The following is a 57,671-nucleotide window of genomic DNA, read 5'->3' as shown; positions in this document are numbered from 1 at the left end:
CAGAACCTACCGAAGAAGAAAATAACAAAGTAATTGCCCAATTAAACGAAATTAGAACAGAAATTTTAAACGGTGCTAGTTTTAGAATGAAAGCAATTATTAATTCTAAAGATCCTGGTGTTACGCAAGACGGAGGAAGAATACAGGTTACTAAAGAAGCTAACTTAATTAAAGAGTTTAAAGAAGTTTCTTTTTCATTAGAAAAAAATGAAATTTCAGAGCCATTTAAAACACTTTTTGGTTATCATATTATTCAGGTTCACGAAATTAAAGGAAATACAAGAGTTGTATCTCATATTTTATTACAACCAGAAATACCAGAATCTAGGTTAACAGAAACTAGATTAAAAGTAGAAGAAATTAAAAATGATATTAAAGCAGGTAAATTAACTTTTGAAGAAGCTGTAAAAAAGTTTTCTGATGATAAAGATTCTAAAAACAACGGAGGAGTAATTATTAACGGTTATACAGGCGAAACTAAATTTGATTTAACAAGAATGGATCCTGCAATGTATGCGAGAGTTAATGATTTAAAGAAAGGTGAATTTACAGACGTTTTTTATGATGAAGCTAGAGGAGGAGAGAAGATGTATAAGTTTATCTTAATGAAAGATAGAACAGATACGCACACAGCAGATCTTGTAGATGATTATGTTAAAATACAAGCACTTGCTTTAAAGAAAAAGAAAGAAGAGGTAATAGAGAAGTGGTCTAATAATAAAATTAAAGACACTTATATTAAATTATCATCAGATTACAAGAGTTGTACTTTTAATAAAAATTGGAAAAAAGAAACAGGTAAATAATGTCAGACGTTAAAGCGGTAAATAACCTAGTACAAAAGTTTGAAACTTTAAAAAAAGAAATTGGTAAAGTAATTATCGGTCAAAAAGAAGCAGTAGATTTTACACTATTGTCTGTTTTTTGTGGAGGTCATTCTTTGTTAATAGGTGTGCCCGGTTTAGCAAAAACATTATTAGTTAATACTGTTTCAGATGCTTTAGGTTTAAATTTTAAAAGAATACAGTTTACGCCAGATTTAATGCCTTCGGATATTTTAGGAAGTGAAATTCTTGATGAAAACAGGCAATTTAAATTTATTAAAGGTCCTATTTTTTCTAATATTATTTTAGCAGATGAGATAAATAGAACTCCGCCTAAAACACAAGCAGCTTTATTAGAAGCAATGCAAGAACGTTCTGTAACCGTTTCTGGTACACATTATAAATTAGATTTACCGTTTTTTGTTTTGGCAACACAAAACCCAATTGAACAAGAAGGAACTTATCCTTTACCAGAAGCGCAATTAGATAGGTTTATGTTTTCTATTAATTTAGAATATCCAAGTTTTGAAGAAGAGGTACAAGTAGTAAAAAGTACAACAAGTAACTTAAAAGAAACTATCAACGCTATTTTTACTGGTGATGAAATTGTTGAAATTCAGAAATTAATTAGAAAAATTCCTGTTGCAGATAATGTTATAGAATATGCTGTTGGTTTGGTTGGTAAAACAAGACCAAAAGCTTCAGCTGCTACAGAAATGGTAAAAAGCTATTTAGATTGGGGTGCAGGACCAAGAGCTTCTCAGAACTTAATTTTAGCTGCTAAAGCTCATGCTGCAGTTAATGGTAAATATTCACCAGATATTGAAGATGTAAAAGCTGTTGCAATTCCTATTTTATCGCATAGAATTGTTAAGAATTATAAAGCAGAAGCAGAAGGTGTTTCTATTGCAGATATTATCAACTCTTTGTTGTAATATTATTCTTCTTCATCTTCTTTAGCCGGATTTTCAAAAAAGCTAAAAACGTTACCGCCATATCTTTTATCATAGCTATGCTTTGCGTGTTTTGATAAATCTGTATGCTTAGAATGTTCTACAATTAAAACTCCGTCTTCATTTAAAATACCTCTTTCAAAAACTAAATCTACAATTTTTAAGAATTGATCTTCTTCAAAATCGTAAGGTGGATCAGCAAAAACTACATCAGAAGTTAAATTTGTTTTTTCTAAGAATTTATAAACGTCACTTTTGTAGGTGTTAATATCTAAATCTAAGGCTTTAGCAGTAGAATTTATAAACTTTATACAACCAAAGTGTGCATCTATTGCATAAATGGTTTTAGTACCTCTAGAAGCAAATTCGTAACTAATATTTCCTGTGCCGGCAAACAAATCTATCACAGAAATAGCATCAAAATAATAGGTGTTGTTTAAGATGTTAAATAAAGATTCTTTAGCCATATCTGTAGTAGGTCTAACAGGTAGGTTTTTTGGCGCTGATAAGCGTCTTGATTTTAATTTACCAGAAATAATTCTCATGAGCCTAAAAGTATATAGTTTGAGTGTTTCGGAATTTTTAATTCATTAAAAATAGCTTTTTCACTTTCTAAAAAGTAGATGTTTTTAATGTATTTATAGGTTAATTTATAAATAGCAGTATCTAAGGTTATATTACCTGTAAAATACAACGGAAACTCTAAAGTGTCTAAGTTTAATTGTTCTGCAATAAATAAGATGTAATATATAAAATCTTCTTTAGAGTTGTAAGAAAATGTATTAAAAAGTAGCAATTGCTTATTCTCGATAACCACAATGTCTAAAGTTGTTTTACCAACATTTACATACATTGTTTTATTATTAGATTTATTTGCTTTTAATAACTTTTCAATTAAAACCGTACTGTAATGCTTGTATTCGAATTCGCCAAAATTTTGAAATAAATAGTTATTGATGTTCACATAAGGAACGTAAACGTTTTTGGTTTTAAGTACATCGATACTATCAAAACTTATAAAATCTGTAACTAACGTTTTTATATTGTAATTTAAATAAGTAGATAGTTCATTTTCATCAAAAAATTGATCTGGTACTAAAGCTGCTAAATTATTCTGATGAATAACTGTTACAGAAGTGAAATCGTTTTGAAGCTTTGTGTCTTTTTTAAATATTTCTTCAATTTTAAGAAGTAAGTTTTCTGGTGTATTTAAAGTTGTTTCAAACTCGTATTCACAAAAATATACTTCTTTATTTAAGCTATTATTATAGATACAAAAAGAAAATCCATCCAAATTAAATTGGATGGATAATCTATTATCTTTTAATGTTTTCAAAGAAATACTACTATTCTTTTTTATCACCTTTTTTGTCATATGATGGAGGCCAGTTACCTGCTGTAGTTACTTCGTCTAAAGAACCAACAGAAACATATTCTCCTTTAATTTGATCAGCAGCAATTACTTCTAATTCTTGCTTAACTAAAGATTCGTTCATACCTTCTAATAAAGCTTTTTTAGGAGTTTTTGCCATAAAAGTAGGTACAACTAAACCTTGTACTTTTTCTACAGTTCCTACTTCCAATTCAAACTCAGTTCCTTTTAAGCCAGGTACACTAAACATTGTTTTGTAATCTCTATCTTTAAAGTATTTTAATACAGGTTCGTAACCAATTGTATCTGTAACTCTTCTTTCTACTTCATCTGTAATACCACCACCTTTATTAACAGTTTCTACAATTGTTTTTGTATTTGTTAAAGCTAATTTAGCAGTATCTATAAATTTGATTAAAGCGTTTTTATCTTTTGTATAATTACCGTTTGCTTCGTAATATTTTACTTCTGCATCTCTAATCATCTTAAGATTATCTACAACTTTAGCATATCTTGTAATCTTATCTTTGTTAAAGTTAATTGGCTCCATAATACCGTTGTATATTTTAAAGCCTAAAAATACTGCTAAGAATAAAAGTAAAATAGATGGAATCCATCTTAACTTTAGAGGTAAATATTTAACTATAACAATAGCTATAATTACTGCAGCTAAAACCGCAGCTAAAATCATTCCTAATAATCCCATTTTTAATGTTTTTTTTTAATAGTCCTATCGCAAATCTACAATTTTTTTTCAATGATAAAAATTTTTATTTATAAATCGACGTATCTTTGTTATTTTAATTAATATATGATAGAATTACCTGCAGATTTTAACAAAGAATTGTTAAAGAAATTCCCACATCAACCAACAATAAAACAAAAAGAACTTTTAAATTTACTAAGCAGTTTTATTTTCAATAAAGATAAAAATGCTCTTTTTTTGCTTAAAGGATATGCAGGAACAGGTAAAACAACTACAATTGGTACCTTTGTAAATTCTTTATGGGCGGCAGGCAAAAAAGCGGTTTTACTTGCACCAACTGGTAGAGCAGCCAAAGTTATTTCTCTTTATTCTAAGAAACCAGCTTTTACAATTCATAAGAAAATATATTTTCCTAAAAAACAATCAAACGGTTCTGTGGCTTTTGTTTTGCAACCTAATAAACATAAACATACTATTTTTATTGTTGATGAAGCTTCGATGATACCAGATAGTAGACAGAACCAAAAGTTATTTGATACAAGTTCACTTCTAGACGATTTAATATCTTATGTGTATTCTGGTGATAATTGTAAACTTATTTTTATTGGTGATACTGCACAATTACCTCCGGTTAAATTAGATGTTTCACCTGCTTTAGAACAAGATACTCTAACATATGATTTTGACAAGCAAGTAACAGAAATAGAATTAGACGAGGTAATGCGTCAACATGAAAATTCTGGAATTTTAGCAAACGCAACATCTTTGAGATTGTTGTTAAGAAACGAAGGTGATAATTTTCAGTTTGATTTAGATTTTGTAGATATAAAAAGGTTAGAAGATGGTTATGATATTGAAGATGCTATTGTTACTTCTTATGAAAGTAGTGGAGTAGAAGATACTGCTTTTATTGTACGTTCTAACAAAAGGGCAAACCAATACAATCAACAAATAAGATATAATATTAGAGGTCAAGAAAACGAAATTTCTGCTGGAGATTATATAATGATTGTTAAGAATAATTATTATTGGTTGCCAGATTCTTCTAAAGCAGGTTTTATTGCAAACGGAGATATTTGCGAAGTTTTAAAAATTTTTTCTATTAAAGAATTATACGGATTTAAGTTTGCTGAAGTAGAAATTAGAATGATTGATTATCCGGATATGCATCCTTTTGAAACGGTGTTGTTGTTGGATACACTTGTAAGTGAAAGTCCATCCTTAACTTATGATGAATCTAATAAATTGTATCAAGCGGTTTTAGAAGATTATGCTCATGAAAAATCGAAATACAAGCAATTTATGTCTGTAAAAAAGAATAAGTATTTTAATGCGCTACAAGTTAAATTTTCTTATGCGATGACATGCCATAAATCTCAAGGAGGTCAATGGAAAACTGTTTTTATAGAACAACCATATTTGCCAGATGGAGTTTCTAAAGAATATTTTAGATGGCTTTACACGGCAATTACCAGAGCACAAGAAAAATTATATCTTATCGGTTTTAAAGACGAATTTTTTATTGAATAATTTATTTTATAAGGTAATTAATGTTTATTGAACCGTATTTGTGGCCATTATCAAATTTTAATCCTTTAGATTTATTTGTATTGTAATTAAACGTATAACCAAAATTAAATCTGTTCGCAGTAAATTTAAAACCAGCTTCAATTCTAAAAACAACAGGAACAAGTTCGTTTGTAATCTCGCTACCGTTATTTAAAAAACTCCCTTCTAGAGTTGCGTCATAAAAAGCATATCTTATGGTTGGTTTTATAAAAATAAAAGCTTCTGATTCTCTGTAGAAAGAAGAGTTTTTATTATTTAAATTTGTGTTAAAAGCTATAGAATTTGCAAAATCTTGCAAGGGTTTAAAACCTATTCTAGTATATAATCCTGTAGAAATATTTGTATATACTGTACCTAATTTTGCAGAATTTACCCAAGTTAAATCTAGATGATTGCTTTCATCTTTACTAATAAACCTATTATAATCAGTATTAAAATTTAAACCTAATGCGCTTTTAATCTGGTATTTCCAACCTTCAGCCTCTTTAAAACCGTACATATTATGTATAAAGTTTTGCATTTCCATAGCGTATGCATCAGGACCAATAATACCTAATTGAAAGGTAGTTTTAAAGTTTTGTTTGTTTTTATAAATTCTATTGATACTAAATGCACCAAATAAATAACCAGCAAATGGTCTATCATGCTCGTCGATGTTTTTTGTGTTTGCTTTGGCAGGTGTAAACATTTGGTGACCAATTTTCCATTCAATAATTTTTTTATTTAAAGAACTATTGGTTTTTTTAGAAAGATATTTAAAAGATAAAAACATACCGTTGGTATAATATCTATCATCATAAGTAGATGTATATAAATCGTTATCTGTAATAAAACTAATTTCTTTAGAATATTTCTTTTGAGAAAAGCAAATAATAGAGCAAAATAAGAATAAAAAAAGTACTTTCTTTTTCATAGAAAACAAATATAGAACAACTTGTTTAAATTCATGTTTATTTAACTTTATTTAGAAAAAAAAGTAATATTTTTAATCTTCGAAAAATTATATATGAGTACAAGCAAAAATTTTACTTCAGAAGACTTTGAAAACCTAAAAAGTAACGAAGACCTTTTAGAACTTATTAAAGAAAAAAGTAGTTTATACAAAAAAGTACTTAAAACTCATGTTTATACAGAAGAACTACGTCTTTTACAAATAGAATTGGTAAAATTACAACGTTGGATTTCTAAAGAAAATAAACGTGTTGCTATTATTTTTGAAGGTAGAGATGCTGCAGGAAAAGGAGGTAATATTAGACGATTTATGGAACATTTAAATCCGAGATCGAGTAGGTTAGTAGCTTTAAATAAACCAACAGAAGTAGAAAAAGGACAATGGTATTTTCAAAGATATATTAAAGAATTACCCAACCCTGGTGAAATCGTTTTTTTTGATAGAAGTTGGTATAACAGAGCTGTTGTAGAGCCTGTAATGGGTTTTTGTACAGACAAACAATACAAAGAGTTTTTGGTTCAGGTGCCAGAGTTTGAACATATGATGTATGAAGATGGCGTAATAATTATAAAATTTTGGTTGTCTATAACTAAAGATGAACAACTAAAAAGGTTCGAAGAACGTAAAGAAAATCCTTTAAAAAGATGGAAATTTAGTCCGGTAGATAAACAAGGACAAGCTTTGTGGGATAAATACACGCATTATAAGTCGGAAATGTTTTCTAAAACGCATACAGCATATAGCCCTTGGATGATGATTAAAACCAACGATAAGCAAGTGGCAAGGTTAGAAGCTATAAGACATGTTATTTCTCAGTTCGATTATGAAGGAAAAACTTCAAAAATATCTCTAACTCCAGACCCAAATGTTGTAATGCGTTATTACAGGTCTAATACCAATATAGATTAAGACTATGGATAAAAAACTTACACAAAAGCAATTAAATAAGTTAACAACTAAAAAAGGTTTTCTAGCTCTTTTATCTAAAGACCCGTTAAGTACAGAGAAGAGTTTACGTTATGTAGATTATCAGAAAAAGTTAAAAAAATTACAGGTAGAATTAATTCGTTTACAAACGTGGGCAATTAATAATAACGAACGTATTATAATTGTTTTTCAAGGAAGAGATGCTGCCGGAAAAGGAGGTGCTATTCGAAGATTAACAGAACGAATAAACCCTAGACACATGCGAATTGTGGCTTTACCTAAACCAACAGAAGATGAAAAAACGCAATGGTATTTTCAGCGTTATGTAGAACAATTACCTAAAGCTGGTGAAATTGTTTTTTTTGATAGAAGTTGGTACAATAGGGCTGTTGTAGAACCTGTAAACGGATTCTGTACTGCAGAAGAGTACGAGATTTTTATGAATCAGGTAAACGATTTTGAAAAAATGATTTTAGAATCTGGAATTCATTTGGTTAAAATTTATATGTCTATTTCTAAAAAAGAACAAGCTAAACGATTTGCAGACATTAAAAGTAATCCATTAAAACAATGGAAAATGACCAAGTTAGACGAGAAAGCCCAATTACTATGGGATCAATATACTGTTTATAAAAAGGCGATGTTTCAAAGAACCAATACAGCAATTTCTCCTTGGAAAGTTATTAGAGCAAATAGAAAAACAGAAGCGAGAATTAATGTTATAAATCACGTTCTTAACAGTATTCCTTATGATAAAGATTTAGAAATTTAAAGACTAAAATTTTTAATAGCATTAAATAAATAATATACTTCTGCAGCAATTTCTTCATTAGTTTCTAAATATGTTTTTGTTTGCTCAGAAGTTCCGTCAGAAAATTTCGGATCTACAAAAGGTAAATGAAACCTTTCTATTGCAGTTGGTATAAACGGACAATTTTTATCAGCATCATTACAAGTTGTTATCACAAAATAGGGTTCTTTATTAATTTCGTGATCGTAACGTTTAGAAAAGCCTAATATTGATTTTTTACAACCTAGAAAAGAGATTAAATATTTCGGATTTTGATGAGAGAAATCTTTTACATTAAAATCGAAACCAGCAGATTGTAATGTTTTTACAGAGTTTCTGTTAAAAGATGTAACTTCTGTTCCACCAGAAAAAGCACTGATATTTAGTGTAAAGTAATTAGCAGCAAAATAAGACCAAATTTGTGCTATTTGACTTCTTCTAGAGTTGTGTGTGCAAATAAAATTTATGTTTGCAGCGCCATTATCAATATAAAACTTTGCAATTTTTTCAGAAATCTTAGTAAGTATTTCTTTTCTCTCATCTTGAAGTATAATTTTTTTTGAAGAGAGTTTAAAGAAGTTTTCTGTAGAAACGGCAAAAGTTTTAGACATATGCTTATTTTTGTAGTAAAGTTAGTAGCTTATATCTTTAAATTAATTAAAATAATGTTAAGAAAGGGTTTAGAAATTGGTAATACTGTTGCAGTTTTAGACGATGTTTTAAAAGGTAAAGTGGTTGCAATTGATAACAACTTAATTTCTATAGAATCTTTAGATGGCATGCTTTTTAAATTTGATGAAAAAGAATTGGTTAAAATTGAAGTAGAGCAACATGAGTTGTCTAAATTTTCTGATATAAATAATAACTTTTTAAAAGAAAAAACTACAGAGGTTAAGAAGAAAAACAGTTTTTTTAAGAAACAAAAGCAAGAATTTTTAATGGAAATAGATTTGCATATTAATAAGCTAACTAAGTCTGTAAAAGGTTTAGATAACTACGATATGTTAAATTTACAGTTAGATACTGCAAAAAGAAAATTAGAATTTGCAATTCATAAAAGAATATCTAAAATTGTTTTTATACACGGAGTAGGTGAAGGGGTTTTAAAATCTGAACTGCATTCACTTTTAAATAAATACCCAGTTAAATATTACGATGCTTCATATAAACAATATGGTTTAGGTGCCACAGAGGTTTATATTTTTCAAAACTCAATCTAATAAAAAAAATTAGTATGAATACTATTTATTTAGACAATGCAGCTACCACGCAAATGCATCCAGAAGTTATAGAAGTTATGCAAAATTCTATGGCAACAAATTTTGGTAATCCATCTTCAATTCATCAATTTGGTAGAAAAGCAAAATCGAGTGTAGAAACTGCTAGAAAAAATATTGCGAAGCAATTTCATGTGTCTGCTGCAGAAATAATTTTTACGTCAAGTGGCACAGAAGCAGATAATTTAATATTAAATAATGCTGTTTTAAATTTAGGTGTTACTAGAATTATAACCTCTAAGATAGAACATCACGCTGTTTTAAATACATGTAAATTTCTAAGTGAAAAATATGATATTTCATTAGAATTTGTTCTTGTTAAAGATAATGGAGATATCGATTTAGAGCATTTAGAAACGCTTTTAAAATCATCAGAAGAAAAAACATTAGTTAGTTTAATGATGATTAATAATGAAATAGGAAATGTATTACCCATAAAAAAGGTTGCTGATTTATGTAAAAGTCATAATTCACTTTTTCATTCGGATACTGTGCAAGCGATTGGTAATTATAAACTAGATTTATCTGATATTAATATTGATTTTCTTGTAGGAAGTGCTCATAAATTTCATGGACCAAAAGGCGTAGGTTTTGCTTTTTTTAGAAAAGGATTTGGTATTACACCAATGCTTCATGGAGGGGAACAAGAAAAAGGTGCTAGATCTAGCACAGAAAATGTACATGCTATTTTGGGTATGGAAAAAGCATTAAATATTTCGCACGCAACAATTGAAAAGAATAAAAATTACATCGAAATTCTAAAGGTTTATTTTATTTCTGAATTAAAAAAAATATCAAAAGAAATAAAGTTTAATGGTAATTCAAGTAATTTAGATAGTAGTAGTGCTACTATTTTAAGTGTTCGTTTTCCTGTTAAAAACGATATGCTTTTATTTAGTTTAGACTTATTAGGAATTGCTGTTTCTGGTGGAAGTGCTTGCCAGAGTGGAAGTAATAAAGGTTCGCACGTACTTTCTGAAATTTTATTTGACGGTGAAGAAGATAAAACTTCTGTCCGATTTTCATTCTCTAGAAATAATACGATTGAAGAATTAGATTTTGCACTTACTAAAATTAAAGACTTTATAAAATAAAAAAAAAGAGAATCTTAAAGATTCTCTTTTTAATAAAAAAACACTAGTTGATTAGTATTTTTTTGGAAACATCACCTCTATTAGTTTTAATCTTTATAATGTAAATTGCTTTAGACAGATTTTTTACATCTAAGGTTTTCTTGTTTTCGTTGTTCAAACTCCAAGTATTTATTTCTTGACCTAGTATAGAGTATAAATTAACTTTACTCATTTCTAAGCCGTTTAATAATTCGATATTAATGTTTTTATCTGTTTTGTTGTAAAATATATTAAAGTCGTTTGTTAGAATATTGTCTTCTGTACTTAATACAACACTTTCTTTAAAAGCTAAGAAAAATCTATCAGTATATTCCCCTTTAGGTAAATTAAACTTTACTTTACCTTCTTTTAAATTGTATGTTTTGTTTTCTAATTTATCTAAAATGTATAAATCAGAATTATCAAAGTTGATTTCATCTATTTCAAGACTAATTTCATCATCTTGACCAATTATTATTTCTAAAGGTACTTCTAGATCTTCAGTAATATTCTGAATTCCTGTAATTGCGTATTTCTCATTATTATCAGAAAATTTCCAATAGAAATCTGTATTATTTACATCAAACGTAAAACTATCATAACCTTTATCATATTTAAAAGAGTTATTGTATTTAAAAGAAATACCAATTTGTCTGTGCAATTCAGTACCAGTTTGCCCTGTGTAATTCATTCCTAATTTTAGAATAGGTAATTTTTTTCTAGTAGCAGTTACTTTCTTTTTATGTTTAATGTTAGATTTAAAAAATGTAGACTGCGCTCCTTCAACAATATTTTCTCTTTGGCTGTTATTAAAAACAATTGGTCCTCCGTCTTGGTCTCCGCTTACAAAGAAACCTTGTCCTACAGCAATGTATTCTAAAGGTTCGCTATATGCTGAATTAGCATTTAAACCAGCGGTTGGTTGGCAGGTAATTTCTCCGTCATCGTCTTTTAAATTAATACTATCAATATATAAATTAAAAATACTTAAAGATTCTATTGTAAAATCGCTATTCACCTGAATACAATCTGTAATTGTAAAATCGGTATAAACAGTAGAAGCAGGTAATGTGTATTCTGCAGTGTTTGTTTCGTTAATCTTAACTCTTATTAAAGCAGGTGTATTAGATTTATAATTAATTGTTAAACCATCAACAGCTCTTGATAACCTATTAAATTCTACATATTCATTTAAAGCATTTAATAAAACTACATTATTTCCTCCATCATTTGTTGCAGTTCCTGTAGTTATAGCATCAATAGCCTCCATATTAAAATCAAAAGGACCTGAAATTGAAGGTGCATTTGCAGCTAATCCCATCGCCAAATTCTTTGTTGCATAACCACCAATATAACCATTAAAAGAATGTCCGGCTTGTGTAGTTGATGCATCTTCTTCACCGGCGTGTTGCCAAAAATACAAGGTACTTGTTGTTGAGTCTTCGTTATCTTCTAAAAATTTTGATGAGCTTATTGCAGAAGGATAAGGGTTACCAACTAAATAAGATTGATTTCCGCCAACAGCAGTATTTAAATTACCATCGTTTGGTGTACCGGTAAATGTATAATTTTGTTGTGTACCAGGTCCTTTTAAAGTAAATCCATCTGTAACAGGTATAGATCCTGTACTTTTTTTCTGACTCCAACTAGACCTTTTCCCATCTGCACTCGCATAAGTATAAATCCAATATTCTGAAATTTTAATTGGACTAGAAACTTCACCATCATAACCACCTACAAAGTTTATATCTACAATATTAGATGTAGCAGAAGTGGCAGATGTTCCGTCTTTTAAAACATCAGCAATGGTAAAAGATGTTCCTCCAACCGGAGAACTCATATAGTTGTATCTAAATTTACTTGGCGTAGGCGAGTTTTGATCTATTAATAATTTTCCGGCACCAGTTACTCTTGAAGTAGTTTCATGAGTTTGTATTAATTGAGAGTTTCCAATCAATCTAATTTCACTATTTGCATTACCTAATGTTATATCTTCAGATACAACTAATAGGTTATTATCAATAGACAATTTATTACCAGAATTAACTGTTAATTGTCTTGCTTTTAAAATTCCTGAATGAGTATAATCTTGATTTATAACAACTCTTCTGGTTCTATCAGGATACCCGTTAGACCAAGTACCACCTGTTAAAATTGTAGGATTTACTCTGTGTACACCTAATCTTAAGTTAGATTCTGTATTTGCAGATGTAATTTCAGATATAACAGGATCATGAGGATGTCTTTCTGGACCACCTAAATCTTTATCTCTATAAGGATCTAAATCTTCATTTACATAAACAATCCATTCTGTATTTGTAAAATCTTTATTTGTAGAAAGAATCTCATCACTTCTTACATAGATTTTATCATTTTCAAGATTAATTGCGCTTTCGTACCTGTTTTTCCAATCATTTAAACCTGTAGCTATGCTTTTTGGATGGGATAAAACTAAAATATCGTTCTCACCAATGATAGAAGTAATTCCATCATTAATAATACCGGTGTAACTTGAAGTTGTATTGTTAATTATAATTGACTCTCCTGGGGCAAGTGCTGTTGGAACAGTAAATAAACTGTTAGGTGCCACAGAGGTTTGTGGGCCTGTTTTGTTTTCAAATAAAGACAATTCGATAGTGTTGGCTAAAATACTATTTGTAGGATGTATGTTTGTGATTTCTATAACTCTACTAGTTCCTTCTAAATAAAATTGAGTAATCATTGGCGTACCCGAAAGATGTGTATCTCTATAATCTACATCTCCAATAGTAGTTGCATCGTTATCAATATCTGGTAGTGTATTTGGATCATCAATACTTGCATTTACATCTAAATAGTCATCTGCAGGATATAAAGAATTATCCAATCCGTTTTCTCCAACAGTACCATTTGTAACTCCGTCATTATCTGTATCGATAGTATAACCAACTTCAAATGTATCAAAAAGTGAGTCGTTATCAGAATCTAAATCTGTAAAGTCGGCATTGTCAATTCCGTCTGTATTTACAGGTATTAATCCTGTTCCGTAAGCTGTATCTAAACCATTAACTGTATAAACATAATTTGGTGCTATATAGTCTAAAGTAGTTTGAGCTTCGATGTTGTCTGGTATTCCATCGTTATCAGAATCAATATCTCTTTCGTTTGGTATGCCATCTCCATCAACATCTAAACCATCAGATAGACAGCTAATATCCTCTGTACTATAAACAAAGTTATCCATACCATGTAAATCAACAAAAGACCCAGAAACAGTACCATTTAAAACTTTATGAACAATAGAAACTTCGCTAACTTTTGTAGATGATATAAAACCAATTGTAGATTCTATATTTTGACCAACAACCATGGTTCCTCTACTAATATTATTTCCGTCAAAAATATTAACAGTTGCAATTGCATCATCACCAATAAAACCACTCTCGAAATAAGCGATTAGTTTTGAGTCAGCAAAAACTTCATATCGGACTAAAAGGTCTGCTGGATCTTGTGTTGTATCTAAAATATCTACTAAATCGAAACTAAATGCATGTACAGCTGTATTAAAGTCGATATCTATTGAATATACTTCACCAACAGTTAAATTAATTGAAGGTTTAATATAAAGTGCATCTCCAGAAGTTCCTGATCTAAATGAAGCTCCGGTAGTTTCTCTAAATTCATTTCTACGACCTGTTGTATTTGCGTTTGTAGTATATGATAAAGACCCATTTGCAAATGTAGCAGCACTAGAAGCTGCATTATCTTGACCACCAACAGTAGAGAATACAAAGTCATTTGCATTATTTAAAACGGTTAGGTTTAAACCTTTTGCATAGGCTCCTTTTTCAAAACCAGATTCTTTATATCCGTTACCATTGTTTGCATTTCCACCAATAACATACATGTCATAACCTTCGTCTGAGTATTTTATTCTATCAGATTCTGGTTCTGCAGCACCAGCAATTATACAGCTTTCATCTACATTTAATATTCCATCGTTATCTAAATCTACGTCGATGTCATCTGCATAACCGTCTCCATCTGTATCCTTTGAACCAATAGAAAATATAGCAGAAATAAATGTAATATCATATTTAGGATTATTAACATTTAAGATACTTCCCTGATTGATATTGTAATTTCCAACTGCCTCACCAGCATCTCTATCTAAAGAACCAACTAAGGTATCACCACTGTCTAAAGCACCTGAAGTTATTTGATATGTAAATGAAGGATCTGCATCACCAAATTCTTTTGAGCTTGCATCCGCAGTAATTGTAATTGGTATTCTTGGTGTAGAACCAGATCCTGTCGTACTAATTACAATAACATTATCAATCGCAGCATCCGAACTCCAAAAAGTACCTGCTCCAACAATTCCTTCAAATCTTAATACAACGTTTTGGCCATCGTAGGCAGAAAGGTCGGTAACGTTGTTGTTCCAAACATTCCCTTTATTTCCAGTTTCAGAAAAAATAGGAGTAGAAAAACTTGCACCTCCGTTTGTACTTACTCTAAGGTTTAAAGTTCCCATGGAGTTTGTAGCAGTAGAATACATGTGATAATCAAAACTTATTTGATTATTTGCTGTGTTAGTAAAGTCAAAAGTTCTGTCTAAATACGCTTTATCTCCAGTTGATCTTGGGTTTGATGCTTCAATAAATAAAAATCTAGTACCATTAGAACCACCATTTTGTGGGCCTGTTCCATTTGATGGTGTAGTATTGTTTCCGTTAGACCAATCAAATTCATCTCCATTTCCCTGAGTCCAACCATTTAAAGAGCCGTCTTCAAAACTTTGCTGAGTAATTGAAGTGCTTGAAGTGTTAAATATTTCAAGTGAAATTGAGTTTATAGTTCCTCCGTCTTGGTTAGTATCATCTGTAACTCTTAAAGTCCAATTACCTTTGGCATCTTCATCATTAAAATCTGATAATGAACCTTCTGGTCTGTATGTTCCTGCAATTGTAGAATTTGATGTAGGCAGTATATTGGCAGAAGTGTCGTCAAAAATTACATTGTAATTATCACCATCTCCTCCATTGTCTGTACTAAGCTCTACAGTTGTTCCTTCAGGAGAAGTTAAGAAAATATCTAAATCATTATTCCATGTATGCGTTATGTCTAAAGAAACATGAATATCTGATATATTAAAATTAACCGGTACATTTATAGTTGTATTATATGTAGCTGCACCACCTGGTGTTGGATCAATTGTTGTGTTTGGTGTTACTGTAAAGGTTGCAGATGTCTGTGCATTACCATATAATGAAATAAATAGCAATAATATAAATGGCATAGATAGCCAATTACTTTTAGATTTAGGGGTCATAAAGTATTGTTTTAGGGGTTAAGAAAGTGGTTTAATGCACTTTAATAGTTTACAAATATATTGTTTTTTTTTTAGATACCAATTTGATGTAAAAAAAAACCGAAACTTTGATGTTTCGGTTTTTAAATTTATAAAGAATTTATTTTCTTTTTTGTTGTGCTTGCTGCTCTTGCGCCTGTTTCATAGCTTCGTCTATTCTTTGTCTAAACTTGCTTTTTTTCTTTTCTGGACGCTTTTTATTTTCTTCTATTTTAGCATGAATTTTTTCTTCATCAATTACAAAGTTTTTAATTACTAACATGATTGCAATTGTTAAAAGGTTTGATATAAAGTAATACAAACTTAAACTACTTGCATAATTGTTAAAGAAAAATAACATCATAATAGGAGAGAAGTAAATCATATACTTCATCATCTTACTCATATCTGGCATTCCTTCTTGAGTAGGTGCTTGCATATTTGCTTGCTGACTTTGATTCATTTTCATGTAAAAGAAAATTGCAACAGATGCCAATATTGGAAATAAACTTACATGATCTCCATAAAAAGGAATACTAAAAGGTAATTTGAAAACAGTATCATAAGAAGATAAATCATTTGCCCATAAAAAGCTTTCTTGTCTTAAAGATAAGTTTGTTGGAAAAAATTTAAACAAAGCGAAAAAGACTGGCATTTGTAAAAGTGCGGGTATACAACCAGACATCATGCTTACTCCGGCTTTTCTTTGAATTGCCATGGTTTCCTGTTGACGCTTCATTGCGTTTTCTTTACCAGGATATTTCTCGTTTAGTGCAGTTAATTCTGGTCTAATTACCTTCATTTTTGCACTTGATAAATAAGATTTGTAAACCAGAGGAGACATTATAATTCTAACAACAATTGTCATTAAAATAATAATTAATCCGTAGTTAGATAAAAATCCTTTTAAGAAATTGAATACAGGATAAAATATTGTTCTGTTTAAAAAACCGAAGATTCCCCAACCTAAATCAGAAATTTGATCTAAATCTGTATCAGCATACTTATCGCTACTTAAAAGATTATAATCACTTGGTCCGTAGAACCATTTCATATTATAATTTAGTTCTCCGTTAGATAATTCTAAAGGTGTTTTTAGCTCGAATTTTTTAGTAAATACAGTATCAATTTCCTCATTTAAAACTAAATCGGTAGAAGTAATTGTAGCGTTATTAAATGGTTTTTCTGATAATAAGTTAGAGGTAAAAAAGTGTTGTTTATAAGCAACCCAATCTACATCGTTTAAAATTTCTGATTTACCAGCACTAATGTCATCAACTTCATCTTCTGCCTTGTAGTAGAAGTTTGTATACATTGTATTTTCTGTCTTGATACTTTTTTCATTTCTAAATCCTTTTAAAGACCAATCTAAATTTATTGGATTAGAAGAGTTTATAACATTACCCAAGCCTTGAGATCGAACAGAAAAATTAACCATATAATTATCTGGTTCCATTTCATATCTATACTCTAAAAATTTTGTTTCAGAAACTTTTAGTTTCATAGAAACAATTTGATTATCTCCGTTTTTGGTAACAGTTGGTTCAAAAAATAAATCTTTAGTATTTAAAATTCTATTGTCTGTAGTACCAAAATTAATATTGAATGATGCATTTTTTTCTTTGATTAAATATAAAGGCAAAGAATCGTAGGTTTTGTAATTCTTAACTAAAGCCTCTTTAATTTGACCACCTTTATTATCAATAGTTAATTTAACAACCTCATTTTCTAATACAGAAACTCCAGAAGTAGCATTCATTGCGCTTTGTGCAAACGCACCCAATTCATTTTTTAAAGCTATTTGCTTTAAAGAATCATTTTGATAAGCAGTTTCTTTAACTAAAGAGTTATTAGTGTTAGAAGATTCTGTTGAATTAACCACACTTGTTTGTGTAGAATTATCAGTTTCTTCAATTGCTGGTTTTTGTGTGCTCATCCACCAGAAAACGATACCACCCAATAAGATTAATCCAATAAAAGAATTTAAGTCGAATTTTTTTTGTTCCATTATGTTATTTTAAATGTCAATTTGTCATTTCTACTTTACTTAAAAAAAGTAAAAGCCGACAAATGTAGCAAAACTGAATATAATTTAATAGATTTTACTACTGTTATTGTTACTATATTAAATAGTTCAAATAGTGTTCCTAAAATTAGGTTGTCATTTTATATATAAGAGAATGGTTTTCTAAATTGTAATAATTACTTTTTAGAAAACCATTTTATTATTTTTTAGATTGTTTTAAAGAAGCCTTTATAAAATCTACAAACAAAGGATGTGGCTTTAAAACGGTACTTTTATATTCTGGATGATATTGTACACCAACAAACCAATCGTGCGTTGGTATTTCTACAACTTCTACTAAACCGGTTTTTGGGTTTATACCTGTTGCTTTCATTCCGGCAGCTTCAATTTGTTCTAAATAATCATTATTAAATTCGAATCTGTGTCTGTGGCGTTCGCTAATTAATTCTGATTTATAAGCTTTAAATATTTTAGAATCTTTTTTAAGTTCACAATCCCAAGCACCTAGACGCATTGTACCACCTTTTTCGGTAACATCTTTCTGGCTTTCCATTAAGTTGATAACTGGATGTTTTGTGCTTTTGTTCATTTCTGTAGAACTTGCATTATCTAAGCCTAAGATATTTCTAGAGTATTCAATAACTGCCATTTGCATTCCTAAACAAATTCCGAAGAAAGGAATATTATTTTCTCTAGCATATTTTACAGCTCTAATTTTTCCTTCGATACCTCGATCACCAAAACCTGGTGCAACTAAAATACCATTAACACCTTGTAATTTTTTTTCAGCATTTTTAGGAGTTAAGCTTTCTGAATGTACCCAACGAACTTTTACTTTTGTTTCATTAGAAGAACCAGCATGAATAAATGCTTCTGTAATCGATTTATAAGAATCGTGTAATTCTACATATTTACCAATTAAAGCAATTTCTACTTCGTGTTGCGGGTTTTTATGTTTCTGCACAAATTCATTCCAAGTTTTTAATGCAGGTTCTTTTTTAGAAGTAAGTTTTAATTTATTTAAAACTACCGTATCTAAACCTTGTTCTAGCATTAAATTTGGTACATCATAAATTGTTTCTGCATCTATAGATTGTATAACATCTTCCTTTTTAACATTACAAAATAAAGCAAGTTTACGTTTTATGTCATCAGAAATATCATGTTCTGTTCTACAAACTAAAATATCTGGACTTACACCACTTTGCATTAACATTTTTACAGAGTGTTGTGTAGGTTTTGTCTTTAATTCTCCGGCAGCAGCTAAATAAGGCACTAATGTTAAATGTATAACAATGGCATTTTCTTGGCCTTTTTCCCATAACATTTGGCGCACAGATTCTACATAAGGTAGAGATTCTATATCACCAACAGTTCCTCCAATTTCTGTAATTACAATATCAAAATCGCCTGTTTCACCTAAAAGCTGAATTCTACGTTTTATTTCATCAGTAATATGAGGAATTACTTGTACCGTTTTTCCTAGAAATTCTCCTTTACGTTCTTTATTAATTACAGATTGATAAATTCTACCTGTAGTTACATTATTAGCTTGAGAAGTTGGTATGTTTAAATAACGTTCATAATGTCCAAGATCTAAATCTGTTTCTGCACCATCATCTGTAACATAACATTCGCCATGTTCATAAGGGTTTAAAGTTCCTGGATCTATATTAATGTATGGATCTAATTTTTGAATGGTTACAGAAAAGCCTCTTTCTTGTAATAATTTTGCTAAAGATGCTGCTATAATTCCTTTTCCAAGGGATGAAGTTACGCCTCCTGTTACAAAAACGTATTTAGTGTTACTCATGGTGTTGTTAGGTTTAGGCAAAAGTACTAACTCTAAAAATTCTGTCAAATAAAAAAGGTAAAAACATTTATAAATTTTATATTTTTGAACCGGGAAAAAATATTTTTAATTTTTTTACAATTTGTGTTTGTCAAAAATAAAAACAGTTGTATATTTGCCCACGCTTTAAAAGAGGTAAAAATCTTTAAGCAACAGTAAAGTAATCAAGAAGATATTTAAAAATACATATAATGCCGAAAAGAACTTACCAGCCATCGAAAAGAAAGAGAAGAAACAAACACGGTTTCAGAGAAAGAATGGCTTCTGCTAATGGAAGAAAAGTTTTAGCTAGAAGAAGAGCTAAAGGAAGAAAGAAAATTTCTGTATCTTCAGAATTCAGACCAAAAAGATAATATAATGATTAACAAATGTTAATGATTTAAAGGTGTTGCTATTTTTTAGTAACACCTTTTTTTATATCTAATCATTAACTATTTTTACAAAAATAAACAACAACACAACAAATTTTTACCATGCCAAAAAGAAAAGACCTAAATTCTATTTTAATTATTGGATCTGGACCAATTGTAATTGGTCAAGCATGTGAATTCGATTATTCTGGTTCACAATCTTTAAGATCTTTAAGAGAAGATGGTATAGAAACAATTTTAATTAATTCTAACCCAGCAACAATCATGACAGATCCTTCTATGGCAGATCATGTGTACTTGTTGCCTCTTACAACTAAATCTATTATTCAAATTTTAAAAGAGCACCCTCAAATTGATGCTGTTTTGCCAACAATGGGTGGACAAACTGCATTAAATTTATGTATTGAGGCAGATGATAAAGGAATTTGGAAAGATTTTGATGTAAAATTAATTGGTGTAGATATTGATGCCATTAACGTAACAGAAGATAGAGAGCAGTTTAGAGAATTAATGATAAAAATTGGTGTGCCAATGGCACCTCAAGCAACTGCAACTTCTTTCTTAAAAGGAAAAGAAATTGCACAAGAATTTGGTTTTCCATTAGTAATTCGTTCTTCTTATACGTTAGGTGGGGCAGGAGCTTCTATCGTTTATGATCCAGAAGATTTTGACGAATTATTAAGTAGAGGTTTAGAAGCATCACCAATACATGAGGTGATGATTGATAAAGCAATGATGGGATGGAAAGAATATGAATTAGAATTATTACGTGATAAAAATGATAATGTTGTAATTATATGTTCTATAGAAAATATGGATCCTATGGGAATTCATACAGGAGATTCTATTACGGTTGCACCAGCAATGACACTTTCTGACAAAACGTATCAGAAAATGCGTGATATGGCAATTCATATGATGCGTTCTATTGGAGATTTTGAGGGTGGTTGTAATGTGCAATTCGCAGTTTCACCAGATGAAAAAGAAGATATTATTGCCATTGAAATTAACCCAAGGGTTTCTAGATCCTCTGCATTAGCATCTAAGGCAACTGGTTATCCTATTGCAAAAGTAGCTACAAAATTAGCAATCGGTTATTCTTTAGATGAATTAGAAAACGGAATTACAAAATCTACATCAGCTTTATTTGAGCCTACATTAGATTATGTAATTGTAAAAATACCTCGTTGGAATTTTGATAAATTCGAAGGTTCTGATAGAACTTTAGGTTTACAAATGAAAGCTGTAGGTGAAGTGATGGGAATCGGACGTTCTTTTCAAGAAGCATTACACAAAGCAACTCAATCTTTAGAAATAAAGAGAAACGGTTTAGGTGCAGACGGAAAAGGATACACAGATTATAATCAAATTATAGATAAATTAACCAATGCAAGTTGGGACCGTGTATTTGCAATTTATGATGCAATTGCAATGGGAATTCCGCTAAGTAAAATTTATGATATCACAAAAATAGACATGTGGTATTTAAAACAATATGAAGAATTATTTCACTTAGAAAAAGAAATTTCTACCTATTCTATAGACACTATAGAGAGAGATTTATTGTTAGAAGCTAAACAAAAAGGTTACGGTGATAGACAAATAGCTCACATGCTAAAATGTTTAGAAAGTGAAGTTTACACGAAGAGAGAAGAATTAAAAGTACAACGTGTATTTAAATTGGTAGATACTTGTGCGGCAGAGTTTAAAGCAAAAACTCCTTATTATTACTCAACTTTTGAAAATGAAATTGAAACTGCAGAAGGAGAAATAACAATAGCTAATGAAAGTATTGTTTCTGATAAAAAGAAAATTATTGTTTTAGGTTCTGGACCAAATAGAATTGGACAAGGAATTGAGTTTGATTATTGTTGTGTTCATGGTGTTTTAGCAGCTGCAGAATGTGGTTACGAAACGATTATGATCAACTGTAATCCAGAAACAGTATCTACAGATTTTGATACTGCAGATAAATTATATTTTGAGCCTGTTTTTTGGGAGCATATTTATGACATTATCCGTCATGAAAAACCAGAAGGTGTAATTGTACAATTAGGAGGACAAACTGCATTAAAATTAGCAGAAAAGTTAACAAGCTACGGTATTAAAATTATAGGAACTTCTTTCGAAGCATTAGACATTGCAGAAGATAGAGGTAGATTTTCATCAATGTTAAAAGATAATAACATTCCTTACCCAGAATTTGGTATCGCAGAAACTGCAGATGAAGCTTTAGAATTAGCAGATCAGTTAGATTTCCCTATTCTTGTAAGACCTTCTTATGTATTAGGAGGGCAAGGGATGAAAATTGTAATTAATAAAGAAGAATTAATTAAACATGTAGTAGATTTATTAGGTAGAATGCCAAATAATAAATTATTATTAGATCATTATTTAGATGGTGCAATAGAAGCAGAGGCAGATGCAATTTGCGATGCAGATGGTAACGTTTATATAATTGGTATTATGGAGCATATTGAGCCTTGTGGAATTCACTCTGGAGATTCTAATGCAACTTTACCAGCCTTTAATTTAGGTGAATTTGTTATGCAACAAATTAAAGATCATACACATACTATTGCAAGAGAATTAAAAACAGTAGGTTTAATAAATATTCAGTTTGCAATTAAAGATGATGTTGTTTACATTATTGAAGCGAACCCTAGAGCATCTAGAACAGTTCCGTTTATTGCAAAAGCATACAAAGAACCTTATGTTAACTATGCTACAAAAGTTATGCTTGGTCATAATAAAGTAACTGATTTTGATTTTAACCCTCAATTAGAAGGTTTTGCAATTAAACAACCCGTATTTTCATTCAATAAGTTTCCGAATGTTAATAAGAAATTAGGTCCAGAAATGAAATCTACAGGAGAAAGTATTCTATTTATAGATAGTTTAAAAGATGATGATTTCTATAATTTATATTCAAGAAGAAAAATGTATTTAAGTAAATAATAATTTTTTACTTCAACTAAAACATCCAATTCTAAATGTAGAGTTGGATGTTTTTTTATGTATAAATTATTTTTGTTTAATTAATTTAACAAAAGATTAAACATTTTTAAACCTATTTACTATTTTGTTTTCATAATTTTGATGACAATTAAAAACTAAAACACAAATTATGAAGACAAAAAATTTATTATTAGCATTATCAATTGTAGGATTTTTATCTGCTACATCATGTAAATCAGCTAAAACAGAAGAAGTAAATAATGTAAAAAAAGAAGTAGTTGCAAAGATTGAAGAAAAGGTGCAAACACCAAATATTGTTGAAGTTGCTGTAGGAAATGAAAATTTCTCGACTTTGGTAGCAGCAGTAAAAGCAGCAGATTTAGTAAGTACTTTAAGTTCAGACGGCCCTTTTACTGTATTTGCACCTACAAACGATGCTTTTGCTAAATTACCAGAAGGAACGATAGCAAATTTATTGAAAACAGAAAATAAGGCAACTTTAACTAGTATTTTAACTTACCATGTTGTTTCTGGTAAATTTGATGCAGCAGCTGTTGTTGCCGCAATAAAAGCTAATAACGGTGCTTTTGAAGTAACTACTGTTCAAGGTGGCAAGTTGGTTGCATCTTTAGATGGTGAAAGTGTAATTTTAAAAGATGAAAAAGGAAACACGTCTAAAGTAATAATGGCAGATGTTGCAGCTTCTAACGGAGTAATACATGCTATTGATAGCGTTGTAATGCCTAAGTAATTACAAAGCATAGAATAAAAAAAGCTCTCAAAATTTGAGAGCTTTTTTTATTTAAAATATGTTTTTGATTTCTCCCAATAAATATCCATTTCAGTTAAAGTCATTTCAGAAAGGTCTTTACCAGCATCTTTGGCGGCTTTTTCTAGAAACTGAAAACGATTGATAAATTTTTTATTAGTTTTCTCTAAAGCATTTTCAGGGTTAACATCAATAAAACGAGCGTAATTTATCATAGAAAATAAGACATCACCAAATTCTTTTTCGGTATTTTCTTTGTTTCCTGCTTTAATCTCTTCGTTTAATTCTTCAAGTTCTTCTTGTACTTTTTCCCAAACTTGTTCTGGTTGTTCCCAATCGAAACCAACGCCTGCTACTTTTTCTTGAATTCTACTAGCTTTTACAACTGCAGGTAAACTTTTAGGAACACCTTCTAAAACAGATGTATTGCCTTCTTTTAGCTTTAATTTTTCCCAATTTCTTTTTACATCTTCTTCATTATCAACTTTTACATCGCCGTAAATATGAGGATGTCTATTTATTAATTTGTCAGAAATTGTATTGGCTACATCAGCAATATCAAAAGAATTCTTTTCGCTACCTATTTTAGCATAAAAGACGATATGCAAAAGCACATCGCCTAATTCTTTTTTTATTTCTTGTAGATCGTTGTCTAAAATAGCATCTGCTAATTCATATGTTTCTTCTATGGTAAGATGCCTTAAACTTTCTAATGTTTGTTTTTTATCCCACGGACACTTCTCTCGAAGATCATCCATAATATCTAACAAACGATTAAATGCGGCTAGTTGCTCTTTTCTAGAATTCATATAAATTAATTTGTAAAAATTTAGAGTTACAAATAAACAGTAACAATAAATTTAAAAATTATTCTGCGCTTTCTTCAGAAGTTTCTTCTATTTTAGAAAAATCCATACCAGCTTTAACCAAAAGGTTAAACCATTGAATTACTTTTTTAATGTTAGAAGTATACACTCTTTCTGCATCATAATCCGGTAAAACTTCAGCAAAAAATGTTTCTAGTTTTTTACCACTTTCTTTGTGAGAAATAGCTTCTTTACCTTCTGTCTTCTCGAACATCGCCTTAAAAACCTGTAGTAAAGGAATATCTTCTTCGTAAGTATAAATTGCAATGTTTTCTAACAAACTAACATTTTGAGTCGCATTAATAGCGATACGTTTGTTGTCTGTTAAAGAAGCAACAATAATTGCATTTTTAGATTGAGAAACTACTTGGTATAAACCTGCTTTACCTGTTACGGCTATAATTTTATTAAATTCCATGTTATATATTTTGTGTCTTTATATTAAGACTATTTACCTTTTTTTTGATTTGGAAAACGCATTCTATAATCTGCTCTAATCTTTCCTTTAGAAATGTTTTCTAATTTCTTTTTGATGATTCTTTTCTTTAATGAAGAAAGTTTATCTGTAAACAATATACCTTCTATATGATCATATTCGTGTTGAAAAACTCTTGCTGCTAAACCATCTAAAGATTCTCTATGCTTTTCGAAATTTTCGTCTAAATATTCAATAGTAATATTAGGTTTTCTAATGACATCTTCTCTAACATCAGGTATACTTAAGCAACCTTCATTAAAAACCCATTCTTCACCTTCTTCTTCGATAATTTTTGCGTTGATAAAAACTTTATTAAAATCTTTTAATGCAGTTCTATCTTTTTCTGATAATTCTTCATCTTCTGCAAAAGGAGATGCATCAATAACAAATAAACGTATTGCTTTGCCAATTTGAGGAGCTGCTATACCAACACCAGAAGCGTTGTACATAGTTTCTTTCATATTGGTAATTAGTTTTTCTAAGTCAGGATAATCTTTAGTTATCTCTGTAGCAACTTTTCTTAAAACCGGATCTCCGTACGCAACAATTGGTAATATCATTTATTTTTATTTAAAAACGTTTGCAAAAATACAATTTACAATTACTATTGACGAATTTTTGAATTGAGAATTTTTAAAATTCAATAATTTTTAAACCGATTTTAACATTTAATAAGCTAAAAGTAATTAAGAAATCGATTTTACATATTGTAAAGATAAGATTGCAGTATAATTGTAGCACTAATTTCGTCAATCATGGCTTTGTTTCTGCGCTGCTTTTTCTTCATTCCGCTATCAATCATCGTTTGAAAAGCCATTTTAGATGTAAAACGTTCGTCTATTCTTTTCTTCGGAATTTGAGGTAGTAGTTTTTCTAGTTTTTTCATAAATGGTACTATTAAGACTTCACTTTCGCTATCAGTATTGTCCATTTGCTTTGGTTTTCCTATTAAAATAAGTTCTACTTTTTCTTTAGAAGTATATTCTTTTAAAAAGGACAAAAGTTCATCAGTATTTATAGTTGTTAAACCAGATGCTATTATTTGTAATTCATCTGTAACAGCTATTCCTGTTCTTTTTTTTCCAAAATCTATTGCTAAAATTCTAGCCATTTATAATTGTTTTAGCAAAAATACGATTTTTAAACAAAGCAGAAATATCTGTTTAAAAAATGTATCTTCGCTTTCAGTTTTTACAGATACATTTATATTTGCAGAAATTATACCATTAAAATGAAAGAAATTAGAGAAATTATAGAATCAGCATGGGAAAACCGTGAATTGTTAAAAGAGCAAAGCACGATAGATACAATTAGAAAAGTTGTTGATTTATTAGATAAAGGAGAGTTAAGAGTAGCCGAACCTACAACAGATGGTTGGCAGGTAAACGAATGGGTAAAGAAAGCAGTAGTTTTATATTTCCCTATTCAGAAAATGGAAACTTTAGAAGCAGGTATTTTTGAATATCACGATAAAATTCCTTTAAAGAAAAACTTTGCAGAAAGAGGTATTAGAGTTGTACCAAATGCAGTAGCAAGACACGGTGCTTATATCTCTGCCGGAACTATTTTAATGCCAAGTTATGTAAACATTGGTGCTTATGTAGACGAAGGTACAATGGTGGATACTTGGGCAACAGTTGGCTCTTGTGCTCAAATTGGTAAAAATGTTCACTTATCTGGTGGTGTTGGTATTGGTGGTGTTTTAGAACCATTACAAGCTGCACCAGTAATTATAGAAGACGGTGCTTTTATAGGTTCTAGATGTATAGTTGTAGAAGGTGTTCATGTAGAAAAAGAAGCGGTATTAGGTGCAAACGTTGTGTTAACAATGAGCACGAAAATTATAGATGTTACAGGTGATGAACCAGTCGAGATGAAAGGTAGAGTTCCTGCACGTTCTGTTGTAATTCCTGGAAGTTATACAAAAAAGTTTGCAGCCGGAGAATTTAATGTACCTTGTGCTTTAATTATTGGAAAAAGAAAAGAAAGTACAAACAAAAAAACGTCTTTAAACGATGCTTTACGTGAATATGACGTAGCTGTTTAAGACTTAATATGCTATGACAAAAATATCGGCAATAATACCTACACTTAATGAAGAGATTCATATTGCAGATGCAATTAAATCTGTAAGTTTTGCAGACGAAATTATTGTTATAGATTCTTATAGTACAGATAAAACTTTAGAAATAGCCGAAAAGCTAAATGTAAAAATCATCAAGCGAAAGTTTGATGATTTTTCTTCTCAAAAAAACTTTGCTATTCAGCAAGCTTCCTATGATTGGATCTATATTTTAGATGCAGATGAACGTGTTACAGAAAGTGTAAAACAAGAAATTTTAGAAGCTGTTAAAAATCCGGGTAACTTTGTTGGGTTTTATGTTCATAGAAGTTTCTATTTTGCAAATCAAAAAGTAAACTATAGTGGTTGGCAAAGAGATAAGGTAGTTCGATTATTTTTAAAAGATAAATGTCACTATAGAGGTGTAGTTCATGAAACTATTGTTTCTAAAGGTGAGTTAGGTTTTCTTAAAAATAAAATTGATCATTTTGGTTATAGAAATTATAATCATTTTATTGCTAAAATAAATCATTATTCGATTTTAAAAGCTCAAGAACTTCATAAAAAAGGTAAAAAAGTAAATGCCTTTCATTTATTAATTAAGCCAACTGCCAGGTTTTTTATACATTATGTAATCCGTTTAGGTTTTTTAGACGGATTAACGGGATTAATTTTATCAAAAATACTAGCGTATTCTGTTTTTACCAGATATATAAAGTTATGGTTATTAAATAAAGGTATTGAAGAAAATTAATTGCTTTTGTAAAAGATAATATTCCTAAAAAATCGATAATTTTTATAGGTTAAAAATGCAATTAGTTGCCAAATTGGTCTTAAAATTTCTCTTAAAATCTTTTTAACTTTCGGCATACTTTTTTGTTGAATGGTTGTGCCACCAACATTTTTATCATTACTACTAACATAACTTTTAACAGTAGTGTAAACTTTTACTTTGTGTTTAAAAACATCTTGCTTTAAAACATCTATTGGTGCATAATATGTGGTTAAGTTTTTAGCTAATAATTTAGCAGCATCTTTACCAATTATTTGCCCTGTTGTTTGTAGAGCAGGTATTGCAAACATGTTCAGCAATTCTTTACTTTCTATCGATAAAAAACCTTTTCTACCTGCAATATCAATAAAATCTTTATTAGTGGCAGAAATTAAGATTTTTTCTAAATCATCAAAAAAATCATCAGTTAATAATGCATCATCTTCTAAAATAATTGCAAAATCTTCTTTTTGGTTTGCAACAATACTCCAAAGATCAAAATACGTTTTTGTTAATCCTATTTCACCATCGTTTAAATACGGAAAATGAGTAAGTATATTGTGTTGTTTTTTTGCTTTTTCTAAATATGTTTTAGGTAATTCTTTACCATAAACTGCAGGCATTCTAGTTAATGGAATATTCAATTTTTTAAATTGATTTTCCATAAAATTTCTTCTTTCTAAGCTTTTATCTAAATTTATGTAGTAAACTTTATAAGTCATCATATTTTTATCCAGTTTTGGCAAGCAATTTCGTTTACTTTATCTACAAACCAATTTTTTGGTGCAATTATAGTTTTATTTTTATTTCTATTTAACCAAGCTCCCCACCAAGAAAAACTGCTATTTGCTGTAATATTATGTTTACATAAGCTCATTAAATAAATGTCTTCATGTGGTAAACATTTATGGTTTATATAAACAGCATTTTCGATAACTAAATTATCTTTTGTCCAATTGATATCATCAGAAAAAATAAAAAAAGAAACATTAGAATGTTTTTTATTGATGATATTAATGGCTTCTTTATAATATGCTAAACTACAAGTTCCGTGTATAGTGTTCGATTTTGAATCTGTTACATAATCACCGCGCCTAATATGTATAGAACAGCTAGTTTCTGATTTTAAAATTTCGGTTTTATATAGTTTAGTAGAGTTAGAAAGTTCTTCTTTAAGTACAAATTGATGAATTAATTCGCTTCTAATATCAGAAAAATATTTTTCTGTCTGAAAATATCCTTTTAAATATTCGTTTCCTTTTAAGTTGATTAAGTTTTTATCGAATAATAAATTCTTTTCTTTTAAGGTTTTAAACGGATTTATTTTTGATAAGAATAAATTGAATGTGTTTGCAGTTTTTATATCAATTTTATATTTATCTAATTGATAACCACCATGCAATTTGTATTTTTTTATTTTAGATAGATCTAATTGCACTTCGTAACCTTTCATTTCTAGCGACTTTGCATACGCATATTGAAACATTTGGTTTCCTAATCCGCCAAGTATTCTAACAATAATCATGGTTAATTTTAAGTAAAAAAAAGTAATTTTTTATGCAATACGCAAAAGTACAAATGTTATTACAATTTTCTTTGATTAATTTGCTGTTTAAAAGCTTAGAAAATAATAAATTTGCGAACACTTTTAAAGGAATATGAAGTATACAGAAGCAATCTCATCAGAAATTTTTAATATTATATCTAAAGCATCAAAAGAGCTACAAGTAGAAAGTTATGTAATTGGTGGTTTTGTTAGAGACTTTTTTTTAAAAAGAGGTACAGCAAAAGATATTGATGTAGTTGCAATTGGTAGCGGTATCGATCTGGCGCTAAAAGTTTCTAGTTTATTACCAAATAAACCAAAGGTTCAGGTTTTTAAAACCTACGGAACCGCAATGTTACGTTTTAAAGATGTAGAAATAGAGTTTGTAGGTGCTAGAAAAGAGTCTTATACAGAAGAAAGTAGAAATCCAGAGGTTACTGAAGGTAGTTTACAAGACGATCAAAACAGAAGAGATTTTACTATAAATGCTTTGGCTTTAAGCTTAAATGAATCGAATTTTGGTGAATTATTAGATCCTTTTAATGGTATGGAGGATTTAGAAAACGGAATTATAAGAACCCCTTTAAATCCGGATATTACGTATTCTGATGATCCATTGCGAATGATGCGTGCAATTCGATTTGCAACGCAATTAAATTTTAAAATTGAACATGATTCTTTATCTGCAATAACAAAAAATGCAGATCGATTACATATAATTACTAGAGAACGAATTGTTGATGAGTTGAATAAGATTATGTCTTCTTCAAAGCCATCTGTTGGTTTTTTATTACTAGAAAAAACAAAATTGTTAAAGCAAATTTTACCAGAATTAATTGCTTTAAAAGGAGTAGAAGAGGTAGAAGGGCAGAAGCACAAAGATAATTTTTATCATACTTTAGAAGTGGTTGATAATATTTCTGAAAACACAGATGATGTTTGGCTTCGTTGGGCAGCTTTGTTGCATGATATTGGTAAAGCGCCAACAAAAAGATTTAGTAAAAAAGTTGGTTGGACATTTCATTCGCATGAATTTGTTGGCTCTAAAATGGTTCAAAAAATCTTTAAAAGATTAAAAATGCCATTAAATAATAAAATGAAGTTTGTTAAAAAAATGGTAATGCTTAGTTCTAGACCTATCGTTTTAGCAAGCGATGTTACAGATTCTGCAGTGAGACGTCTGGTTTTTGATGCCGGTGATGATATTAATGATTTAATGACGCTTTGTGAGGCAGATATTACAACTAAAAATCCTAAGAAATTTAAAAGATATCATAGTAATTTCGAAATTGTAAGAGCTAAAATAAAAGAAGTAGAAGAGAGAGATAGAGTACGTAATTTTCAACCACCAATTTCTGGAGAAGAAATTATCGAAGCATTTAATCTACAACCATGTAGAGAAATTGGTCAAATTAAAGAAGCTATCAAAGAAGCTATTTTAGATGGTAAAATACCTAATGAGCACGATGCTTGTTATAAATTTATGATTGAAAAAGGAAAAGAATTGGGTTTAACACTTTCAGTATAAATACATGAAATTATTTACAGAAATAAGAACCTTATTTTTAGATCTAAGATTTTTTTTTATTGATAGCAAACAAGAATTAGTTATCGTAACAGGTTCTGATAGTTCTCATTTTAAAAGCCTTTATCAGCTTTTAGAAAGTTTAAAAGTTCATGAAAAAAATACAAAAACTATAATTTATAATCTTGGTTTAACTTCTGATGAGGTTCTAAAAATAAAATCGAAATTTAAAAACTTCGAGTTAAGAGATTTTGATTATGCTAAGTATCCAGAATATTTTAATGTGAAAGTAAACGCTGGTGAGTATGCTTGGAAACCTGTAATTATTGATACTGTATTAAATGAATTTAAAACATCTGTATGTTGGTTAGACGGCGGTAATAAAGTTGTTAAACCATTAAATTCTCTTAGAAAGATAATAGAATTGTATGGTTTTTATTCGCCTTTTTCTAAAGGTATTGTTTCTGAATGGACGCATGAAAAATCTTTAGATTGTTTAGGTATTTCTAATGACTCTAAAATATTAAATCAACGAAATTTAAACGGTGCATGTGTTGCTGTTAATTATAATAATGTAGCTGCAAGAAATGTAATTAAAAAATGGAGTGACTGTGCAAGAAATAAAGCTTGTATTGCTCCAGAAGGAAGTAGCAGGTCAAATCACAGACAAGATCAGGCTATATTATCTGTACTAGTTTACAAAAACATGTTTAAAATTGGTAGAAAAATGGTGTATAGAAAATTCGGATTTAAAACACACCAAGATATCGATTAACTAAGATAAACTTTGCATTGTAACCAATTTAAAGTATTCTCCTTTTTTTGCAAGAAGTTCTTCATGTTTACCTTGTTCTACAATTTCCCCTTTTTTAAGTACCACAATTTTATCTGCTTTTTGAATAGTAGACAATCTGTGTGCAATTACTAAAGATGTTCTGTTTTGCATCATTTTTTCTAAAGCTAATTGAACTAGTTGTTCAGATTCTGTATCTAGGGCAGAAGTAGCTTCATCTAAAATCATTATTGGTGGATTTTTTAAAACGGCTCTAGCAATAGACAAACGCTGTTTTTGTCCGCCAGAAAGCGTATTACCACTGTCACCAATATTGGTATTGTATTTTTCGGGTAAATTTTGAATAAACTCATCTGCATTTGCAATTTTTGCAGCCTCTAATATTGCCGAATCTGTTGCGTCTTGAGTTCCTAACTTTATATTATTAGTAATTGTATCATTAAAAAGAATTGAATCTTGAGAAACAATTCCCATTAAATCTCTTAAAGATTTTTTAGTGATATTTTTAATGTTGTTATTGTCTAATAAAACTTCACCTTTATTTACATCATAAAAACGAGTTATTAGGTTTGCTAATGTAGATTTTCCGCTACCAGATTGCCCCACCAAAGCAACTGTTTCTCCTTTATTAATCGTTAATGAAAAATCTTTTAAAACATAATCGTCTTTATATTTAAATGAAATGTTTTTAAATTCAATTTCTGATGAGAATTCATTTTTTTGCAGAGCATTTGGTATATCTTTTATACTATTTTCAGTATTTAAAACAGACATAATTCTTTCTGCAGAAGCTTCACCCTTTTGTATGTTATAAAAAGTGGTTGTAATTAATTTTATAGGATTTAAAACAGTATAAAACAATACAATATACCCCATAAATTCATCAGGTTTTAGAGAGCTTTTGTTAGACAAAACCTCTGTACCACCATACCAAAGAATCGCAATTATTGTTGCAGACCCTAAAAACTCGCTCATAGGAGATGCTAATGTTTGTCGATGAATTACATTAGTCATCAACTCCTTAAACTTTAAAGTTGAGTTTTTAAATTTATTTGCAATAACATTTTCTGCGTTAAAGCCTTTAATAATTCTTAAACCTGTTAAAGTTTCTTCTATAAATGATAAAAAATTACCAGTTTCCTTTTGAGCTTTAATAGAATTTGCTTTTAACTTTTTACTTATTGAAGAAATTATAAAACCAGAAACAGGTAGTAAAATAAAAACAAATAAGGTTAATTTAACGCTCATAAAAAGCATTAAAGAAATAGCTATAATTACCGTTAAAGGTTCTCTAACAATTGTTTCTATAGAAGTTAATATAGAATTTTCAACTTCTTGAACATCAGAAGTCATTCTTGCAATAATGTCTCCTTTTCTCTTTTCAGAAAAATACGAAACAGGTAACTCTACAATTTTATGATATAAATTGTCTCTTAAATCTTTTACAACACCTGTCCTTAAAAATGTAATTACATACGATGCTAAATATCTAAATAAGTTTTTTAGAAAAAACAAAGAAATAGCCAAAAGGCAAATAAAAACTAATGTTTTTATATTGCCTTCGTTTTCTATTTTTTCTGAAATAAAATGATAAAAACTTTCTTTTAAAAAGTCTCCAATTTTTGTAATTCCTTGGTAAGTAGGTTTTTTTACAACTTCTTTGTTTGTGCTAAAAAGTATGCCTAATACCGGAATAAATGCTAATACAGAAAGTACATTAAAAATAGCATAAAGTATATTGAAAAGTATATTTAAAACTGTAAATTTTCTATACTTCTTTTCGTATTTTAAAATGTCCTTAAAATATCCCATTAATTTAATTTCATTTCTTTAATAATTCGTTGAATTTTAGCATCTAATTCAGCTTCTACTTTTTCTGCATTTTCTTTTGTATCAAGAGAAGAATTTACACTGAAATAAAATTTAATTTTAGGTTCTGTTCCACTTGGTCTAGCCGCAATTCTTGTTCCGTTTGCTGTTTGATAAATTAAAACATTAGATTTAGGTATGTTAATTTTAGATACCTCACCAGTAATTAAGTTCTTTTTAGTTGAAGCTTGATAATCTGATAAAGATTCTACTTTTTCGCCATCAATTTCTGATAAAGGATTATTACGCATGTCGCTTAACATTTGCTGAATTTCTGCTGCACCATCCATTCCTTTTTTAACTATAGAAATTAAATGCTCTTTGTAGAATTTATTATCAACATAAATATTTAATAATTCTTCGTAGAAAGAGCTACCATTTTGTTTTGCGTAAGCAGCAATTTCACAAGCTAATAATGTTGCTGTAACTGCATCTTTATCTCTTACAAAGCCACCAACCATGTATCCGAAACTTTCTTCTCCACCACCAATAAAATCAAGTTCTGGAAAATCTTTCACCATTTTGGCAATCCATTTAAAACCTGTTAAACCAATTTTAGTTTCAACATTATAATTTGCAGCTACGTCGTTAACTAGTTCAGTAGAAACAATAGTAGAACCTATAAATTGTTTACCGTTCATTTTACCTTCTTCTTTCCATTTCTTTAAAAGGAATTCAGTCATTAAAACCATAGTTTGGTTACCATTTAATAACTTCATTTTGCCGTTAGTATCTCTAACTGCAACACCTAATCTGTCGCAATCAGGATCTGTACCAATAACAATATCAGCATCTATCTTATTAGCCAAATCTGTAGCCATTTTTAACGCTTCTGGTTCTTCTGGGTTAGGAGATTTTACCGTTGGAAAATCGCCATTAGGAACTCTTTGTTCTTCTACGATATGAACATCTGTATACCCCGCTTTAGCCAAAGCATCTGGCACAGATACAATAGAAGTACCGTGTAAAGAAGTAAAAACAATTTTTAAATTATCTCTATTGATATTTTCTGCTAAAGAGCCATTTTTTACTGATGCTTCAATGAAAACATCGTCAATATTTTTACCAATTGTTTCAATTAAATCTTCGTTAGCATCAAAATTAATTTCAGAAAAATCTAAAGCGTTTACTTTGCCAATAATTCCGCCATCATGCGGAGGTACAATTTGCCCGCCATCTGCCCAATATACTTTGTAACCATTATATTCTGGCGGATTGTGAGACGCAGTTAATACTATACCCGCATCACAATCTAAATGCCTTACAGCAAAAGAAAGTTCTGGTGTTGGTCTTAAATCTTCGAACAAGAATACTTTTATGTTATTTGCAGATAAAACGTTTGATACGATTTTAGCAAATTTTTTACTGTTATGTCTACAATCGTAAGCAATTACAACTTTTATTTGCTCTTTATTTACGTTTTCAATTAAGTAATTAGACAAACCTTGTGTTGCTCTACCTAATGTATATTTATTTATTCTATTGGTTCCTGCGCCCATTACACCACGCATTCCACCAGTACCAAACTCCATGTCCTTGTAAAAACTATCAGTTAATTCAGATGAGTTTTCACTAATTAGTTTCTGAATTTGATCTTGTGTTTCTTTATCGAATGTAGGTGTTAACCATTGTTTTGCTTTTTCTAATATTTCGCTCATTTTGGTTTGATTTTTAATTGATACTTAATTACAAATATACAGTTAGAAATTTAGTTTTTCTTTAATTGAGTAGTGTTTTTCGTTGGTTTTGGTTTTTATAATAAGTTCACCAATAAAACCAGCTAAAAATAATAAGGTTCCTAAAATCATAGAAGTTAATGCAATGTAAAACCAAGGATTATCTGTTACTAAGATGGTTTTAATGCCATTAAAAACTTTATACAATTTAACTGCACCGATATAAAATGCAGTTGTTGTACCAAATAAAAACATAAAAGTTCCCCAAAGACCAAAAAAGTGCATTGGTCTTTTGCCGAATTTAGACAGGAATGAGATTGTAATTAAATCTAAAAATCCGTTAACAAATCTGTCCATTCCAAACTTTGTTTCTCCGTATTTTCTTGCTTGGTGTTGTACAACTTTTTCTCCAATTTTTGTAAAACCTTCATTTTTAGCTAAAACAGGAATGTATCTGTGCATTTCTCCGCTAACTTTTACCGATTTAATAACTTCATTTTTATAAGCTTTTAATCCACAGTTAAAGTCGTGTAATTTTAATCCTGAAGTTTTTCTAGCAGCAGCATTAAAAAGTTTTGAAGGAATATTTTTAGTAACAACGTTATCGTAACGTTTCTTTTTCCACCCAGAAATTAGGTCGAAATCTTCTTTAATTATAAGATTATATAATTCTGGTATTTCTTCTGGATTGTCTTGTAAATCAGCATCCATAGTAATTACAACAGCACCCTTTGCCAATTCAAAACCAGCGTCTAAAGCCTGAGATTTTCCATAATTTTTTTGAAAACGAATTCCTTTAACAGGTTCGTGTTCTTTGGCTAGTTTTTCTATAGTTTTCCAAGAAGCATCTGTACTACCATCATCAATAAAAATTACTTCATATAAATAACAATTGGATTGCATAACTTTTGCAATCCAATTGTATAATTCATCTAAAGATTCTTCTTCGTTAAGAAGTGGTATTACTACCGAAATATCCATATTTAATATATAATGTTATAAGTTGTAAAATTAAACTTATAAATTTAAAATTTAGTAAGTTTCTTCTTCAGATTTTTTCATGATTGCTGCAGCAATTGCAGATACTATAAAACCACCTATTGCATAACTTACGATACCTAATGCCGCCATAATAAATGGTCCTTTAAAAGATTCTCCCATGGCATTTGCAGCTTCAATTTGCTCTTCTGTCATACCTTGATCTAAGAAAGCTTGATTTTGAATTTCTGTCATTTGATTCATGAAATCTGGTTCTATAAAATTCATAAAGATGTAGTTATAAATCACCATAATTAATCCGCCTAAAACGGCAATACCTACACCAACTTTAACGCCTTGTCCCCAAGACATAAAACCACCGTTTGCTGCTTTAAATTGTTTGATACCAAGAATTAAAGCTCCTATAAAAATTACTGCATTTATAATACTAGTAGACCAATGTGGCTTTAAGTGATTACCTGTAGCATATAATACTAAATAGAATATTACACTTACAACACCTAGTATTACACCGTTGTTTACTATAAAACCTTTACTGTTTGCTTGATTGTCCATTTGTTTTTTTGATTAGTTAGTTATACAAATATATTCATTTCGATGAGATAGCATAAATTTTTAATTTTTTTTATATTTCTATCGCAACAATATATTAGTATTCAGTAATTTAAAAATGTTACAAAAAAATTAATAAAATTTTAATTGTTTTAATCAAAATAGATTGTAAATTTGCATCGGCAAGTTCTACACAACTAGCTCCCTTTGAATCCTCCAGGGCGGGAACGCAGCAAAGGTATTAGGTTGTAGCGGTGTGATGTAGGTAGCTTGCCATTTTTTGTACCCAATAGTTTTGTGCAATTACTTCTTTTAACTTTACACAATTACTTTTCTAATTTTTAGATTGCTTGGTTTACTTTTTAGATATTTGCAGCAAATTAAAAGATTACTTTTAAGAATGTAATCTGTTGTAAGTATTAAAATATGTCTAAAATAGTATTAGTTACCGGTGCATCTTCTGGTATTGGTAAAGCAATTGCTACTTTTTTATCTGAAAAAGGTTATAAAGTTTATGGTACAAGTAGAAACCCAAAAAATGAGCAAGATTTTTCTTTTGAATTAATTGCTTTGGATGTTTTAAAAATTGAAACGATAAAAACGGCAGTTTCTAGTATCATAGAAAAAGAAGGTAGAATAGATATTTTAGTAAATAATGCTGGTATTGGTGTTACAGGTCCGATAGAAGAAACGCCAACAGATGAAATGCGAAACGCTTTTAACACAAATTTCTTTGGTGCTATCGATGTAATTAAAACAGTTTTACCTTTTATGCGTAAGCAAAAATATGGTGTTATTATTAACACAACTTCGATTGCTGGTTATATGGGTTTACCGTTTAGAGGAATTTATTCGTCTTCTAAAGGTGCATTAGAATTGGTAACGGAAGCGACAAGAATGGAGGTAAAAAGATTCGGAATTAATATTGTAAATGTTGCACCAGGAGATTTTGCAACAGATATAATTTCTAGAAGATACCATACGCCACTTTTTAAAGATTCTGTATACAAAGAAAATTACAAAGCCAATTTAGATTTAATGGATGCGCATGTAGACACAGGTAAAGATCCTATAGAAATGGCTAAAAAAGTGTATAAAATTATCAATACAAAAAATCCTAAAATACATTATAAAGTAGGCGGAACTTTAGAGAAATTTTCTATTGTATTAAAACGAATTTTGCCAGATACTTGGTTCGAAAAATTATTAATGAATCATTATAAATTGTAATATTACTGTTTATAACTAGTAATAAAATATAGTTTTTGATTGAACAGAAATTATATTCAACTAACTATATTTGCGTTAGGGATTGAAGCTTTGTTTGAGCTCTTTTGTGAAGTATAAACAAAAAGCGAGTGCGTAAAGCCCGCTCGAACGCCCAAAAAAATAGAACACAACTAAAATAAAATAGATACAAATGAAATTTTTTATTGACACAGCAAATTTAGAGCAAATTAAAGAAGCGCAGGCTTTGGGTATTTTAGACGGAGTTACAACAAACCCATCTTTAATGGCTAAAGAAGGAATTACAGGAGAAGACAACATTATTAACCATTATAAAGAAATTTGTGAGTTGGTAGATGGTGATGTTTCTGCAGAAGTTATTTCTACAGATTTCGATGGTATGGTGAAAGAAGGTGAAGCTTTGGCTGCTTTAAATCCGCAGATTGTTGTAAAATTACCAATGATTAAAGACGGTGTAAAAGCGTGTAAATATTTTTCTTCTAAAGGAATTAAAACAAATGTAACTTTAGTTTTTTCTGCAGGACAAGCTTTATTGGCTGCTAAAGCAGGTGCAACTTACGTATCGCCTTTTATTGGTAGATTAGATGATATTTCTACAGATGGTTTAAACCTAATTGCAGAAATTCGTCATATATATGATAATTATGGTTTCGAAACAGAAATTTTAGCAGCTTCTGTGCGTCATACAATGCATATTATAGATTGTGCAAAATTAGGTTCTGATGTAATGACAGGTCCTTTAAGCGCTATCGAAGGATTGTTAAGACACCCATTAACTGATAGTGGTTTAGCTAAGTTTTTAGCAGATTACCAAAAAGGAAACTAATCGACATAGTTGATTTTACATAAAATTAGTCAGAAAGTAGAAAAGTTATTTTTTACTTTCTGGCTTTTTTGTCTTTATTCACTTTTGTACTTCGTAACTTTGCTACTTTGTAATTTATAGTAATGTATCCAAAAAAAGAACTCGCACAAATTGTAATATCTGCATGTAATCAATTCGAAATTGATACTGTTGTTATATCACCAGGTTCAAGAAACGCACCTTTAACTGTTGGTTTTTCTAATCATAAAGAAATTGAAACTTTAAGTGTAGTAGATGAGCGTTGTGCTGCTTTTTTTGCTTTAGGTATTGCGCAACAAACTCAAAAACCTGTTGCAGTTTTATGTACATCTGGCTCTGCATTATTAAATTATTATCCTGCAATAGCAGAAGCTTTTTATAGCAATATACCTTTGGTGGTAATTTCTGCGGATAGACCAAAGCATTTAATTGATATTGGTGATGGCCAAACAATCCGTCAAGAAAATGTTTTCGAAAATCATATTTTATTTTCTGCAAACTTAATCGAAAACGAAAAGTTTAAAACCAGAAATTCTCAATTAATTGGCGAAGCTTTACAAACAGCAGTTTCTAAGCAAGGTCCGGTGCATATAAATGTGCCTTTTGATGAGCCTTTGTATGAAACAGTTTCTGTATTACAAGAATATCATTTTCCGCATATATCGATGAGTTCTTTAGATAATTCTCATATTGATTATGATAATTTATCGAATATTTGGAATGCCGCAGAAAAGAAAATGATTTTAGTTGGTGTTAGTTATCCTGATGAGGAATTACACCAATTAATAGATTTATATGCTGATGACGATTCGGTTTTAATCTTTACAGAGACAACCTCTAATTTACATCATAATAAAGCTGTAAACTCTATAGATCAGTTGATATTTTCTCTGGACGACAATCAGTTTGAAAATTTAAAGCCAGAAGTTTTAATTACGTTTGGGGGAATGATAGTTTCGAAAAGAATTAAACAGTTTTTAAGAAAATATCAACCAAAACATCATTGGAATATTGATGCTAAAAAAGCTACAAATACTTTTTTCTGTTTATCAGAATTTATACAAACACAACCAGTAGATTTTTTTAAGAATTTTAACAACTTGGTTGTTAAAAAAGAAAGTACTTATCAAGACGAATGGTTAACAATTAGAGATAAAAGAAGAGAGAAACATGCTAGTTTTTTAGCCCAAACAGCACATTCAGATTTTAAAGTTTTTGAACAAGTTTTAGCAGATTTGCCTAATAATTGTCAGATTCAAATTAGTAATAGTTCTATTATTAGATACGCACAATTATTTTCTATTGATAAAAGCAATACTGTTTTTTGTAATAGAGGTACAAGTGGTATAGATGGTAGTACTTCTACGGCAGTTGGTGCTGCTTTTGCAAATAAAAATCAGACGGTATTTATTACTGGTGATTTAAGTTTTTTCTATGATTCTAATGCACTTTGGAATAAAAATATACCAAGTAATTTTAGAATTATTTTAATTAACAATTCTGGTGGCGGTATTTTTAAAATTATACCAGGACCAAAAACAACCAACGCAACAAAATATTTTGAAACACCACACTGCTTAACTGCAGAACATTTATGTAAAATGCATAATTTCGAATATCTAAAAGCTTTTTCTACAGAAACTGTTGCGCAACAATTAAAAGGTTTCTTTGATGAAAGTGTAGAGATAAATTCTGCACAGACTCAAAAACCAAAAATTTTAGAAATCTTTACACCAAGTAAAGAAAATGATTTAATTTTAAAAGAATATTTTAAATATATAAAATAATGGAATCACAAGAAGATACATACGAAGGGGAAATGAATTTGAAAGAAGGTGAAAAAGTAAACCTTGTTATAGAAACCGAAACTGGTTTAGGATATACTGTTTTAATTAATGAAGAGTATGATGGTTTGCTTTTTAGAAGTGAAGTTTTTCAGGACTTAGAAGAAAACATGGAAGTTGTCGGTTATATTAAAAAGATTCGTGAAGATGGTAAAATCGATGTTTCTTTAAGACCACAAGGTTTTAGAAATGTAATAGATGCAGATGTTGACAAGGTTTTAGAAAAGCTAAAAAACAGTAGAGAAGGTTTTTTATTGTTAACAGATAAAAGCTCGCCAGATTCAATTCGTTTTCATATGAAAATGAGTAAAAAAGCATTTAAAAAAGCGGTTGGTAATCTATATAGACAAAAATTAATAGACATTAAAGAAGATCGAATAGAATTGGTTAAATAACTTATTGACCGCCCAATCTTAAAACATTTTCATAAAAAGCATCTGCATTAGGATCTGCCGGATCCATTTTACCATAACCTATTTTATAATGGTATAATGCTTTCTTAATATTTTTACCTTCTTCATAATAACGACCAATGTAATAGTTGCCTAAAGGTGAAGAAGGAAAAAGTTTTAAAATCATTTTTCCGAAATTTAGTAATTGATCTCCATTTTCTTTTTCGATAACTATTTTTTCTACAGCAAAAACATCTTGTTCTCTAATACCTAAGTTACTTCCAAATAAAAACTCGATATCTAAATATTTGTTTTCTAAATAAGAGATGGCATCAATTGGCGATAAATCTTTAATGTTTTTATCAAATTCTTCCTTCGAAATTGCCGAATAAATTTCAAAAACTTTTGTAATAGCTCTTGGCATTGCTTCAGAAATAGCAGAAATACTACTATTTGTATTAATCGTATCGTTTATAATATTGAAGTTTTTAATTTCTAAGCTAGAAAGTCCGGATTGTAATTGAGAAATTTTAGTCTGCTTGTTTGCCGAAAAAGAGTTCGAGTTATTTGTATAGAAGTAAAAAGTATTGTCTTCTTTTTCTAAACTAGGTAAATTATAGTTTTGTAATTGTGTGCCAATAAAATCAGAAAAAGTAGGGTTTATACATACATATGCGTTAATGATTGGCGTTTGTTCAGCTAAAAAAGTTGTAGCTAAGTTTGCTGACGTTCCTTCTGCAATTATCGAAATAAATGGCGATGTTTTATAATTACTTTCAATCTCGAAGATTACTTCATTTCTTAAGAATTGATAGAATTTTTTATTTTCAACAGTTAAATTACCATTATTTCTATTAAAATAGGTGTCTTTTTTTCTTGTGGATGCCATTTTGACACCAACAATTATTTGTTTTGGTGCTTTATCTTTGGCTGCAAAAAGCACCGCATTACCTACATAGGCATCAAATAAGTACTCTGCATCTAAAACAATTGCTAAAGGATAATTTTTCTCTTCTTTATCATCATATCCTTCAGGTAAATAAATTTTAATTTCTCTTTTATCATCAACATAATCAGAATTGATAGTTTTGGTAATAATTTTCTGAGAAAAAATACAAATTGAAAAAAATAAGAATATTAATAGCGGTGATTTCTTAATCATCATTTAGAATGTTTATTTTTGTAGATAAGAATCTTTTGTTCTCTTTTAGAACGTCTAAAATACAAAAATATGATACAACCCGAGTGGAAAACTGTTAAAGAATACGAAGATATTACCTATAAGAAATGCAACGGTGTTGCTAGAATAGCGTTTAATAGACCAAATGTAAGGAACGCATTTAGACCAAAAACTACTAAAGAATTGTACGATGCATTTTATGATGCTGGCGAAGATACAAGTGTTGGTGTTGTTTTATTGTCTGCAGAAGGACCAAGTACAAAAGATGGTGTTTATTCTTTTTGTTCTGGCGGAGATCAAAAAGCACGCGGACATCAAGGGTATGTTGGTGAAGATGGTTATCACAGATTAAATATATTAGAAGTACAACGTTTAATTCGCTTTATGCCAAAAGCGGTTATTTGTGTTGTACCAGGTTGGGCAGTTGGTGGCGGACATAGTTTACATGTTGTTTGCGATTTAACTTTAGCATCTAAAGAACATGCAATTTTTAAACAAACAGATGCAGATGTAACTTCTTTTGATGGTGGTTATGGTTCTGCATATTTGGCAAAAATGGTTGGTCAGAAAAAAGCTAGAGAAATTTTCTTTTTAGGTAGAAACTATTCTGCACAAGAAGCTTATGAAATGGGAATGGTAAATGCTGTAATTCCGCATGATGAATTAGAAGATACCGCATATCAATGGGCGCAAGAAATTTTAGAAAAATCGCCTACTTCTATAAAAATGCTAAAATTTGCAATGAATCTAACTGATGACGGTATGGTTGGGCAACAAGTTTTTGCCGGAGAAGCAACTCGTTTAGCCTACATGACAGATGAAGCTAAAGAAGGAAGAGATGCGTTTCTTGAAAAAAGAAAACCTAACTTTCCAAAAAAATGGATTCCATAGCCAATAATAAATTTTAGAATTACGAGATTATTTAATCTCGTAATTTGATATGAATACGTCACAATTAATTACAATGAAACCACAAATAGTAACATTTCTTATAAAATGTCCAGATCAAAAAGGATTATTGGCAAAAATTACCAATTTCTTTTACGAACGCTCTTTTAATATTGTTAGTTGTCAGCAATATGTAAATGCCACAGAAAATACATATTTTATGAGAATTCGTTTAGATGCAGATGGTGCAGAAATTTCTAGAGTTGTTTTAGAAAATAGTTTTGTAGAGTTGTCTGAACCTTTACAAATAGATTGGTCTGTATATTATGGTGATGATAGACAAAATGTAGCTATTATGGTTTCTCATACAAGTCATAATTTATATGATTTGTTGTCTAGAAACAAAGAGGGTTTATTAGATTGTAATGTAAAGTTAATTATAAGTAATCATGATAAATTAAGACATATTGCAGAAATGTTTAATGTGCCTTATTATTATTTGCCAGTAACAAAAGATACAAAAGAAGCGCAAGAAGCGCAAGTAATGAAGTTATTAGATGATAATGAAATTGATTTGACAATAATGGCACGTTACATGCAAATTTTATCTTCTAACTTTATTAATAAATATCCAGAAAGAATAATTAATATTCATCATTCTTTCTTACCAGCTTTTCAAGGTGCAAATCCTTATAAAAAAGCCTATGAAAGAGGTGTAAAGTTAATTGGAGCAACAGCACATTATGCTACAGAAGATTTAGATGAAGGTCCAATTATCGAGCAAGATGTAGAACCTGTTACACACGAAAGTACACCGTTTACGTTAAAAAGAATTGGTGCAGATATAGAAAAATTGGTTTTAGCAAGAGCAGTTAAAAATCATTTAAATCATCAAATAATAGTTTCAGGAAATAGAGCTATTGTTTTTCCAGAAGCAGGAGAATAATTTTTAATTATAAATGATCAATTACGGGGGTAATATTCGTAATTAAAATTAGTAATTGAGTATGAAAATAATTTGTATTGGGCGCAATTACGCAAAACATATAGAAGAATTAGCGAATGAAAAACCAGAAAATCCTGTTGTTTTTTTAAAACCAGATTCTGCAATTTTACCAAGAAAAAACCCTTTTTTCATTCCGCCTTTTTCTGATGATGTTCATTACGAAGTAGAGGTTTTAGTAAAGATAAATAAAGTAGGTAAACATATAGATACAAAGTTTGCGCATAAATATTATGATGAAATTGGTTTAGGAATCGATTTAACAGCAAGAGATGTACAAGCTAAATGCAAAGAGAAAGGATTGCCTTGGGAAAAAGCAAAAGCTTTTGATGGAAGCGCAGTTGTTGGTGAGTTTTATCCAAAGGAAAACTTTGATTTAGAAAATTTAAATTTTCAATTGTATAAAAATGATGCAATAGTACAAGACGGAAATACTAACGCAATGTTGTGGAAAATTGATGAATTAATTGCATATGTTTCTCAATATTTCACATTAAAAAAAGGAGATATTATTTATACAGGTACACCAGCTGGTGTTGGCAAAGTTGCCGAAAATGATACTTTAAAAGGTGTAATAGAAGGTAAAGAAGCTTTTAATATTAGAGTAAAATAAAGTTGGTTAATTTTGTTTTTCAAATAATAGCTTCTGTATTTATAGGTAGTTGTTTTGTTTATTTAGCAAAACGTTATCAAAAAAATCAAACAATATATTTTTTTATCGGCTTTACTATATCCATAGCAATAAGATTAATTTATTTGCTAGTTTATGGCTTTGTTAAAGATTTTGAAATTACCCAAGAATATAGTTACAACAAAAATTTATCAGTCTTATTAAGTATTATTATTCCGTATCTTTTATTTGTGTTTTTAAGAAAAAGACTTGCAAGAAATAGCGGAAACGATACAGATATAAATGAAATAGGAAAAGAATGAATGCAGAAATTATAACAATAGGAGATGAAATTTTAATTGGTCAAATTGTAGATACAAACTCTCAATTTATTGGTCAGCAATTAAATAAAATAGGAGTATCTGTTTATCAAGTAACATCTATTCAAGATGATAAACAGCATATTTTAAACGCATTAAAAGAAGCACAAGAAAGAGTAGATATTGTTATTTTAACTGGCGGATTAGGGCCAACAAAAGACGATATTACCAAAAAAACAATTGCAACTTATTTTAAAGATGATGAGGTTGTAGAGTATCCAGAAGTTATTGCTCATATAAAAGCACTTTTTAAAAAAATAAATCATCCTTTTAAAGAAATTCAAAAAACACAAGCACAATTGCCTTCTAAAGCAACCTTGTTAATGAATACATTTGGTACAGCACCCGGAATGTGGTTTTTCGAAAACGAAACGGTTTTTGTATCGTTACCAGGCGTACCTTATGAGATGAAAGGATTAATTGCAAATGAAGTATTGCCAAGAATTCAAAAGCAATATCAGTTACCTTATATATTTCATAAAACAATTATGACTTATGGGGCCGGAGAAAGTACTATCGCAGAAACATTAGAGCATTTTGAAGACAATTTACCAAGTTATATAAAGCTGGCGTATTTACCATCTTTTGGTAAAGTTCGTTTACGTTTATCTGCAAAAGGTACAGATAGAGAACTTTTAGAAAAAGAATTAACATCTAAAGTAGATGAAGTTTATAAATTGATTCCAGAATTTATAACTGGTTTAGATGACGATAACTCCTTAGAAAAGCGGGTAGGAGAGTTGCTGACAAAAAATAAAAAAACATTAGCGACTGCAGAAAGTTTAACTGGTGGTAAAATTGCAGCAACTTTGGTGGCGGTTCCTGGATCTTCTTCATACTATAAAGGAAGTATTGTTGCATACTCCGAAGAAGCTAAAATAAATTTACTAAATGTTTCTGCAGAAATTATAAAAGAGCATTCTGTAGTTAGTAAACAGGTTGCGTTAGCAATGGCTAAAGGTGTAAAAAATAAATTAAAAACAGATTATGCAATTGCTGTTACAGGTAACGCAGGACCTGCACAAGATAAGACAGATAAAAGTGTTGGAGTTGTTTTTATTGCTTTTGTATCTGATAATGAAGAGTTTGTAAAAGAGTTTGATTTTGGTCAACCTAGAGAAAAAGTGATTAATAGAACTGTAAGCAAAGCTTTAGAAATTCTTCAGAAAGAAATTCTTTAAAAATTTGTAAAATTATTTTGCTCAAAACTAGATTTATTTGTAAATTTGCACCTCGTTTAGAGATAACACTAATAAAACTGTCGAAAAGATGTCTAGAGTTTGTGAATTAACAGGAAAAAAAGCAATGGTTGGGAACAATGTTTCTCACGCTTTAAATAGAACTAAGAGAAAGTTTGACGCTAATCTAATGACAAAGCGTTTTTACATTCCAGAAGAAGATAAATGGATTACTTTAAAAGTATCTGCATCTGCTTTAAAAAATATTAACAAGAAAGGAATTTCTGCAGTTATAAAAGAAGCAAGAGCTAACGGTTTTTTAACTAAATAAGTTTAAGCAGATTAAAATTATACAGAGATGGCAAAAAAAGGTAACAGAGTTCAAGTAATTTTAGAATGTACAGAGCACAAAGCAACTGGTAAACCAGGTACTTCTAGATACATTACAACTAAGAACAAGAAAAACAGTCCTGATAGAATGGAGATTAAGAAATTTAACTCTATTTTAAATAAAATGACTGTTCACAAAGAAATTAAGTAATTTAAACATATCTAGAACTCAGAATAGAGCACATAGATAAAAAACATTAGACAATGGCAAAAAAAACAGTAGCATCGTTACAAACTTCATCAAAAAGATTAAGTAAAGCTATAAAGATGGTTAAATCTCCTAAAACAGGAGCTTACATGTTTGTAGAGAAGATCATGGATCCTTCTAAAGTAAACGATTTCTTAGCAAAAAAGTAATATTTACTATATAAATATATCTAAACTACTTTCTTAAATTAGAAAGTAGTTTTTTTTGTGCCCTAATATTCCGTACTTTTGGGCGTTCCTAAAAAGGTGGCGCTTTCGGCAGTCGCTCTTTTCAAGGAGCTCCAACAAAGCCTCTATCGCTAACGCAAAAGGCTTTTTTAGTGACAATTTGACCTAACCCAACAAATGGCACGTTTTTTAACGTATTTTTTGTATAGATTAAAATATAAAAATGAGTTTTTTTAAAAAAATATTTTCAAAAGAAAAAAAAGAAACTTTAGATAAAGGATTAGAAAAGACAAAAACTAATTTTTTTGATAAACTTTCTAAAGCTGTAGCCGGTAAATCTAAAGTAGATGATGATGTTTTAGATAATTTAGAAGAGGTATTAGTTGCTTCTGATGTTGGTGTAAATACTACGTTAAAAATTATAGAGCGTATAGAAGCTAGAGTTGCTAAAGATAAATACGTTGGTACAGAAGAATTAAATAAAATTCTTAGAGAAGAAATTGCTGGTTTATTATCAGAAACAAATTTAGGTAACGAAACAGAATTTAAAATACCGGAAATACCAAATGATGCAAGCGGTAATAAAATGCCTTATGTATTAATGGTTGTTGGTGTAAATGGTGTTGGTAAAACTACTACAATTGGTAAATTGGCATCTCAATTTAAAAAACAAGGTTTAAAAGTTGTATTAGGTGCAGCAGATACTTTTAGAGCAGCTGCAATAGATCAATTACAAGTTTGGGCAGATAGAACAGATGTGCCAATTATAAGGCAAGAAATGGGATCTGACCCTGCTTCTGTAGCTTTTGATACATTAACATCTGCAGTAAAGCAAGGTGCCGATGTTGTAATTATAGATACTGCAGGTCGTTTACATAATAAAGTTAATTTAATGAATGAGTTAACTAAAATAAAAAGAGTAATGCAAAAAGTTGTTGCAGATGCACCACATGATGTTTTATTAGTATTAGACGGTTCTACAGGTCAAAATGCATTTGAACAAGCAAAACAATTTACAAAAGCGACAGAGGTAACTTCTTTAGCTGTAACAAAGTTAGACGGAACAGCAAAAGGAGGAGTTGTTATTGGTATTTCAGATCAGTTTAAAATTCCTGTAAAGTATATCGGAGTAGGAGAGGGAATTGAAGATTTACAGGTTTTTAACAAACATGAGTTTGTAGATTCTTTTTTCAAATAGAAAATTACATTTTAACATATATCAAAAAGTCTCTAATTTTAGAGGCTTTTTTGTTTTTTTATTAATTTATAAGAGTGTTTATTTTCTCCCATAAATTATTATCAAAATTAGAAAGCGCAAAATTAGACGCATCTGCTGATGCACCCATTCTAACAATAACAAGCTTTTTACTTGGTACAATATATATTTTTTGATCATTTTTACCGAGTGCACAAAATAAATCATTTGGTGCATTTGGAATTAAAGAACCACTAAACTCAAATTGACTTTGTGGCAGGTGGTAACTAGTTTTACCATTTAACCACCATAAATATCCGTAAGATTTATTTATGTTTTGTGATGTACTCGTCGCTTTTCTAATAAAATCTTCAGAAACAATTTGTGTATCATTCCATTTACCTTTATTCTGAATTAATAATCCAAAACGAGCCATACTTCTTGTAGTACTCCAATAAATATTTAAGTCATTTAGTTTTATCCAACTACCAGACATACCAATTTTATTTTTTAAATTGTTTTCAAAATAACTTTTAAAGGTAGTCTTACTTGCAGTAGCGATAATATCTTGCATCTTCAAATATACATTATGATATGCCCAACGATTATTAGCATCAGCAATATATTTTAAGTTGTCAGCAGAAGTAGAATCACCTAAACTATCATCTAAACCAGAAGTCATATTTAATAAATTTTCACAAGTAATCAAGTTTTCTTTATCAATAGATATACTTGTCCAATTTTGATTTAGATAGGTACTAACTTTCTCATCTAAACTTATAAGATTATTGTCATTTGCGATTCCTGCAACAGTAGCAGTAAGTGTTTTGCCAGCACTTGCCCAATACCAATTAGTGCTAGCAGTATGGTTGTTAAAATAGTTTTCTACTACAATTCTACCATCATATAGAATTATAAAACCTTTGGTGTTTTTTTCGTCTAAATAATCTAGTAGTGGTTGTAGCTCAGCTTCATTCCAATTAAGATCATTTAAAGAAATAGTATCCCATTTATCAGTATTATTATCAGGATAATAAGTTTCTAGATTTGGGGTTTCTAAAGTTTCTTCAATTTTATTTTCTGTACTACAAGAAAAAAGTAATAGAGTTGTAAAAAAACAAATAAGATGCTTCATGTAAAAACTTTGTTTTTAAGACTGTTAATTATTAAAATGGTTTAAAATTGTATATTTGAAAATATAGATTAATTTATGAAAAAACTACTATTTATTTTATCAATCGGTCTTTTTTTATCTGCATGTGACAAGAATGCAGAAAAACAACCTAATGTAATTTTTAAAAAATATGATGAACAAGATGCATTAAAAGAGCAGCAAAATCATAAAAATAAAAGAATGCAATTTAAATTGTTTCAGTCTAAATATTTAGATATGAATACAGTTTTTAAACCCTTTGAAAATGATTTATCTACTTTTTCTAATGAAGATTATAACAGTTTAAAACCGTTAATTTTAGAGAAAGACATACCAACGATACAGCAAAACATAAAAAGCGGTAAACTTTCTTACGAAAAATTAACTCTTTTCTATTTATATAGAATTAGAAAGTTTGAAAGTGATTCTACAAAATCATTAAATAGCATTATTAGCCTTAATCCTAATGTATTAAAAGAAGCAAGAGAAAAAGATCAAAGTAAAACGTCTATTTCTGATTTCTCCATTTTTGGTATGCCAATTCTTTTAAAAGATAATATTAATACAAAAGGTATGCCTACAACTGCTGGTGCAATTGCCTTGGCAGAAAATAACAATACAGATGATGCATTTATCGTAAATAAACTAAAAGAAAACGGAGCATTGATTTTAGGAAAAGTTAATTTAAGTGAATGGGCTTATTTCTTTTGCTCTGGTTGCCCGTTGGGCTATTCTGCTGTTGGTGGTCAAACCTTGAACCCTTATGGTAGAGGTCAATTTGAAACAGGAGGAAGTTCTGCTGGAAGTGGTGTTACGGTAGCAGTAAATTTTGCTGTTGCAGCTGTAGGAACAGAAACTGCGGGTTCTATAACTTCACCATCTAGTTTAAATTCTGTGGTAGGTTTAAAACCAACTATTGGGGTTTTAAGTAGAACAGGTATTGTGCCTATTTCTAGTACTTTAGATACACCTGGTCCGATGACAAAAAATGTTATTGATAATGCTATTTTTATGAATGCTATGTTAGGTTTTGATAAATTAGACTCGGCATCTAAATCTATTGATGAAGATTATTTTCAGAACGGATTTAAAAATAGTTTAGACGGCACAAAATTAGGTGTAATTAAAGGTCTTTTGTCAGATTCGATATATGCTTTAACTGTTGATAAATTAAGACAAGTAGGTGTAGAAATTGAAGAAATTACTCCGCCAGAAATTTCTTTTGATGGATTTACAACATTGTTAAACATTGATATGAAAATAGATTTGCCAAAATATTTATCTACAAATGCCGATAAAAACATAATACATAAATCAGTAAAAGATATTACTATTTTTAATTTAAAAGATAGTTTACTTAGAGCGCCTTATGGGCAGCAGTTATTTGACGGTATTGTTAAAGATGAAACAACTTTAAGCGAATTAGCAACAATTAAAAAGCAATTAAATAATGAAGGAATTAAATATTTAAATGCATTAAAAGAGCAAAATTTAGATGCAATCTTATCTATTAACAATTATCATTCTGGTATTGCTGCAGTAGCAAAATACCCAACACTTACTGTACCTATGGGATATAAAGATAGTGGTGAACCAATAAGTTTAACCTTTATAGGTGTTCCTTTTTCAGAAAGAAAACTTTTAGAAATTGGCTATGCTTTCGAACAATTAACAAAAGTTAGAAAAATGCCTAAAAACTATCAATAGAAAGAATACCAATCATTTAAAAAGTACTATTTTTGCACTCGTTTTTATTTTTAAGTAAATAAAACAATTATAAATAAGATTTAAAGTTTTAAGTAAATACTACTTAGGCTAAAAGCTAGAAATATGCGTACAAAAACCATCAAAAAAAATAAGATAAATGTTGTTACTTTAGGTTGCTCTAAAAATGTTTACGATAGTGAAGTTTTAATGGGACAATTAAAAGCAAACGGAAAAGATGTTGTTCATGAAGATCCGGAAGATGATGGAAACATTGTTGTAATAAACACATGTGGTTTTATTGGTAAAGCAAAAGAAGAAAGTGTTGATACTATTTTGCATTATGCTAAAAGAAAAGAAGCAGGTGAAGTAGATAAAGTTTTTGTTTCTGGTTGTTTAAGTGAAAGATATAAACCAGATTTAGAAAACGAAATTCCGAATGTAGACCAATATTTTGGAACACACGATTTACCAAATCTTTTAAAGGTTTTAGAAGCAGATTATAAGCACGAACTTATTGGAGAACGTTTAACAACAACGCCAAAACATTATGCTTATTTAAAAATAGCAGAAGGTTGCGATAGACCATGTTCTTTTTGTGCGATTCCGTTAATGCGTGGTAAACATAAATCTACACCAATAGAAGATATTGTTATAGAAGCAACAAAATTAGCAGAAAAAGGAATTAAAGAAATTATGCTAATTGCACAAGATTTAACTTATTATGGTTTAGATATCTATAAAAAAAGAGCTTTAGCAGAATTGTTAGAAGCTTTGGTAAAAGTAGATGGTATCGAGTGGATTCGTTTACATTATGCATTTCCTACTGGTTTTCCGATGGATGTTTTAGATGTAATGAAACGTGAACCTAAAGTTTGTAATTATTTAGATATTCCGTTACAACACATAAACACAGAGTTGTTAAAATCGATGAAAAGAGGAACAACTCATGAAAAAACAACAGCTTTAATTCATAAATTTAGAGAAGCAGTGCCAGAAATGGCAATAAGAACAACTTTAATTGTTGGATATCCTGGTGAAACTGAAGAAATGTTTCAAGAGTTGAAGGATTGGGTAGAAGAAATGCGTTTTGAACGTTTAGGTGCTTTTGAATATTCTCATGAAGAAAATACTGGTGCTTATGTTTTAGAAGATGATGTGCCTGCTGATGTTAAGTTTCAAAGAGTAAATGAAATAATGGAAGTTCAATCTCAAATTTCATGGGAATTAAATCAGCAAAAAATAGGAAAAACGTTTAGATGTTTATTTGATAGAAAAGACGGTGAGTATTTCTATGGAAGAACAGAATTTGATTCTCCTGACGTTGATAACGATGTAATTGTTGATGCAAAAGAGCACTATATAAAAATAGGGGAGTTTATTGATATAAAAATTCATGATGCAGGTGATTATGATTTATATGGTACACCTGTAAACAAAATAGAAAAACCAGTTCCTTTAAACCAAAAAAGGAAATAATTTTATAAAAAAAAGGTCTTCAAAATATTTGAAGACCTTTTTATTTTTTTGCAAAAGTTGTTATTTTTTTATGATTTTAAGAGAATAATCTAAATTATCAACTTTAATAAAGTAAACTCCTTTACTTAAATTTTCAACAGAAAATTCTGATGTTGAGTTAAAATTACCTTTAAATTTCTTTACTTTTCTTCCTTGTAAATTATAGATTTCTACTTTTTTAGTATCAGCATTAATTCTAAAATTATTAAAGGTAGGGTTAGGATAAGCAACTATTTTATTTTCTAAGAAAATATCTTCTGTAGAAAGTGCTGCTGGCATATTACCATACACTTTAAATTCTCCTGGAGCTAAGGTAATTGTGCTATTAACGTTTATAACGGTTTTTGTGGCGTTATCATTTAAAAGATCATACCAAGTACCAGAAGTTTGAAATGAAGGACTAATATTTTGAGTTGTAACCCCAAAATTACCAACAATTGTTACATATTGCATTTCTGATGAAGAAGTATCCGTTAGTTGAATTTTCTTAAGGCCATTAGAATTGGCAACATCTAAGGTGAAATTAGAAGATTCAAAAATATCATACTTTAGTTTTAACTGAATTAATTTAGAATACGTGTTGTAAACATCCTTTCTATCTTCCACATCAAAATAATTCCATAAAATTGGTTTATTACCAACTCTTCCATTTTCGTTGATAGAAATATCGTATCCTAATTCACCAAACTGCCAAATCATTTTAGGTCCCGGAATTGTAAAGTAAAAAGCACCAGCTAATTCAACTCTGTCAAGAGCAGTTGCTAGGTTTTTTACACTATAATTACCGCTAGAATTACCAAATTGAAGGTTTTTATACATCAATCTTTCTTCATCGTGACTTTCCATGTAACTTACGTTTGCTGGTACAGAAAAACCTCTTTCTTTATAAGAAACCCAAGAAATATCAGATTTTCCATTAGAATTAAAACCTAAAGTTCCTTCACTATAATTTCCGTTATGATTTCCCCAAACCATAATTCCTTTTCCTTCATTTAATCTATAGTTTACCCATTCTTTTTCTTCTTCATTTTTACCTAAATGTTCGAAAATAATATAAAAGTTTGGATCTTTTTCCCATTGATAATCTGCATATTCTTTTAAAACATCAACTCTATCTTGTTGATAATTACTTGTACAAGTTTCATCATTTGCAGTACAGTTTTGAGTAAAACCTTTTGTTAAATCCCATCTAAAACCATCAATTTTGTATTCATCAATCCAATATTGTGTAGTTCTTTTAACATAATCTTTTACAGCTTGTTTGCTGTGATTATAATCGTTGAAAACACTAAAAGAATGTTTTGCTGTTGCGTTAAAAAATGGACTGTTTGCAGCTGCTTGTCCGCCAAAACCACCATTATCTGTATTGTACATTCTGTAATACGGATTTTGACCAGAAGCATGATTGTAAACAACATCTAAAATTACTGAAATTCCTCTTCTGTGGCATTCATCAATTAATAATTTAAAAGAATTTTTGTTACCATAATACTTGTCTAATGCCATATGAAATGAAGTATTATAACCCCAAGATTCATTTCCGTCAAACTCACTAACAGGCATAAACTCTATTGCATTTACACCTAAATCTTGTAAATAATCTAATCTTGCTTTTACAGCATCAAAACTATGTAAAGCATCAAAATCTCTAATTAATAATTCGTAAATTACTAAGTCTGTTTTCTTTGGTTTTGTAAAATTTGTTGTTTGCCAAACAAAATCTGCATCGCCAGTTCTTAATAAAGTTACAACGTTTGTAGTTTTTCCTGATGGATAAGCAGGTAAATCTGGATATGTAACATTATCAATATAAGTATCGTTATTTTCTGATAAAATTGTTGTAGAATAAGGATCTGCAACTCTTAATTCACCATCAACTAAATATTGATAAGTGTAATTTTGCTGAGGCGTTAAATTTGTTAATTCAATCCAGAATCGATCTTTAGCACTATCTTTTTTTAATAAATAATTATTGTTTACAGTCCAATTATTAAAATCGCCCAATACATGTATAAATTCTTTTAAAGGCGCATAAAATACTAATGTTGCTTTTGTGTTATCTGCAGGGTTTAAATTGATACCATCTTTTAATCCTACAGGTAAACTAGCTTCTGTAACTGTTGGTTTTACAATTGCAGAAAATTCGTTTGTAATAGTTGTACCATTATTTGTAGTTTCTAAAACAAAATCTGTGTTTTCTGTAACCGTTGCAGAAAAGTTATAATTTGTAATATTAGATTGTTGGTCTATAGAAGTACCGTTTGCTTTTAAATTAAAGTTTGAAGTTAATCCGGCAGTTGCAGAAATAGAAAGCTGATCTCCAGAATTTAAAATTGAGTTTTTTTCTACAGGAGCATTTAAAGTCACCTGAAATTTACCAACTTCAAAAATTTTGTCTTGAGTTTTCTTATCACCGTCGCCATTTTTTGCTTTCACTAACATTCCAATTCTTCCTATTTCTGTTCTGTTATAAAAAGTAGTAGGCGTAAAGGTAATTGCGTATGTTGTATTGTTAATTTTGGTCATTTTTTGCGCTTCGCTTGAATTGGTCCAACTACCATTGTTAGGCGAATCCATTTCATTAGCATCATTTAAATCATAAGACCAAGACCATAAATATACATCTGTAACACCCCAAAGATCAGGGTTGATGTTGTTTACAGTAATTGTTATCTCATCTGTAGCATCAAAAGAAACAGGCGAAACAGCATAATTTACATTTTGTTGTTGTGCTAAACTTATTATTGAGAATAATAATAAAAGTAAAGAGGTAATTTTTTTCATATAGTTAATTGTAAAATATAAAGGCCATTCGATTAAGAACAGCCTTTATAAATAGTATTATTTTTTATTGAACTGTAACCGTTCCTTTTGTATAATCTACAGTAACTTTATAAGTTCCGTCTCCAGGAGATTTTACGTTACTTTCATTATCTCTAACTAGCATACCAGCATAAGTTCCGCTTTCTCCCCAGTCATTGTCCCAAGAACCTTGTACTGGTAAAAATTTAAACTCATCTGTAGCGGTTAAAGTTTGTGTAATTTCAAAAACACCATCTTCTAACTTTGTAAAAGCAGGTGCAGATGCATTATCCCAACCATTAGGAGAACCTACTAAATATAAGTTTACAGGTACTTCTACTAAACTAAACGATAAATCGTTAAAGTCTACAGTAACCATAAATGTACCAGCGGCAGCAACTTTAATATTGTTTTCTCCTTCTTGAATGATTTTACCAGGATTATTTGGATCTTCACCGTAATCACCACTCCAATCACCAGAAACAGGAATCATTTTGAATTCATCTCCTTCAGAAAAAGTTTGCATTCTTGTAAATACTCCATTTCCTGATGTGCTAAATTGTTGAGAAGCATCGGCATTGTTCCATCCATTGTGTGCACCAACCATAAATAAAGTATCGATGTTAGATAGCTTAAAGCTTAAAGTATTAAAATCTACAATTACTAAATAAGTTCCAGCAGTTTCAACTTTAATATTGTTTTCTCCTTCTTGTACTATTTTACCAGGATTGTTAGGGTCTTCACCATAATCACCACCCCAGTCACCAGAAACAGGAATCATTTTAAACTCATCATTTGCAGAAAAAGTTTGAACTCTAGAGAAAACACCATTACCATCGTTATAAAATTGTTGTGTTGCATCTGCATTGTTCCACCCGTTATGTGCACCAACCATAAATAAATTATCTGGTATTGCTGCTTTAAATGCTGTTAACGAAAGCGTAATTAATTCTGATGTTCTATTTAAATCTCCACCAGCCGTTTTTGCAACTGCAATTAATCTAAAATCGAAATTTGTTGCTTCATCTGCTTTTCCTCCAGCAGCTATTACTAAATCATTTAAATTATCATGAGAAATTTCGAATGTATTAGTGTCTGATGAACCAATTAATGTTGCAGCAGCAAAGTTATTTCCTGCTAAATCCATTTCTACATTATAAGTTACATCTACTGTACTATTAGCAGTAATTTCTGGATCTTCCCAAGTTAAAGTTAATGCAATATCATCTGGATTTGTATCAGTAATAACTACACTAAAACCATTATCAGGACTTGTAAAAGCAGGCGGTGTAACTACAAATTTAGATACTTGAAATAAAATTGTATTAGAAACTTCAGAACCTGTATTTAATCTTAAATAAACTCCAGTTTCTTCATAAGACTTAATGTTAGCATCACTTAACACGTCGTTAAGTTCTGCAACTGTCATAGAAAAGTTTTTATTTTCTGTAGAACCTAATACAACTGGTGCACTAAACTCTGCATCTAAAGACATTTCTACGCTGTAAGTAGCGCCTGTATTAATATCATCGTTCCAAGTAATTGTGAACGCAGGATTATCTGGTAAAGCAAAATTTAAGAAAATATTGCTAATTCCAGGAGTTTTTAAAACAAACTCAGCTTCTGGACTTGTTACTGTTAAGCTCTCATTTGCATCACAAGCACCTAAAATAAGTGTTAATGATAAAAATAAGTAGCTTAATTTTTTTATGTATGTATTCATTATATCGCTGTTATAAGTTATTTTGAAATTATAAATTCAAAGGAATTAAGATATAACGACCTGTTAAGTCATTAAACCAAACATCATATTCATCTTCTACAACAACCGGAATTGCACCACCGCTAACAGTAGCTGTTCCAGAGAAAGAAGTTGTATTACCCCACTTAGCACCAGCATCTGTAACAAATTCTACATTTCCTGGGTTTAATTTTACGTTTGAAGCAGTCCAAATATGTCCATCAAAATCTAAAGGAGTTAAGGCTACACTTGCAGTACTTGTACCTTCTAAAGATAAACTTGCAGGACTTGTAATTCC

51 protein-coding genes and 1 other RNA gene (2 of these 52 only partly in view) are annotated in these 57,671 nt (G+C 29.8%); 29 read left to right on the top strand and 23 right to left on the bottom strand.

Annotation, left to right across the window (positions count from 1 at the left end):
- A protein-coding gene (locus tag B5464_RS01380) for a peptidylprolyl isomerase (protein WP_079736893.1) crosses the window boundary here: on the top strand, window positions 1-806 show its 3' portion. The gene continues 577 nt to the left of window position 1, outside the view; 806 of the gene's 1,383 nt are visible here — the last part of the coding sequence; the start codon falls outside the window, past its left edge; the stop codon is at window positions 804-806.
- A complete protein-coding gene (locus tag B5464_RS01375; protein ID WP_079736892.1) occupies window positions 806-1,759 on the top strand; it encodes a MoxR family ATPase in 954 nt (317 codons plus the stop codon). The genes B5464_RS01380 and B5464_RS01375 overlap by 1 nt, the downstream gene beginning before the upstream one ends.
- Before the next feature lie 2 nt (window positions 1,760-1,761).
- Here B5464_RS01375 and B5464_RS01370 read toward each other — a convergent pair whose 3' ends face one another.
- Genes B5464_RS01370 through B5464_RS01360 form a run of 3 tightly spaced genes read right to left on the bottom strand, consistent with a single transcriptional unit; the run spans window position 1,762 to window position 3,855 of the window.
- Window positions 1,762-2,322, bottom strand: coding sequence for an RsmD family RNA methyltransferase (locus B5464_RS01370; protein ID WP_079736891.1), 561 nt, complete (start codon window positions 2,320-2,322; stop codon window positions 1,762-1,764).
- Window positions 2,319-3,113 carry a DUF3822 family protein gene (locus tag B5464_RS01365; RefSeq protein ID WP_231963625.1) on the bottom strand — a complete coding sequence of 265 codons (795 nt, stop codon included), beginning with the start codon at window positions 3,111-3,113 and terminating at the stop codon, window positions 2,319-2,321. The genes B5464_RS01370 and B5464_RS01365 overlap by 4 nt, the downstream gene beginning before the upstream one ends.
- 10 nt (window positions 3,114-3,123) lie before the next feature.
- Window positions 3,124-3,855: a hypothetical protein gene (locus tag B5464_RS01360; RefSeq protein WP_079736890.1), complete on the bottom strand. Its 732-nt coding sequence runs from the start codon at window positions 3,853-3,855 to the stop codon at window positions 3,124-3,126.
- Window positions 3,856-3,960: 105 nt separating this feature from the next.
- Between B5464_RS01360 and B5464_RS01355 the strand changes: the two genes are divergently transcribed.
- Window positions 3,961-5,385: an ATP-dependent RecD-like DNA helicase gene (locus B5464_RS01355; protein ID WP_079736889.1), complete on the top strand. Its 1,425-nt coding sequence runs from the start codon at window positions 3,961-3,963 to the stop codon at window positions 5,383-5,385.
- A 1-nt stretch (window position 5,386) separates the two neighbouring features.
- Here B5464_RS01355 and B5464_RS01350 read toward each other — a convergent pair whose 3' ends face one another.
- Window positions 5,387-6,337 (bottom strand): lipid A deacylase LpxR family protein, encoded by a 951-nt coding sequence (locus tag B5464_RS01350; protein WP_079736888.1) that lies wholly within the window; start codon window positions 6,335-6,337, stop codon window positions 5,387-5,389.
- 93 nt (window positions 6,338-6,430) lie between these two features.
- On the opposite strand from B5464_RS01350, the gene ppk2 (B5464_RS01345) reads away from it, so the two are divergent.
- Window positions 6,431-7,285, top strand: a complete 855-nt coding sequence (ppk2, locus tag B5464_RS01345) for a polyphosphate kinase 2 (protein WP_079736887.1) — start codon at window positions 6,431-6,433, stop codon at window positions 7,283-7,285.
- Between the two features lie 4 nt (window positions 7,286-7,289).
- A complete protein-coding gene (ppk2, locus tag B5464_RS01340; RefSeq protein ID WP_077809652.1) occupies window positions 7,290-8,075 on the top strand; it encodes a polyphosphate kinase 2 in 786 nt (261 codons plus the stop codon).
- On the opposite strand, the gene B5464_RS01335 is transcribed toward ppk2 (B5464_RS01340), so the two are convergent.
- The gene (locus B5464_RS01335) at window positions 8,072-8,704 is read right to left on the bottom strand and encodes a hypothetical protein (protein ID WP_079736886.1); all 633 of its coding nucleotides are present in this window, start codon (window positions 8,702-8,704) and stop codon (window positions 8,072-8,074) included. The two genes, ppk2 (B5464_RS01340) and B5464_RS01335, sit on opposite strands and share 4 nt — an antisense overlap.
- A gap of 54 nt (window positions 8,705-8,758) precedes the next feature.
- Here B5464_RS01335 and B5464_RS01330 point away from each other — a divergent pair, with 54 nt between their 5' ends.
- Both B5464_RS01330 and B5464_RS01325 read left to right on the top strand, forming a co-directional pair.
- On the top strand, window positions 8,759-9,313 hold the full coding sequence (locus tag B5464_RS01330) for a Smr/MutS family protein (protein ID WP_079738947.1): 555 nt from the start codon (window positions 8,759-8,761) through the stop codon (window positions 9,311-9,313).
- Between the two features lie 14 nt (window positions 9,314-9,327).
- A complete protein-coding gene (locus B5464_RS01325) occupies window positions 9,328-10,464 on the top strand; it encodes a cysteine desulfurase family protein (protein WP_079736885.1) in 1,137 nt (378 codons plus the stop codon).
- Between the two features lie 43 nt (window positions 10,465-10,507).
- Here the strand turns inward: B5464_RS01325 and B5464_RS01320 are convergent, their stop codons facing one another.
- The 3 genes from B5464_RS01320 to B5464_RS01310 all read right to left on the bottom strand — a co-directional run bounded on the left by B5464_RS01320 (window position 10,508) and on the right by B5464_RS01310 (window position 19,653).
- Window positions 10,508-15,796, bottom strand: coding sequence for an MBG domain-containing protein (locus tag B5464_RS01320; protein WP_079736884.1), 5,289 nt, complete (start codon window positions 15,794-15,796; stop codon window positions 10,508-10,510).
- 139 nt (window positions 15,797-15,935) lie between these two features.
- Window positions 15,936-17,822 (bottom strand): membrane protein insertase YidC, encoded by a 1,887-nt coding sequence (yidC, locus tag B5464_RS01315; protein WP_079736883.1) that lies wholly within the window; start codon window positions 17,820-17,822, stop codon window positions 15,936-15,938.
- Window positions 17,823-18,039: 217 nt separating this feature from the next.
- Entirely contained in the window at window positions 18,040-19,653 is a 1,614-nt protein-coding gene (locus B5464_RS01310) for a CTP synthase (protein WP_079738946.1), read from the bottom strand.
- Between the two features lie 230 nt (window positions 19,654-19,883).
- Between B5464_RS01310 and rpmH the strand changes: the two genes are divergently transcribed.
- The 3 genes from rpmH to B5464_RS01295 all read left to right on the top strand — a co-directional run bounded on the left by rpmH (window position 19,884) and on the right by B5464_RS01295 (window position 23,772).
- Window positions 19,884-20,045 carry a 50S ribosomal protein L34 gene (gene rpmH, locus B5464_RS01305; RefSeq protein ID WP_077809647.1) on the top strand — a complete coding sequence of 54 codons (162 nt, stop codon included), beginning with the start codon at window positions 19,884-19,886 and terminating at the stop codon, window positions 20,043-20,045.
- Between the two features lie 120 nt (window positions 20,046-20,165).
- On the top strand, window positions 20,166-23,021 hold the full coding sequence (gene carB, locus B5464_RS01300; protein WP_079736882.1) for a carbamoyl-phosphate synthase large subunit: 2,856 nt from the start codon (window positions 20,166-20,168) through the stop codon (window positions 23,019-23,021).
- A 169-nt stretch (window positions 23,022-23,190) separates the two neighbouring features.
- On the top strand, window positions 23,191-23,772 hold the full coding sequence (locus B5464_RS01295; protein ID WP_079736881.1) for a fasciclin domain-containing protein: 582 nt from the start codon (window positions 23,191-23,193) through the stop codon (window positions 23,770-23,772).
- 47 nt (window positions 23,773-23,819) lie between these two features.
- Here B5464_RS01295 and mazG read toward each other — a convergent pair whose 3' ends face one another.
- The 4 genes from mazG to ruvX all read right to left on the bottom strand — a co-directional run bounded on the left by mazG (window position 23,820) and on the right by ruvX (window position 26,245).
- Window positions 23,820-24,599 carry a nucleoside triphosphate pyrophosphohydrolase gene (gene mazG, locus B5464_RS01290; protein ID WP_079736880.1) on the bottom strand — a complete coding sequence of 260 codons (780 nt, stop codon included), beginning with the start codon at window positions 24,597-24,599 and terminating at the stop codon, window positions 23,820-23,822.
- Window positions 24,600-24,657: 58 nt separating this feature from the next.
- On the bottom strand, window positions 24,658-25,074 hold the full coding sequence (locus tag B5464_RS01285) for a DUF5606 domain-containing protein (RefSeq protein WP_079736879.1): 417 nt from the start codon (window positions 25,072-25,074) through the stop codon (window positions 24,658-24,660).
- Window positions 25,075-25,103: 29 nt separating this feature from the next.
- Window positions 25,104-25,694: a peptide deformylase gene (gene def / locus B5464_RS01280; RefSeq protein ID WP_079736878.1), complete on the bottom strand. Its 591-nt coding sequence runs from the start codon at window positions 25,692-25,694 to the stop codon at window positions 25,104-25,106.
- 140 nt (window positions 25,695-25,834) lie between these two features.
- Window positions 25,835-26,245 (bottom strand): Holliday junction resolvase RuvX, encoded by a 411-nt coding sequence (gene ruvX / locus B5464_RS01275; protein ID WP_079736877.1) that lies wholly within the window; start codon window positions 26,243-26,245, stop codon window positions 25,835-25,837.
- A gap of 120 nt (window positions 26,246-26,365) precedes the next feature.
- On the opposite strand from ruvX, the gene B5464_RS01270 reads away from it, so the two are divergent.
- Both B5464_RS01270 and B5464_RS01265 read left to right on the top strand, forming a co-directional pair.
- Entirely contained in the window at window positions 26,366-27,181 is an 816-nt protein-coding gene (locus B5464_RS01270) for a 2,3,4,5-tetrahydropyridine-2,6-dicarboxylate N-succinyltransferase (protein ID WP_077809640.1), read from the top strand.
- Window positions 27,182-27,194: 13 nt separating this feature from the next.
- Complete coding sequence (locus B5464_RS01265; protein ID WP_079736876.1) at window positions 27,195-27,950, top strand: glycosyltransferase family 2 protein; 756 nt, start codon at window positions 27,195-27,197, stop codon at window positions 27,948-27,950.
- Here the strand turns inward: B5464_RS01265 and B5464_RS01260 are convergent.
- Both B5464_RS01260 and B5464_RS01255 read right to left on the bottom strand, forming a co-directional pair.
- The gene (locus tag B5464_RS01260; protein ID WP_231963624.1) at window positions 27,947-28,693 is read right to left on the bottom strand and encodes a glycosyltransferase family 25 protein; all 747 of its coding nucleotides are present in this window, start codon (window positions 28,691-28,693) and stop codon (window positions 27,947-27,949) included. The two genes, B5464_RS01265 and B5464_RS01260, sit on opposite strands and share 4 nt — an antisense overlap.
- Window positions 28,690-29,493 carry an alpha-1,2-fucosyltransferase gene (locus B5464_RS01255; RefSeq protein ID WP_079736875.1) on the bottom strand — a complete coding sequence of 268 codons (804 nt, stop codon included), beginning with the start codon at window positions 29,491-29,493 and terminating at the stop codon, window positions 28,690-28,692. Before B5464_RS01255 ends, B5464_RS01260 begins: the two co-directional genes overlap by 4 nt.
- 133 nt (window positions 29,494-29,626) lie before the next feature.
- On the opposite strand from B5464_RS01255, the gene B5464_RS01250 reads away from it, so the two are divergent.
- Both B5464_RS01250 and B5464_RS01245 read left to right on the top strand, forming a co-directional pair.
- Window positions 29,627-31,042 (top strand): CCA tRNA nucleotidyltransferase, encoded by a 1,416-nt coding sequence (locus B5464_RS01250; protein ID WP_079736874.1) that lies wholly within the window; start codon window positions 29,627-29,629, stop codon window positions 31,040-31,042.
- Between the two features lie 4 nt (window positions 31,043-31,046).
- Window positions 31,047-31,814, top strand: a complete 768-nt coding sequence (locus B5464_RS01245) for a DUF1647 domain-containing protein (protein WP_079736873.1) — start codon at window positions 31,047-31,049, stop codon at window positions 31,812-31,814.
- Here B5464_RS01245 and B5464_RS01240 read toward each other — a convergent pair whose 3' ends face one another.
- The 4 genes from B5464_RS01240 to B5464_RS01225 are packed head-to-tail and all read right to left on the bottom strand — an operon-like array spanning window position 31,815 to window position 36,931.
- Window positions 31,815-33,644 carry an ABC transporter ATP-binding protein gene (locus tag B5464_RS01240; protein ID WP_079736872.1) on the bottom strand — a complete coding sequence of 610 codons (1,830 nt, stop codon included), beginning with the start codon at window positions 33,642-33,644 and terminating at the stop codon, window positions 31,815-31,817.
- Window positions 33,644-35,359, bottom strand: coding sequence for a phospho-sugar mutase (locus B5464_RS01235; RefSeq protein ID WP_079736871.1), 1,716 nt, complete (start codon window positions 35,357-35,359; stop codon window positions 33,644-33,646). The genes B5464_RS01240 and B5464_RS01235 overlap by 1 nt, the downstream gene beginning before the upstream one ends.
- Window positions 35,360-35,401: 42 nt before the next feature.
- Complete coding sequence (locus B5464_RS01230; RefSeq protein ID WP_079736870.1) at window positions 35,402-36,358, bottom strand: glycosyltransferase family 2 protein; 957 nt, start codon at window positions 36,356-36,358, stop codon at window positions 35,402-35,404.
- Between the two features lie 51 nt (window positions 36,359-36,409).
- A complete protein-coding gene (locus B5464_RS01225; protein ID WP_077809632.1) occupies window positions 36,410-36,931 on the bottom strand; it encodes a DUF4199 domain-containing protein in 522 nt (173 codons plus the stop codon).
- 177 nt (window positions 36,932-37,108) lie between these two features.
- Between B5464_RS01225 and ffs the strand changes: the two genes are divergently transcribed.
- The 5 genes from ffs to B5464_RS01200 all read left to right on the top strand — a co-directional run bounded on the left by ffs (window position 37,109) and on the right by B5464_RS01200 (window position 41,259).
- An RNA gene (ffs, locus tag B5464_RS01220) (signal recognition particle sRNA small type) lies at window positions 37,109-37,207 on the top strand.
- Between the two features lie 147 nt (window positions 37,208-37,354).
- Window positions 37,355-38,158, top strand: a complete 804-nt coding sequence (locus tag B5464_RS01215) for an SDR family oxidoreductase (RefSeq protein ID WP_079736869.1) — start codon at window positions 37,355-37,357, stop codon at window positions 38,156-38,158.
- A 190-nt stretch (window positions 38,159-38,348) separates the two neighbouring features.
- Window positions 38,349-39,002: a fructose-6-phosphate aldolase gene (fsa, locus tag B5464_RS01210; RefSeq protein WP_077809630.1), complete on the top strand. Its 654-nt coding sequence runs from the start codon at window positions 38,349-38,351 to the stop codon at window positions 39,000-39,002.
- A 122-nt stretch (window positions 39,003-39,124) separates the two neighbouring features.
- Complete coding sequence (gene menD, locus B5464_RS01205; protein WP_079736868.1) at window positions 39,125-40,807, top strand: 2-succinyl-5-enolpyruvyl-6-hydroxy-3-cyclohexene-1-carboxylic-acid synthase; 1,683 nt, start codon at window positions 39,125-39,127, stop codon at window positions 40,805-40,807.
- Window positions 40,807-41,259: a DNA-binding protein gene (locus tag B5464_RS01200; RefSeq protein ID WP_079736867.1), complete on the top strand. Its 453-nt coding sequence runs from the start codon at window positions 40,807-40,809 to the stop codon at window positions 41,257-41,259. Before menD ends, B5464_RS01200 begins: the two co-directional genes overlap by 1 nt.
- Before the next feature lies 1 nt (window position 41,260).
- Here the strand turns inward: B5464_RS01200 and B5464_RS01195 are convergent, their stop codons facing one another.
- Entirely contained in the window at window positions 41,261-42,421 is a 1,161-nt protein-coding gene (locus B5464_RS01195) for an alpha/beta hydrolase-fold protein (RefSeq protein ID WP_231963623.1), read from the bottom strand.
- 66 nt (window positions 42,422-42,487) lie between these two features.
- Between B5464_RS01195 and B5464_RS01190 the strand changes: the two genes are divergently transcribed.
- The 8 genes from B5464_RS01190 to ftsY all read left to right on the top strand — a co-directional run bounded on the left by B5464_RS01190 (window position 42,488) and on the right by ftsY (window position 48,458).
- Window positions 42,488-43,327, top strand: a complete 840-nt coding sequence (locus B5464_RS01190) for a 1,4-dihydroxy-2-naphthoyl-CoA synthase (protein ID WP_077809626.1) — start codon at window positions 42,488-42,490, stop codon at window positions 43,325-43,327.
- 73 nt (window positions 43,328-43,400) lie between these two features.
- Window positions 43,401-44,270 (top strand): formyltetrahydrofolate deformylase, encoded by an 870-nt coding sequence (gene purU, locus B5464_RS01185; protein WP_079736865.1) that lies wholly within the window; start codon window positions 43,401-43,403, stop codon window positions 44,268-44,270.
- A gap of 61 nt (window positions 44,271-44,331) precedes the next feature.
- Window positions 44,332-44,940 (top strand): fumarylacetoacetate hydrolase family protein, encoded by a 609-nt coding sequence (locus B5464_RS01180; protein WP_079736864.1) that lies wholly within the window; start codon window positions 44,332-44,334, stop codon window positions 44,938-44,940.
- Window positions 44,941-45,256: 316 nt separating this feature from the next.
- Window positions 45,257-46,498 carry a competence/damage-inducible protein A gene (locus B5464_RS01170; protein ID WP_079736862.1) on the top strand — a complete coding sequence of 414 codons (1,242 nt, stop codon included), beginning with the start codon at window positions 45,257-45,259 and terminating at the stop codon, window positions 46,496-46,498.
- Between the two features lie 88 nt (window positions 46,499-46,586).
- The gene (gene rpmB / locus B5464_RS01165; protein ID WP_077809621.1) at window positions 46,587-46,826 is read left to right on the top strand and encodes a 50S ribosomal protein L28; all 240 of its coding nucleotides are present in this window, start codon (window positions 46,587-46,589) and stop codon (window positions 46,824-46,826) included.
- Between the two features lie 27 nt (window positions 46,827-46,853).
- Entirely contained in the window at window positions 46,854-47,036 is a 183-nt protein-coding gene (rpmG, locus tag B5464_RS01160; protein WP_077809620.1) for a 50S ribosomal protein L33, read from the top strand.
- A 53-nt stretch (window positions 47,037-47,089) separates the two neighbouring features.
- Window positions 47,090-47,242 (top strand): DUF4295 domain-containing protein, encoded by a 153-nt coding sequence (locus B5464_RS01155; RefSeq protein ID WP_077809619.1) that lies wholly within the window; start codon window positions 47,090-47,092, stop codon window positions 47,240-47,242.
- Window positions 47,243-47,483: 241 nt separating this feature from the next.
- Entirely contained in the window at window positions 47,484-48,458 is a 975-nt protein-coding gene (gene ftsY, locus B5464_RS01150; protein WP_079736861.1) for a signal recognition particle-docking protein FtsY, read from the top strand.
- A 61-nt stretch (window positions 48,459-48,519) separates the two neighbouring features.
- Here the strand turns inward: ftsY and B5464_RS01145 are convergent, their stop codons facing one another.
- Window positions 48,520-49,590: a serine hydrolase gene (locus B5464_RS01145; protein ID WP_079736860.1), complete on the bottom strand. Its 1,071-nt coding sequence runs from the start codon at window positions 49,588-49,590 to the stop codon at window positions 48,520-48,522.
- Window positions 49,591-49,665: 75 nt separating this feature from the next.
- Here B5464_RS01145 and B5464_RS01140 point away from each other — a divergent pair, with 75 nt between their 5' ends.
- Together B5464_RS01140 and rimO are read left to right on the top strand one after the other, a co-directional pair.
- A complete protein-coding gene (locus B5464_RS01140) occupies window positions 49,666-51,315 on the top strand; it encodes an amidase family protein (RefSeq protein WP_079736859.1) in 1,650 nt (549 codons plus the stop codon).
- A 123-nt stretch (window positions 51,316-51,438) separates the two neighbouring features.
- A complete protein-coding gene (rimO, locus tag B5464_RS01135) occupies window positions 51,439-52,791 on the top strand; it encodes a 30S ribosomal protein S12 methylthiotransferase RimO (protein WP_077809615.1) in 1,353 nt (450 codons plus the stop codon).
- Between the two features lie 60 nt (window positions 52,792-52,851).
- Here rimO and B5464_RS01130 read toward each other — a convergent pair whose 3' ends face one another.
- From B5464_RS01130 to B5464_RS01120, 3 genes are all read right to left on the bottom strand, one after another.
- A complete protein-coding gene (locus B5464_RS01130) occupies window positions 52,852-55,614 on the bottom strand; it encodes an alpha-amylase family glycosyl hydrolase (RefSeq protein WP_079736858.1) in 2,763 nt (920 codons plus the stop codon).
- A 64-nt stretch (window positions 55,615-55,678) separates the two neighbouring features.
- Window positions 55,679-57,355 carry a SusE domain-containing protein gene (locus tag B5464_RS01125; protein ID WP_079736857.1) on the bottom strand — a complete coding sequence of 559 codons (1,677 nt, stop codon included), beginning with the start codon at window positions 57,353-57,355 and terminating at the stop codon, window positions 55,679-55,681.
- Window positions 57,356-57,383: 28 nt separating this feature from the next.
- Window positions 57,384-57,671: the final stretch of a SusE domain-containing protein gene (locus tag B5464_RS01120; protein WP_079736856.1), read on the bottom strand. The gene runs 810 nt beyond the window's last position; only the last 288 of its 1,098 coding nucleotides appear in the window; its start codon lies beyond the right edge, outside the window; its stop codon occupies window positions 57,384-57,386.

Source organism: Polaribacter sp. KT 15 (assembly GCF_900143115.1).
In the GTDB taxonomy this organism is placed as follows: Bacteria; Bacteroidota; Bacteroidia; order Flavobacteriales; family Flavobacteriaceae; genus Polaribacter; species Polaribacter marinaquae.
The sequence above is the reverse complement of the archived record's forward strand: the minus strand, read 5'-3'. Positions and strand labels throughout refer to the sequence as shown.

Bases quoted from the DNA above. Each gene is read 5' to 3' on its own strand.
- B5464_RS01250 (WP_079736874.1), top strand. From the start codon at position 29,627: ATGAAGTATACAGAAGCAATCTCATCAGAAATTTTTAATATTATATCT.
- ruvX (WP_079736877.1), bottom strand. From the start codon at position 26,245: ATGGCTAGAATTTTAGCAATAGATTTTGGAAAAAAAAGAACAGGAATA.
- B5464_RS01335 (WP_079736886.1), bottom strand. From the start codon at position 8,704: ATGTCTAAAACTTTTGCCGTTTCTACAGAAAACTTCTTTAAACTCTCT.
- B5464_RS01225 (WP_077809632.1), bottom strand. From the start codon at position 36,931: ATGGACAATCAAGCAAACAGTAAAGGTTTTATAGTAAACAACGGTGTA.
- B5464_RS01240 (WP_079736872.1), bottom strand. From the start codon at position 33,644: ATGGGATATTTTAAGGACATTTTAAAATACGAAAAGAAGTATAGAAAA.
- B5464_RS01190 (WP_077809626.1), top strand. From the start codon at position 42,488: ATGATACAACCCGAGTGGAAAACTGTTAAAGAATACGAAGATATTACC.
- def (WP_079736878.1), bottom strand. From the start codon at position 25,694: ATGATATTACCAATTGTTGCGTACGGAGATCCGGTTTTAAGAAAAGTT.
- B5464_RS01255 (WP_079736875.1), bottom strand. From the start codon at position 29,493: ATGATTATTGTTAGAATACTTGGCGGATTAGGAAACCAAATGTTTCAA.
- B5464_RS01130 (WP_079736858.1), bottom strand. From the start codon at position 55,614: ATGAAAAAAATTACCTCTTTACTTTTATTATTATTCTCAATAATAAGT.
- B5464_RS01140 (WP_079736859.1), top strand. From the start codon at position 49,666: ATGAAAAAACTACTATTTATTTTATCAATCGGTCTTTTTTTATCTGCA.
- B5464_RS01155 (WP_077809619.1), top strand. From the start codon at position 47,090: ATGGCAAAAAAAACAGTAGCATCGTTACAAACTTCATCAAAAAGATTA.
- B5464_RS01310 (WP_079738946.1), bottom strand. From the start codon at position 19,653: ATGAGTAACACTAAATACGTTTTTGTAACAGGAGGCGTAACTTCATCC.
- carB (WP_079736882.1), top strand. From the start codon at position 20,166: ATGCCAAAAAGAAAAGACCTAAATTCTATTTTAATTATTGGATCTGGA.
- menD (WP_079736868.1), top strand. From the start codon at position 39,125: ATGTATCCAAAAAAAGAACTCGCACAAATTGTAATATCTGCATGTAAT.
- ftsY (WP_079736861.1), top strand. From the start codon at position 47,484: ATGAGTTTTTTTAAAAAAATATTTTCAAAAGAAAAAAAAGAAACTTTA.
- B5464_RS01270 (WP_077809640.1), top strand. From the start codon at position 26,366: ATGAAAGAAATTAGAGAAATTATAGAATCAGCATGGGAAAACCGTGAA.
- B5464_RS01230 (WP_079736870.1), bottom strand. From the start codon at position 36,358: ATGGATATTTCGGTAGTAATACCACTTCTTAACGAAGAAGAATCTTTA.
- B5464_RS01375 (WP_079736892.1), top strand. From the start codon at position 806: ATGTCAGACGTTAAAGCGGTAAATAACCTAGTACAAAAGTTTGAAACT.
- B5464_RS01200 (WP_079736867.1), top strand. From the start codon at position 40,807: ATGGAATCACAAGAAGATACATACGAAGGGGAAATGAATTTGAAAGAA.
- B5464_RS01370 (WP_079736891.1), bottom strand. From the start codon at position 2,322: ATGAGAATTATTTCTGGTAAATTAAAATCAAGACGCTTATCAGCGCCA.
- B5464_RS01320 (WP_079736884.1), bottom strand. From the start codon at position 15,796: ATGACCCCTAAATCTAAAAGTAATTGGCTATCTATGCCATTTATATTA.
- B5464_RS01260 (WP_231963624.1), bottom strand. From the start codon at position 28,693: ATGATGACTTATAAAGTTTACTACATAAATTTAGATAAAAGCTTAGAA.
- rpmG (WP_077809620.1), top strand. From the start codon at position 46,854: ATGGCAAAAAAAGGTAACAGAGTTCAAGTAATTTTAGAATGTACAGAG.
- B5464_RS01330 (WP_079738947.1), top strand. From the start codon at position 8,759: ATGTTAAGAAAGGGTTTAGAAATTGGTAATACTGTTGCAGTTTTAGAC.
- B5464_RS01235 (WP_079736871.1), bottom strand. From the start codon at position 35,359: ATGAGCGAAATATTAGAAAAAGCAAAACAATGGTTAACACCTACATTC.
- rpmH (WP_077809647.1), top strand. From the start codon at position 19,884: ATGCCGAAAAGAACTTACCAGCCATCGAAAAGAAAGAGAAGAAACAAA.
- yidC (WP_079736883.1), bottom strand. From the start codon at position 17,822: ATGGAACAAAAAAAATTCGACTTAAATTCTTTTATTGGATTAATCTTA.
- B5464_RS01215 (WP_079736869.1), top strand. From the start codon at position 37,355: ATGTCTAAAATAGTATTAGTTACCGGTGCATCTTCTGGTATTGGTAAA.
- fsa (WP_077809630.1), top strand. From the start codon at position 38,349: ATGAAATTTTTTATTGACACAGCAAATTTAGAGCAAATTAAAGAAGCG.
- B5464_RS01325 (WP_079736885.1), top strand. From the start codon at position 9,328: ATGAATACTATTTATTTAGACAATGCAGCTACCACGCAAATGCATCCA.
- B5464_RS01145 (WP_079736860.1), bottom strand. From the start codon at position 49,590: ATGAAGCATCTTATTTGTTTTTTTACAACTCTATTACTTTTTTCTTGT.
- rimO (WP_077809615.1), top strand. From the start codon at position 51,439: ATGCGTACAAAAACCATCAAAAAAAATAAGATAAATGTTGTTACTTTA.
- B5464_RS01170 (WP_079736862.1), top strand. From the start codon at position 45,257: ATGAATGCAGAAATTATAACAATAGGAGATGAAATTTTAATTGGTCAA.
- B5464_RS01265 (WP_079736876.1), top strand. From the start codon at position 27,195: ATGACAAAAATATCGGCAATAATACCTACACTTAATGAAGAGATTCAT.
- B5464_RS01195 (WP_231963623.1), bottom strand. From the start codon at position 42,421: ATGATGATTAAGAAATCACCGCTATTAATATTCTTATTTTTTTCAATT.
- B5464_RS01350 (WP_079736888.1), bottom strand. From the start codon at position 6,337: ATGAAAAAGAAAGTACTTTTTTTATTCTTATTTTGCTCTATTATTTGC.
- ppk2 (WP_079736887.1), top strand. From the start codon at position 6,431: ATGAGTACAAGCAAAAATTTTACTTCAGAAGACTTTGAAAACCTAAAA.
- purU (WP_079736865.1), top strand. From the start codon at position 43,401: ATGAAACCACAAATAGTAACATTTCTTATAAAATGTCCAGATCAAAAA.
- B5464_RS01285 (WP_079736879.1), bottom strand. From the start codon at position 25,074: ATGGAATTTAATAAAATTATAGCCGTAACAGGTAAAGCAGGTTTATAC.
- rpmB (WP_077809621.1), top strand. From the start codon at position 46,587: ATGTCTAGAGTTTGTGAATTAACAGGAAAAAAAGCAATGGTTGGGAAC.
- B5464_RS01125 (WP_079736857.1), bottom strand. From the start codon at position 57,355: ATGAATACATACATAAAAAAATTAAGCTACTTATTTTTATCATTAACA.
- B5464_RS01180 (WP_079736864.1), top strand. From the start codon at position 44,332: ATGAAAATAATTTGTATTGGGCGCAATTACGCAAAACATATAGAAGAA.
- B5464_RS01355 (WP_079736889.1), top strand. From the start codon at position 3,961: ATGATAGAATTACCTGCAGATTTTAACAAAGAATTGTTAAAGAAATTC.
- mazG (WP_079736880.1), bottom strand. From the start codon at position 24,599: ATGAATTCTAGAAAAGAGCAACTAGCCGCATTTAATCGTTTGTTAGAT.
- B5464_RS01295 (WP_079736881.1), top strand. From the start codon at position 23,191: ATGAAGACAAAAAATTTATTATTAGCATTATCAATTGTAGGATTTTTA.
- B5464_RS01360 (WP_079736890.1), bottom strand. From the start codon at position 3,855: ATGGGATTATTAGGAATGATTTTAGCTGCGGTTTTAGCTGCAGTAATT.
- ppk2 (WP_077809652.1), top strand. From the start codon at position 7,290: ATGGATAAAAAACTTACACAAAAGCAATTAAATAAGTTAACAACTAAA.
- B5464_RS01245 (WP_079736873.1), top strand. From the start codon at position 31,047: ATGAAATTATTTACAGAAATAAGAACCTTATTTTTAGATCTAAGATTT.